Annotated in this window: 39 protein-coding genes and 1 tRNA gene; 24 read left to right on the forward strand and 16 right to left on the reverse strand. The window is 48.9% G+C overall.

Going from position 1 to position 50,050, the window contains the following annotated elements; all coding sequences use genetic code 11:
* Positions 1 to 377 precede the first annotated feature (377 nt).
* The 6 genes from PKX57_RS03180 to PKX57_RS03205 all read left to right on the forward strand — a co-directional run bounded on the left by PKX57_RS03180 (position 378) and on the right by PKX57_RS03205 (position 7,225).
* Complete coding sequence (locus tag PKX57_RS03180) at positions 378 to 1,238, forward strand: DegV family protein (protein ID WP_472415987.1); 861 nt, start codon at positions 378 to 380, stop codon at positions 1,236 to 1,238.
* A gap of 309 nt (positions 1,239 to 1,547) precedes the next feature.
* Complete coding sequence (locus PKX57_RS03185; RefSeq protein WP_472415988.1) at positions 1,548 to 2,537, forward strand: LacI family DNA-binding transcriptional regulator; 990 nt, start codon at positions 1,548 to 1,550, stop codon at positions 2,535 to 2,537.
* A gap of 27 nt (positions 2,538 to 2,564) precedes the next feature.
* Positions 2,565 to 3,641 (forward strand): carbohydrate ABC transporter permease, encoded by a 1,077-nt coding sequence (locus PKX57_RS03190; protein WP_472415990.1) that lies wholly within the window; start codon positions 2,565 to 2,567, stop codon positions 3,639 to 3,641.
* Positions 3,638 to 4,507 carry an ABC transporter permease subunit gene (locus PKX57_RS03195; protein ID WP_214075124.1) on the forward strand — a complete coding sequence of 290 codons (870 nt, stop codon included), beginning with the start codon at positions 3,638 to 3,640 and terminating at the stop codon, positions 4,505 to 4,507. The genes PKX57_RS03190 and PKX57_RS03195 overlap by 4 nt, the downstream gene beginning before the upstream one ends.
* A gap of 139 nt (positions 4,508 to 4,646) precedes the next feature.
* Entirely contained in the window at positions 4,647 to 5,915 is a 1,269-nt protein-coding gene (locus PKX57_RS03200; protein ID WP_213922070.1) for an extracellular solute-binding protein, read from the forward strand.
* Between the two features lie 74 nt (positions 5,916 to 5,989).
* Positions 5,990 to 7,225, forward strand: a complete 1,236-nt coding sequence (locus PKX57_RS03205; protein ID WP_213922069.1) for a glycosyltransferase — start codon at positions 5,990 to 5,992, stop codon at positions 7,223 to 7,225.
* A gap of 43 nt (positions 7,226 to 7,268) precedes the next feature.
* On the opposite strand, the gene PKX57_RS03210 is transcribed toward PKX57_RS03205, so the two are convergent.
* The 5 genes from PKX57_RS03210 to PKX57_RS03230 form a co-directional block, all read right to left on the reverse strand.
* A complete protein-coding gene (locus PKX57_RS03210; protein WP_213922068.1) occupies positions 7,269 to 8,492 on the reverse strand; it encodes a diphosphate--fructose-6-phosphate 1-phosphotransferase in 1,224 nt (407 codons plus the stop codon).
* A gap of 110 nt (positions 8,493 to 8,602) precedes the next feature.
* The gene (locus PKX57_RS03215; protein ID WP_472415992.1) at positions 8,603 to 10,531 is read right to left on the reverse strand and encodes an NAD(P)(+) transhydrogenase (Re/Si-specific) subunit beta; all 1,929 of its coding nucleotides are present in this window, start codon (positions 10,529 to 10,531) and stop codon (positions 8,603 to 8,605) included.
* Complete coding sequence (locus PKX57_RS03220; protein ID WP_213922695.1) at positions 10,528 to 10,818, reverse strand: proton-translocating transhydrogenase family protein; 291 nt, start codon at positions 10,816 to 10,818, stop codon at positions 10,528 to 10,530. The genes PKX57_RS03215 and PKX57_RS03220 overlap by 4 nt, the downstream gene beginning before the upstream one ends.
* Positions 10,819 to 10,846: 28 nt before the next feature.
* Positions 10,847 to 12,028 carry an NAD(P) transhydrogenase subunit alpha gene (locus PKX57_RS03225; protein ID WP_213922696.1) on the reverse strand — a complete coding sequence of 394 codons (1,182 nt, stop codon included), beginning with the start codon at positions 12,026 to 12,028 and terminating at the stop codon, positions 10,847 to 10,849.
* A 220-nt stretch (positions 12,029 to 12,248) separates the two neighbouring features.
* Positions 12,249 to 14,264, reverse strand: a complete 2,016-nt coding sequence (locus PKX57_RS03230; protein WP_213922697.1) for an Ig-like domain-containing protein — start codon at positions 14,262 to 14,264, stop codon at positions 12,249 to 12,251.
* A 354-nt stretch (positions 14,265 to 14,618) separates the two neighbouring features.
* Between PKX57_RS03230 and PKX57_RS03235 the strand changes: the two genes are divergently transcribed.
* Positions 14,619 to 16,379: an NADH-dependent [FeFe] hydrogenase, group A6 gene (locus tag PKX57_RS03235; RefSeq protein ID WP_472415994.1), complete on the forward strand. Its 1,761-nt coding sequence runs from the start codon at positions 14,619 to 14,621 to the stop codon at positions 16,377 to 16,379.
* Between the two features lie 45 nt (positions 16,380 to 16,424).
* On the opposite strand, the gene PKX57_RS03240 is transcribed toward PKX57_RS03235, so the two are convergent.
* Complete coding sequence (locus tag PKX57_RS03240) at positions 16,425 to 17,168, reverse strand: sugar transferase (RefSeq protein ID WP_472415091.1); 744 nt, start codon at positions 17,166 to 17,168, stop codon at positions 16,425 to 16,427.
* Between the two features lie 285 nt (positions 17,169 to 17,453).
* Here PKX57_RS03240 and PKX57_RS03245 point away from each other — a divergent pair, with 285 nt between their 5' ends.
* Genes PKX57_RS03245 through PKX57_RS03265 form a run of 5 tightly spaced genes read left to right on the forward strand, consistent with a single transcriptional unit; the run spans position 17,454 to position 26,586 of the window.
* On the forward strand, positions 17,454 to 18,719 hold the full coding sequence (locus tag PKX57_RS03245; protein ID WP_213922700.1) for a hypothetical protein: 1,266 nt from the start codon (positions 17,454 to 17,456) through the stop codon (positions 18,717 to 18,719).
* Between the two features lie 60 nt (positions 18,720 to 18,779).
* Positions 18,780 to 23,258, forward strand: a complete 4,479-nt coding sequence (locus PKX57_RS03250) for a fibronectin type III domain-containing protein (RefSeq protein ID WP_472415996.1) — start codon at positions 18,780 to 18,782, stop codon at positions 23,256 to 23,258.
* A 26-nt stretch (positions 23,259 to 23,284) separates the two neighbouring features.
* The gene (locus PKX57_RS03255; protein ID WP_472415997.1) at positions 23,285 to 24,781 is read left to right on the forward strand and encodes an ABC transporter substrate-binding protein; all 1,497 of its coding nucleotides are present in this window, start codon (positions 23,285 to 23,287) and stop codon (positions 24,779 to 24,781) included.
* Positions 24,782 to 24,790: 9 nt separating this feature from the next.
* Entirely contained in the window at positions 24,791 to 25,744 is a 954-nt protein-coding gene (locus PKX57_RS03260) for an ABC transporter permease (protein WP_472415999.1), read from the forward strand.
* Between the two features lie 11 nt (positions 25,745 to 25,755).
* The gene (locus PKX57_RS03265; protein WP_213922650.1) at positions 25,756 to 26,586 is read left to right on the forward strand and encodes an ABC transporter permease subunit; all 831 of its coding nucleotides are present in this window, start codon (positions 25,756 to 25,758) and stop codon (positions 26,584 to 26,586) included.
* On the opposite strand, the gene PKX57_RS03270 is transcribed toward PKX57_RS03265, so the two are convergent.
* Positions 26,587 to 27,126, reverse strand: coding sequence for a glycerol-3-phosphate responsive antiterminator (locus tag PKX57_RS03270; RefSeq protein ID WP_213922651.1), 540 nt, complete (start codon positions 27,124 to 27,126; stop codon positions 26,587 to 26,589).
* 178 nt (positions 27,127 to 27,304) lie between these two features.
* Here PKX57_RS03270 and PKX57_RS03275 point away from each other — a divergent pair, with 178 nt between their 5' ends.
* The 4 genes from PKX57_RS03275 to PKX57_RS03290 all read left to right on the forward strand — a co-directional run bounded on the left by PKX57_RS03275 (position 27,305) and on the right by PKX57_RS03290 (position 30,488).
* Complete coding sequence (locus PKX57_RS03275) at positions 27,305 to 28,756, forward strand: FAD-dependent oxidoreductase (RefSeq protein WP_472416001.1); 1,452 nt, start codon at positions 27,305 to 27,307, stop codon at positions 28,754 to 28,756.
* Positions 28,753 to 29,988: an NAD(P)/FAD-dependent oxidoreductase gene (locus PKX57_RS03280; protein WP_472416011.1), complete on the forward strand. Its 1,236-nt coding sequence runs from the start codon at positions 28,753 to 28,755 to the stop codon at positions 29,986 to 29,988. The genes PKX57_RS03275 and PKX57_RS03280 overlap by 4 nt, the downstream gene beginning before the upstream one ends.
* Positions 29,988 to 30,377, forward strand: a complete 390-nt coding sequence (locus PKX57_RS03285) for a DUF1667 domain-containing protein (protein WP_472416003.1) — start codon at positions 29,988 to 29,990, stop codon at positions 30,375 to 30,377. The genes PKX57_RS03280 and PKX57_RS03285 overlap by 1 nt, the downstream gene beginning before the upstream one ends.
* Before the next feature lie 36 nt (positions 30,378 to 30,413).
* Positions 30,414 to 30,488 (forward strand) — tRNA-Asn (locus tag PKX57_RS03290).
* Positions 30,489 to 30,518: 30 nt separating this feature from the next.
* On the opposite strand, the gene PKX57_RS03295 is transcribed toward PKX57_RS03290, so the two are convergent.
* Complete coding sequence (locus PKX57_RS03295) at positions 30,519 to 31,457, reverse strand: amino acid--tRNA ligase-related protein (protein WP_213922654.1); 939 nt, start codon at positions 31,455 to 31,457, stop codon at positions 30,519 to 30,521.
* A gap of 272 nt (positions 31,458 to 31,729) precedes the next feature.
* Here PKX57_RS03295 and PKX57_RS03300 point away from each other — a divergent pair, with 272 nt between their 5' ends.
* Both PKX57_RS03300 and smc read left to right on the forward strand, forming a co-directional pair.
* The gene (locus tag PKX57_RS03300; RefSeq protein ID WP_470745661.1) at positions 31,730 to 32,743 is read left to right on the forward strand and encodes a radical SAM protein; all 1,014 of its coding nucleotides are present in this window, start codon (positions 31,730 to 31,732) and stop codon (positions 32,741 to 32,743) included.
* Positions 32,730 to 36,263 (forward strand): chromosome segregation protein SMC, encoded by a 3,534-nt coding sequence (smc, locus tag PKX57_RS03305; RefSeq protein ID WP_472416005.1) that lies wholly within the window; start codon positions 32,730 to 32,732, stop codon positions 36,261 to 36,263. The genes PKX57_RS03300 and smc overlap by 14 nt, the downstream gene beginning before the upstream one ends.
* On the opposite strand, the gene PKX57_RS03310 is transcribed toward smc, so the two are convergent.
* The 8 genes from PKX57_RS03310 to PKX57_RS03345 all read right to left on the reverse strand — a co-directional run bounded on the left by PKX57_RS03310 (position 36,253) and on the right by PKX57_RS03345 (position 44,406).
* On the reverse strand, positions 36,253 to 37,167 hold the full coding sequence (locus PKX57_RS03310) for an EamA family transporter (RefSeq protein WP_214075546.1): 915 nt from the start codon (positions 37,165 to 37,167) through the stop codon (positions 36,253 to 36,255). The genes smc and PKX57_RS03310 overlap by 11 nt on opposite strands.
* Positions 37,164 to 38,651 carry a cyclomaltodextrinase gene (gene aglB / locus PKX57_RS03315; RefSeq protein ID WP_472416007.1) on the reverse strand — a complete coding sequence of 496 codons (1,488 nt, stop codon included), beginning with the start codon at positions 38,649 to 38,651 and terminating at the stop codon, positions 37,164 to 37,166. Before aglB ends, PKX57_RS03310 begins: the two co-directional genes overlap by 4 nt.
* A 3-nt stretch (positions 38,652 to 38,654) precedes the next feature.
* A complete protein-coding gene (locus PKX57_RS03320) occupies positions 38,655 to 39,458 on the reverse strand; it encodes a transglycosylase SLT domain-containing protein (RefSeq protein WP_169699742.1) in 804 nt (267 codons plus the stop codon).
* Between the two features lie 70 nt (positions 39,459 to 39,528).
* Positions 39,529 to 41,148: an NADH-quinone oxidoreductase subunit NuoF gene (nuoF, locus tag PKX57_RS03325; RefSeq protein ID WP_213922659.1), complete on the reverse strand. Its 1,620-nt coding sequence runs from the start codon at positions 41,146 to 41,148 to the stop codon at positions 39,529 to 39,531.
* A 2-nt stretch (positions 41,149 to 41,150) separates the two neighbouring features.
* Positions 41,151 to 41,648, reverse strand: coding sequence for an NADH-quinone oxidoreductase subunit NuoE family protein (locus PKX57_RS03330; RefSeq protein WP_472416009.1), 498 nt, complete (start codon positions 41,646 to 41,648; stop codon positions 41,151 to 41,153).
* A 69-nt stretch (positions 41,649 to 41,717) separates the two neighbouring features.
* Positions 41,718 to 43,517 carry an NADH-quinone oxidoreductase subunit NuoF gene (gene nuoF / locus PKX57_RS03335; RefSeq protein WP_169699740.1) on the reverse strand — a complete coding sequence of 600 codons (1,800 nt, stop codon included), beginning with the start codon at positions 43,515 to 43,517 and terminating at the stop codon, positions 41,718 to 41,720.
* 17 nt (positions 43,518 to 43,534) lie between these two features.
* Positions 43,535 to 43,912 (reverse strand): (2Fe-2S) ferredoxin domain-containing protein, encoded by a 378-nt coding sequence (locus PKX57_RS03340; protein WP_169699739.1) that lies wholly within the window; start codon positions 43,910 to 43,912, stop codon positions 43,535 to 43,537.
* Positions 43,912 to 44,406 carry an NADH-quinone oxidoreductase subunit NuoE family protein gene (locus PKX57_RS03345; RefSeq protein WP_169699738.1) on the reverse strand — a complete coding sequence of 165 codons (495 nt, stop codon included), beginning with the start codon at positions 44,404 to 44,406 and terminating at the stop codon, positions 43,912 to 43,914. The genes PKX57_RS03340 and PKX57_RS03345 overlap by 1 nt, the downstream gene beginning before the upstream one ends.
* A 292-nt stretch (positions 44,407 to 44,698) precedes the next feature.
* Between PKX57_RS03345 and PKX57_RS03350 the strand changes: the two genes are divergently transcribed.
* From PKX57_RS03350 to PKX57_RS03375, 6 genes are all read left to right on the forward strand, one after another.
* Positions 44,699 to 45,211: an adenine phosphoribosyltransferase gene (locus tag PKX57_RS03350; RefSeq protein WP_213922663.1), complete on the forward strand. Its 513-nt coding sequence runs from the start codon at positions 44,699 to 44,701 to the stop codon at positions 45,209 to 45,211.
* 12 nt (positions 45,212 to 45,223) lie between these two features.
* Positions 45,224 to 46,588, forward strand: coding sequence for a glucose-6-phosphate isomerase (locus PKX57_RS03355; protein ID WP_213922664.1), 1,365 nt, complete (start codon positions 45,224 to 45,226; stop codon positions 46,586 to 46,588).
* Positions 46,585 to 46,839, forward strand: a complete 255-nt coding sequence (locus tag PKX57_RS03360) for a hypothetical protein (RefSeq protein ID WP_213922665.1) — start codon at positions 46,585 to 46,587, stop codon at positions 46,837 to 46,839. The genes PKX57_RS03355 and PKX57_RS03360 overlap by 4 nt, the downstream gene beginning before the upstream one ends.
* Before the next feature lie 2 nt (positions 46,840 to 46,841).
* Positions 46,842 to 47,408 (forward strand): dephospho-CoA kinase, encoded by a 567-nt coding sequence (coaE, locus tag PKX57_RS03365; protein WP_213922677.1) that lies wholly within the window; start codon positions 46,842 to 46,844, stop codon positions 47,406 to 47,408.
* A 42-nt stretch (positions 47,409 to 47,450) separates the two neighbouring features.
* Positions 47,451 to 48,713, forward strand: a complete 1,263-nt coding sequence (locus PKX57_RS03370; RefSeq protein WP_213922666.1) for an extracellular solute-binding protein — start codon at positions 47,451 to 47,453, stop codon at positions 48,711 to 48,713.
* A gap of 69 nt (positions 48,714 to 48,782) precedes the next feature.
* A complete protein-coding gene (locus PKX57_RS03375) occupies positions 48,783 to 49,952 on the forward strand; it encodes an MFS transporter (RefSeq protein ID WP_213922667.1) in 1,170 nt (389 codons plus the stop codon).
* Positions 49,953 to 50,050: the final 98 nt, after the last annotated feature.

The raw sequence follows: 50,050 nt of genomic DNA on the forward strand, positions 1-50,050 counted from the left end.
TTCTCCAAGCAATCTTCTCCACATTGAACTCACCCGATAATCACTCTCTAAACACAAATCATACCCGTTTAATACTTTGGAACCCCGTAACGAAAGTCATAACGTAAAGGATCTCTTCTTACACCTCAAAATGGTTTTAAGCATCATAGTTTCGTATCAATAGTATATTTTACTATCTGTACCATCGAGAATCCAAAACGGAAGCTTCTGTTTATCGATCCCTTCATTCTTCCAAACCAAAACCGTGATAATCGTTCATCTATCGGTCGGGAGACGGGGTATAATCTTTTTAGTGAAGATTTTTTTGAACCATGCGTTTCCACAGTAACGATTCTATGGTTCGCCAATTTGTCAAATCCGGGAGGGGTTGATCCGTCTTGATAGGTTTTGTGTGTGATTCAGTAGTGGATCTTCCAGAAGAGCTGGCCAGGCGGGACGATGTTTTTGTGGTACCGGTCATGGTGATTTTGAATGGAAAGTCTTATCGTGAGGGTCAGGAAATCGAAAAGAAAGCAATACTACGGCATCTGGAAAGGAATTTTGCCCACACTTCTCTACCAAATCCTACAGATGTACTGGAATCTTACCGATCGATGGTTGAACGCGGCTACAACGAACTCCTAGTTATAAATCTCTCGGGTTCTTTAAGCGGTACACACAATCTCTTCGCCACTATGGCCGCTCAATTCATGAGCGAGAATCCGAACGTTCACATCGAGTGTATAGATTCACTTTCGCTCTCTGGTGGAGCCGCCATGCTTGTCTATCGGGCCTTTATGATGAAAGAGAGGGGCGATTCTCTGAAAGTGATCGCCTCCGATCTCAGAAAGCGCGCCGGTAAGGATAATATCGTTTTCTTTGTACTTCCCACCCTGAAATACTTGAAAGAAAGTGGAAGAATCGGTAAACTGGAAGCGGCTCTGGGACAAATACTTAACGTTAAACCCGTTGTCACCATCGACCGAAGTGGGGTTTTTTCCCAGGTAGGAAGAACCAGAGGAATGAAAAAAGCCGTTGAGAAAATGGTTGAAAGACTTAAATCGGCCGTTAATGGCAAAAAGATATTTTGCATCGCGCTATACCATTCCGGCAACGACAACGAAACCATGACGCTGGTCTCCTGGGTGAAAGAACAGATAAGCGGTCTTTCAAAGGTGCTTTTTGCGGGTGAGCTGTCGGCCGGAATTCTCGTGCACGGAGGAAGTGGAATTATCGGCATAGGCGCGTTGGTTGGGTAGAAGACAACCTCACTGCTGGAAACTCGCTTTTCCAAAAAGCACTTCCATCTCCGGGACCTCCATTCGTCCCATCGATCTGTGTATACCCAGAAAGACAGTTCCATCTTCGTATTTCGAAAAAGATCGCTATATCAAACAATCGAAAGATATTCCATCGAATCAAAAGAATAATGTCCTTCTTCTTTTCACATCGCTTCCAATAGCCAATAATTGACCTAAATGCTAGTTATAGGGATTTAGGTTATATGTAATTCAATTGTTATAATGGAATCGTTTCCAATATTACATCACGGTATAGGGTGAATTTGCTTGAGAAAACCAACTATTAGAGATGTTGCGAGGCTTTCAGGTGTTGGAATCGGTACCGTTTCTAGAGTATTGAATGGCGGTTCTGTTAAGCCTTCGACGAAAGAAAAAGTGACAAAGGCTATCGCCAAGCTTGGTTATCGACCCAGCTCAGTTGCCCGACGACTGGCAGGCGGGCGAACCAGGAGGGTGCTCTTTTTCATGCCTGAAGTGAGAACCGAGTTTCACTGGCGTGTGATGAAGGCATTCGACGACGCGATTGACGCGATGAACTACGAAATGGTTATATATCCGCTCTTCTCCGGTCGGAGACTGGAAAGGTTGCACAACGACACCACACTTCTCAGAGATTCCGATGGAGCAGTTTTCTGTACGATGAACATGGAGTTCCTTCTGAAGCGCAGGATCGATTTTGGGAAGAATATAGTGCTTCTGGAATCACAATCGGAGGATTTCGATTGTGTCTATCTGGACAATTTTCTCGGAGGAAAATACGCTGCCCAATTACTGCTCGATAACGGTGTAAAGGAGTTTTTCACCGTTACTTTTGAGGAGAGTAACAACGTACTGGCAACGGAGAACTTTGAAAAGAGGTTGCTAGGTTTTTCGAAAACGCTCGAAGCCGCCGGCTATAGATTCGGAAAGGATCATGCCGTATATACTTCCTTCTTCTTCGACACAGCCCACGAAAGGATAGCCGACATTCTTCTCAATTACGAAAGACCAGGCATATTTGCACTAGCCGACAACTTCGCGCTCGAAGTTCTTCAAACAGCTTCGGCCGTTAAGAAGACACCTGGAAAGGACTTCTTCCTGGTCGGTTACGACAACCAGAGCTGGACAGAAAGGGCCGGACTTACGACGATCCAGCAACCGATGGAGGAGATGGGACGAAAAGCGGCCGAACTCATTATTAATAGAATCGAAGAACCGGTTGGCTATATTCAACCGGTCAAGTTTCTGCCATACGTGGTGCGTAGAAAAACTGCCTGAACCAGCAAACGAAGTTGAGGAGGATTTATGGCCAGAAAAGATAGTAAGCTCACTCTTGCACAGAAAGAACAGAGAACCGCTTACAGGCTTCTGATACCGGCATTGGTAATTCTTGCGGCCGTGGCCTTCTATCCACTGTTCGAGGTCTTCTATACGAGTTTCACCAACAGGGTCTTTGCCTCCGGAACTGACGAAGCACCCGATTTCATAGGTATAGAAAACTACAAAAGCCTTCTGGGTTTGACGATTCAAGAGATGCCTCCGGTAATCGACACAGAAACAGGGCAACCCCAGACCGATGCTTCGGGCAAAGCAGTTTACGAAAGGGCCGTCAGGGTACTGCCCAGGACACCTGTGAGATACAGGGAATGGTTCCAGTTCTCCTTTTTCGGTAAACGCTACGTAGTCGGCGCGAGAGATCCGGAATTCATGAAAGCCATCTGGAACACACTGGTATTCACAGTCGTATCCGTATTCCTGGAAACAATCCTCGGCCTTGGCGTGGCGCTGGTTGTGAACAGCAACTTCAAGGGCAGGGGTGTGATGAGGGCAACTATGCTAGTTCCCTGGGCCGTGATAACAGTGGTTTCGGCAAGAATATGGGAGTGGATGTTACAGCCGACCAGAGCCGGTCTATTCAACATGGTCCTGAACAGACTTGGACTTGGTGATGGAAGCCTCTCCTTCCTCAGTTCACTTGCGCTTCAGATGCCAACGTTGATAGCGGTCGACGTCTGGAAGACGACGCCCTTTATGGCTCTTCTACTTCTAGCCGGACTCCAGTTGATACCCAGGGAGCTCTATGAGGCCGGAAGGGTTGACGGTGCCAGTAAGTTCAGGCAGTTCTTTTCTATCACGCTACCTCTTCTCAAACCGACTCTGGCCGTTGCGCTGATATTCAGAACACTCGACGCGTTGAGAGCCTTCGATGTTTTCCAGGTGTTAATGGGAAATAGAATGTATTCGATGGCCACCTACAATTACTACCAGCTCATCGGAAACAGAAATATGGGATTGGCTTCGGCGATAGGGGTGATCATCTTCATTTTCATAGCCGTCTTCGCGGTAATATATATGCGATTCATGGGAGTTGATAAGGAATGACTGGAAATAAGAGAACTCTCTGGATACTGGGAAAGACAGGTTTCTGGATACTCGTGATATTTATATTTTTCTATATGCTCTTCCCCTTCTATTGGGCGGTCAACTCCTCATTGAAATCGGAATCTCAGCTACAGATGACACCCGCAACCTTTCTTCCGGTTGACAGTCAGGGAAGATTCTCCCCCACGCTTCAGAACTACGTGGCCATCTTCAAGGATGGAACTTTCGTCCGGGCACTGTGGAACAGTACGATAGTGGCCGGACTCACAACACTACTGGCACTTGGTGTGGGCTCTTTCGCAGCTTATGCCATGGGTAAACTGAGATTCAAAGGGAAAAAGGCCACCCTGTACCTGATACTCTCCCTGACAATGTTTCCTCAGATAACTGTTCTGTCGGGACTTTACGCCGTCATCACAACGCTAAATCTCAGCACCCGGCTCAGCCTAATACTCTCATACATGATCTTCACCCTGCCCTTCACAACATGGGTGTTGACGGCCTTTTTCAAAGAGTTGCCTTCGGAGATAATGCAATCGGCATGGGTAGATGGAGCTACTCCCTTCCAGACATTTCGTATGATTTTATTGCCACTCACCGCCCCCGCGATGGTCACATCTGGACTACTGGCCTTCATTGCTGCCTGGAACGAATACATCTTCGCGCTAACCTTTACAACTATAGCACCCGGAGCGAGAACTATTCCGGTTGCTATCTCGCTCTTTACCGGAAGCGTCTCGAGACAGGTTCCCTTTGGTGAAATCATGGCCGGTGCTGTGGTTGTCACCGTTCCCATAGTTGTTCTCGTCTTCATCTTCCAGAGAAGGATAGTTCAGGGCCTCACGGCCGGGGCGGTGAAAGGTTGAAGATATTCCTTGTTTTCGAATCGCGCATGGTCTGATGGGAAGACAGGGGGGTGATCCCGGAAGATTCTAGAACGAAAGTGAAACACTGTATGTGAAACTAGAAAAGATCTTTAGAAACTATTTTTAAGGAGGTATTTTTATGAGAAAGTTACTGCTTACCCTAATGGTAGTGCTTGTAGCATTGGTGGCGTTTTCACAGATCGTTCTGACTGTGGCGGCCGGAGCGGTCGGACAGGAGCTCGAGCTCACAAAGCAGGCAGCTGAAGCTTATATGAGTATCCATCCCGATATCACGGTCAAGGTTCTTGACACCCCTGATATGGTCCAGGACAGACTTGGACTTTATCTGCAATTTCTCGAAGCGAAGAGCCCTGAGATCGATGTCTATCAGGTTGACGTAATATGGCCTGGCGATCTGGCACAACATTTCATCGACTTCTATGAATACAACGCTGATAAAGTAGTCTCGATGCACTTCCCGGCAATAGTTGAGAACAACACAGTCGATGGTAAACTCGTTGCAATTCCCTGGTTCACCGATGCTGGATTACTCTATTACAGAACCGACCTGCTCGAGAAGTACGGACTGAAACCACCCACCACCTGGGATGAACTTGAGAATGCCGCAAAGATCATTCAGGAAGGCGAAAGAAAAACCAACCCCGACTTCTGGGGCTTTGTCTGGCAGGGCAATGCTTACGAAGGACTAACATGTGATGCTCTCGAGTGGCTGGCATCCAACGACGCAGGTACTATTATCAGCCCCGACAAGAAGATAACAATAGCCAATGCCAACGCTATTGAGATACTCGAAAAAGTCGCCGGCTGGATCGGCACCATATCGCCATCAGGCGTTCTGACCTTCGCCGAGGAAGATGCAAGGGCAGTGTGGCAAACGGGAAACGCAGCTTTCATGAGGAACTGGCCCTATTGCTACAGTCTTAGCAAAGGCCCCGACAGTAATGTCGCCGGTAAGTTCGACGTTTCACCGCTTCCGGCTGGTAAGAGCGGGAATGGAGCTGCAACGCTTGGAGGTTGGCAACTTTCAGTCAGCAAGTACAGTAAAAATCCAAAAGAAGCGGCAGATCTAGCCTTATTCATGGCCGGTTACGAGATTCAGAAGCTCAGAGCCGTCGAGGGTTCGATGAACCCGACTATACAGGCTCTCTATGCAGACTATGAAGTTATAAAAGCCAATCCCTTCTTCGGATCACTCTTCGATGTCTTTATAAACGCAGTGGCGAGACCATCTACAGCGACGGCTCCCAGATACAACGAAGTATCCACCCTCTTCTTCAAGGCAGTTCACCGCATTCTCTCCGGAACATCAGACGCCCAGAACGTCCTTGAAGAGCTGGCGCTCGATCTACAAGACATAACCGGCTTTGAAATAGTCTGGGGATTCTGATACAATAGCGTTCGGGATACTGGCCCCGGAAGGGGCCAGTATGTTTGTTAGGAAGAATCTAAAGAGGTGAAGCGGTGAAAACAGTTAAGACAGTTAAAAAGAACCTTCAAGAATATGTATCGTTCAGCGAAAGCTCCGTTCTGGAAGATATAGAAAGACTTTCAGAACAACTCAGAGGAGCGCGGATACTGCACATAAACGCCACGGCTTTTGGTGGGGGGGTGGCCGAGCTTCTCCACACTTTGATTCCTCTCATGAATGATTGCGGTCTCGAGGTTGATTGGAAAGTGGTCGAAGCCCCGCCGGAATATTTCGATTTGACTAAACGTATGCACAACGCCTTGCAGGGAAAAGAAGATGTTCTTTCGCAGGAAGACCGCAGTCTATTTGAAAGTGTAGCCAAAGAGAACGCGCGCTTCATTGAGGCCAGTGAGTACGATATCGTAGTGATACACGATCCGCAGCCTGTTGGACTTCCTATCTTCGCGGATTTTGGTAATTCTAAACTCGTCTGGAGATGCCATATCGATACATCCTCTCCCAACCAGACCTTCTGGAAATATCTCAACTCGTTCCTTGCCTCGTACAACGCGGGGATCTTTACCTTGAAGAGTTACGCAAAAGAGGGGATAGCCATCGGAGAGATCTACGAAATAGCCCCCTCTATAGATCCACTCAGCAACAAAAACAGAGATCTTTCAGATGTTGAATTGACGAACGCAGTGAAGAAACTTGGTGTGGATATACGCAGACCCATCATCACGCAGGTCTCCAGGTTTGATCCCTGGAAAGACCCGATGGGAGTCGTGGATGTCTATAGAGGGTTAAAAAAGAGATTCGAAGGTCTCCAGTTACTCATGATAGGTTCCATGGCCTCCGATGATCCAGAAGGCTGGAAGATTTACGAAGATCTCCTCAGGTACACTGGTATGGACTACGATGTGAAAGTTCTGTCGAATTTCCAGGGAATCGGGGATATCGAGGTCAACGCTTCACAGAGACTAAGCGATGTTGTGATCCAAAAATCTCTCAGAGAGGGCTTTGCATTGACTATGAGCGAGGCGATGTGGAAGAGGACACCTGTTGTCGGCGGAAACGTTGGAGGTATTCCGCTGCAAGTACATCACGGTGTCAACGGTTACCTGGTAAACAGTATCGACGAGGCTATCGAATATACCGGGAAGATCCTCGAAAACCCCTTAATGGCCGAGGAAATGGGCAACAAAGGTTATGAGATAGTCCGGAGAGCTTTCCTAAGTACCCGACATCTCTACCAGTATTTGCAGCTCTTCTCGGATCTCATAGTATAGGTATATCCCCGATCTTCCAGTGTGGTCGATCGGGGACACTTTCTTACAATTTCTTTCTGACTTTGATCTTGGCCATGTTTTCATAGATAGGCAATCCATGAAGAAAGAGGTTCGGTGCCTCTCCCTGGATCAACGGAAGCGCGTACGATAAAAAACTGTCGCTCACATAGAAACCATCTTCGGAAATGAAGCTCTCCGGAAGAGACTTCGTTCCGTTAGCGACCTGCGAGAGATCGACGCATTCTAGCTCCTTGAGATAGGGTCTGTCGCAAGTCCGCTCTATGGAAACCATGAATCCGCTCTTTCCGCGCACCGCTTCCTTGACGGCGAAGGCTCCAACTTCTATAGCCTCCTGCCAGTCTATAAGGCTGGCTATATGCCTTGAAGATCTCTGGAGATAATCTGGAAGCGCAACATGAACTTTGCATTTCAAGCTTTCCCTCACCAGCCTCTCCAGATACTGGCCGATCTTGCCCAGCTGAACATTTCCGAAGGCGTCGTAGTAGCCGGCCGTGGACAAATAATTCCCGTCGCTCCCCTTGAGGGCCTCGGAAGCAACTATGGAGCAGTATCCATCGGTTTTGATAACCTCTTCGATTCTTCTAAGGAAGGTTTCCGGATTGAAGGCCACCTCCGGAAGTAAAATTATTTGCGGTCCCTGAAGTTGATCTATACCGGCCAGCGCGGCCGATGCCGCCAACCATCCTGCATGACGGCCCATCGACTCCATTATGAACACCTTCGTCGAATCGCTGTACATAGATTTCAGGTCTCTGGTGGCTTCACGTATCGAGATGGCCGTGAATTTGGCTGCCGAACCATAACCAGGGCAATGATCGGTGAGAAGCAAATCGTTGTCGACAGTCTTGGGTACACCGACAACTCTCAGTGGAAAGTTCATTTCTATAGCTTTTCTATGTATCTTGTAAGCCGTATCCATAGAATCGTTGCCGCCGTTGTAGAAGAAATAACCTATCGAGTGAGCATCGAAGACTTTGAAAAGCCTTTCGAAGTCTTCGTCCTTCTCCAGCTTTGTTCTGCAAGAACCAAAGACCGCACCGGGAGTGTATGGGATTCTTTCTATCTCACTCCGCTTTTCGTCGGTCAAGTCGAAGAGCTCTTCGTTCAGTATTCCCTTGATCCCGTTGACGCCCGCAAAGACCCTAGCGATATCACGACTCCCAAAAGCGGCAACGATTGTGCCGTAGGCCGAAGCGTTGATTACGGCCGTCACTCCCCCAGATTGTGCGTAAACAGCGTTCTTCATTTTTTCCACCCCCTGGATAGAATACCATCATACCACCCATTGACAGTCGGTTGCACAACAAAAAACAGACGCCACTGGTGGCGTCTGTTTCCATTCAAATGAAAGCGCCTTCAGTTACAGGCCCGTGTGATGATGGGAACGGTTTCAGAGGCGTTGCCCCAGATGGTGGTCACATTTTCCATAGAGTAGAGAGAGTTCTCCACACCTGAATAACCGGGCTTTTCGTCTAGATTGCATACGATTATGTGCCTGGACTTGTCAACTTCCAGTATGGGCATTCCGTATATCGGTGTATCCTCGGCCGTGTTGGCGGAAGGGTTGACCACATCACAGGCACCCACAACAATCGTCAGGTCGGTCTTCTCGAATTCCGGATTTATGGTCTCCATATCGTACAGTTTGTCATAGTCGATGCCCACCTCGGCCAGCAAAACGTTCATGTGGCCCGGCATTCTCCCGGCAACCGGGTGAATGCCGATCTTGACCTCTTTTCCCGATTGCTCGAGTTTGTCTATCAGTTCCTTGACCTTGTCCTGAGCCTGCGCCACTGCCATGCCGTAACCGGGAACTATTATCACTCTTTTGGCACTCTTTACAACAGACTCCAGTGCTTTTGACCCGGCCTTTCCCACTCTCTCTTCTTCGTCTGGAGTCTTCTCCAGCAACCTTGTTATGGTGGGAACGGTTTCGGAGGCATTACCCCAGATGGTGGTCACATTTTCCATAGAGTAGAGAGAGTTCTCCACACCTGAATAACCGGGCTTTTCGTCTAGATTGCATACGATTATGTGCCTGGACTTGTCAACTTCCAGTATGGGCATTCCGTATATCGGTGTATCCTCGGCCGTGTTGGCGGAAGGGTTGACCACATCACAGGCACCCACAACAATCGTCAGGTCGGTCTTCTCGAATTCCGGATTTATGGTCTCCATATCGTACAGTTTGTCATAGTCGATGCCCACCTCGGCCAGCAAAACGTTCATGTGGCCCGGCATTCTCCCGGCAACCGGGTGAATGCCGATCTTGACCTCTTTTCCCGATTGCTCGAGTTTGTCTATCAGTTCCTTGACCTTGTCCTGAGCCTGCGCCACCGCCATGCCGTAACCGGGAACTATTATCACTCTCCTGGCATTTCCCACCACCGCTGAGAGTCCAGTCTTATTTTCGGCGACTTTAGGTAGATCGATTGATGGAGACTGTGGCCGGACCGGGCTTTCCTGACGAGCCTGAGCCATGACAGTCGTTATTCCCGTGAGAACGGCCGAAAGACTTCTGTTCATGGCTTTGCACATTATTCTGGTGAGTATAAGACCGGAGACGCCGACAATCGCCCCGACACCAACCAGAAGAGGGTCTTCCACGGCGAAACCTGTGATCGAAGCCGCAATTCCCGAGAAGGAGTTAAGCAGGGAGATAACGACCGGCATATCGGCCCCGCCCACTCTCAGAGCCATTATCACTCCGTAGATACCCGATACGATAGCCAGCAAAACAAGCCAGAGGTTGAATACGCCGGTGAAAATTATACTAAAGAGAATTACTGCCGCTCCGGCGATCAGCAGTCCCTTCTGCGATTGGCCGTTTTTATCGACACGAACCGGTCTTCCAGATATCATTCCCTGGAGCTTCATCGCAGCCACAAGACTACCCGTGAAAGTCAGCATACCTACCGCCAAAGCCAAAGAGGCTGTCAGCCAGAGATACCAGACGGCATTTTCGGGGTACTGAACGCTTCCCGCGACGGCCACCAGAGCGGAGGCTGCACCTCCGAAACCGTTCAATACACCTACCATCTGAGGCATCTGTATCATCTTGACTATCTGTCCTAACCACACTCCGGCCGCGCCCCCGACTATCAACCATAGCCACAAAGAAGGATTTCCTATGCCGCCGTATGCGATTATCGTGTACAGTACTGCCACGGCCATGAAGATAGCGCCGATCCGGTTTCCAAGCAGGGCGGTTTTAGGAGATTGCATCAATCTTATCTGAACAATGAATCCGACTATTATGATCGCGGAAATAATTATGACGCTCATTCGCCCTTTCTCCTGCCGCTGGTGTTGAACATTTTCAGCATCCGGTCCGTCACCCAGAAACCTCCCACAACGTTTATCATGGCCATAAAAAGAGCTGTACCGCTCAAGAAACGCACAATCCCGGAATCAACAGTCGCGAAAACTGCGATGGCACCCAGAACCGTGATGCCAGAAAGTGCATTCATACCCGACATAAGGGGTGTATGCAACAGCGAAGGCACCGACGATATTATCCTGTATCCGAGGATTGCACAGGCGAGTAGAAAAATCAGCAAAGCAACGAGCATAGAAATCCTCCTTCCTGATACTTTACGACTATTCGTTTATAAGTCCCATCGACAGAAGCGTTCCGTGGTGAACAATTGAACCTCCACGAGTCACCAGAGTCTCACGAATTATCTGATCGTCCATATCGACATTGATCTTCGCATCTTTTACGAGATTATCGACGAAATACCAGATATTGCTCGAGAACATTCTGGTCGAATCTATGGAAAGTGTTGCCGGGATGTTCAATATTCCGATTGTCCATACGGAGTTGTAATCGTATTCCTCACCTTCGTGCGTAACCTCGCAGTTACCACCCTGATCGATCGCGATATCTACTATGACCGAACCTTTCTTCATAGTATCGACCATCTCTTTGGTAACCAGTGTGGGGGCGACCTCGCCGGGTATCAAGGCCGAGAGTATCAGGATATCGCATGTTGAAAGGTGTTTGGCGAGAATTTCGCGTTCCTTCACGTACCACTCTTTAGGCAACCTCTTTGCATAGCCACCTTTGCCAATGGCGAGTTCTTGAGGAACATCGAATGGGATTACTTCGACACCCAGAGATTTGGCCTGAGCTGCCGCTTCTGGTCTTATATCGAGAGCCTTGACCTTTGCTCCAAGCCTCTTGGCCGTTGCGATAGCCTGAAGACCGGCAACTCCTACACCGACGACGATCACTTCGGAGGGCGGTATCATACCGGCCGATGTCGGCATCATGGGTATGAACTTCTTGATGCGGTTGGCACCGAAGATCACGGATTTGTAGCCTGCGATGGTGCTCATAGAAGTGAGCGCATCCATAGACTGAGCCTTCGAAATTCTCGGTATGCTGTCCAGAGTGAAACTCGTGATACCTCTTTCTGCAAGAATCTTGATAGACTTGTGGTTGACATCATGAGCCGGATGAAGGAAAGCCACAATCGTTCCGCCTTCTTTTACCAGTTCGGCTTCATGCTTCCCCAGATCATTATTGAACTGCGGTTCCTTGACCTTGAGAATGAGATTGGCCCTCGAATAGACCTCTTGTGCGCTGGATACTACCTCGGCTCCGACAGCGGCGTAATCTTCGTCAAAAAAGAAGGCACCTTCTCCAGCGTGGCTCTCGATCAGAAACTTCGCACCATTATCCACGAATTTCTTGGCAACATCCGGGGTGACCGCGACACGCTTTTCGCGGGCCAGAATCTCCTTTGGAACACCGATCGTTAGTCCTGAAAACTTCATTCAAAATTCCTCCTCAGCAGTGATTGATAAAACACAGCCTCATTATACAATAGAGTCTTTAGGGGCGTAAACAGCTGAATTCCATCCTTGGAACTCGATTAACGCTTCCTATGGCTTTATAGATGCTTACCCTTCGAGATTACAAACCAGGAAGAAGTTATAGTATGTTTTCCATTTGCGCAATCGCATTTTTTGATCGATATCTCATTTCAATCCTCAATTACCTGACCGTAATTGTGAATGTGGTAGTCGTTTCGCCGCCCTTCAGGTCGCTGGCCTTCAACATGACCGTACTTGTGCCGAGTCCCTCGGGAGTGAAGGAGTAAATGCTTCCGGTCAACAAACCCGGCCCGTAAACCAGTTCGTACCTGAGATAATCTCCATCCGGGTCGCTGCTGAACTCCCTGAGATCCAGCCTCAATGTTCTGGTGGACATCGTTGTCTGATCAGGTATCGTGAATAGTGGTGCCCTGTTAGTGTCCGCTACTAGAAGATCGAAAGTAGATGAAACCTGACCCCCTTTGCCGTCTGAAGCCCTTATCACCACTGTATAGAAACCATAGTCGTCGTAGTCTGGCTCCACAATGTAATTGTTGTTCTCTATCCTTCCAATTCCCTGCACTATAGAGTAGGTAAGAGCGTCGCCGTCTGGATCCGAAGAAACCTTCGAGAGATCGACTACATACGTTGAACCTTCCGGAACGGTTATACCTGAGAGTTCCAGCAACGGTGGTCTGTTGACATCCCTGACTTCTACGGCAAAGGAGCCAGTTGTGTTACCTCCCTTTCCATCGTCGACCCTGATAACCACCGAGTAGTTTCCGGCCGAGTTGAAGTCCGTCCTAAGCGTATAGACGCTACCCTGAACAGTTCCCGGCCCCGATACAAGGGTGTAGCTCAACCTGTCGTTGTCTGGATCTGAAGAACTGGCCGCAAGGTCGATCGTCAGGACTTCTCCTTCGGCGATTCTTCTAGGAGTTATCGAGATAACGGGAGGTCTATTGGAAGCCTGAACATTGACTGTTACAGTTCTGTCAACAGTTCCTCCCTTACCATCGGAAGCCCTGATGGTAGTTGAGAAGAGGCCTGTGGTCTGCGATTGGAAAGTGAAAAAACCATTTTGAATGTTTCCCGGTCCACTCAGGATCTGGTACGACAGCGGATCGCCATCGGGGTCGCTGAAATAGTTGTTGAGATTGAGTGAAAAAGTCTGGCCCTGTACTACGGAGTTCTGGGGAATATCGACGGCGATTGGCGACCTGTTCTGAGCTATCACATCAATTTTGAAGCTGGATCGCACTGTGGTCTTTCCGTCGGAGACTTCAAGCTCTACCACCTTCTGACCGCTATCGTTGGGGGGACTCGAATATGAGTACAGTGTTCGCTCCAGCGTTCCCGGTCCCGATACTTTCCTTATCGTAATCGCATCGTTGTCTTTGTCGATGACAAAGCCCTTCAGATCTATCGCAAGAGTTCCACCCTGGTTCATCCTCTGGTCTGGAACAGATACCACCGGCGGATTGTTGGTGGCTATCGGTGTCTGTACCTGCGTATCCGTTCCGGTTGCAGCTGTCCCCTGCGCTGTGGTATCGGTGGCACGCTGCGATTGTTGATCAATGGAAGCGATGAAATCCCTATCGGAGAGTTTGAGTACCGATGTTGCAATTCCTCCCCTTCCGTCGGACACCCTTATACTGACAGTTTCTTCTCTGGAATTTGAAAAAGACGGTTTATAGGTATAACTGCTGCCAATTATCTGACCGCCACCCATTTCTATCGAGTAAATCAAAGTATCTAGGTCTGGATCTTTCGCATAATCATCCAGGTTTATGGAAACCATCTCGCCTTTTCCTAAAGTTAGCGACGGCAAGGCAAAGGTCGGCTGACGGTTAACTTCCCTGACTTCGATGATGAAAGTTTCTTCTGCGATTTGATCGCTCTGGTCACTGGCTGTGATGCTCACCGAATGCTTACCAGATTGCTGAAAGGTTGGAGAAAACGTGTATAGATTACCTTTTATCTCGCCGGGTCCGGAGATCTTCTGGAAGACGAGCAAACTCTTTTTCTCATCACTCGAATAATCGTGCAAATCGATGGTCAGGACGGCTCCCTCATCGATTATCAGATCGGGAATGTTCAACACCGGTGGCTTGTTAAGCATATCTGGCAGTAGCCTGATCGCGAAAACCACCATCACTACTACCATCAAAAGAGCCCAGAAGAACCATTTTCTCATACCGCACAACCTCCATAGAAGAGAAAACTGTACAATAGCATTATAATCTTCTCCGATATCTTGCCAAAGAGAAGTCTCTATTATTATGACACCAAACTGACCGTAGATTGTTCGCCTGGCTAGACCAACTAGTTCTGGCAGTTATGACCAGTAGTTCATTTACTAACATCTATCGAGTCCAAGGCTGTTTTTTTTCAAGGCCTTCGAACTGGCCATGCATTTATTTTGATATAATAATTTTAACCTTTTATCTGGCATATTGTGCACCGCTTGTGCTAGAATCAACTTGATAGAAAAATCACAATCTTTTACGTTCAATATATCTGTTGAAGATTTTCTAAGGAGGTGCTATAGGTGCCCGTTACTATCACCATCAACGGCAAGGATTACCAAGTAAAGGAAAATCAGAGTATTCTTGAAGCCTGCCGTGACGCCGGGATTAACATCCCAACGCTTTGTTACCACCCGTCCCTATCTGTCGTAGGTTCGTGCAGAGTCTGTGTTGTTGAAGTTGAGGGAGCGAGGAATCTTTCACCGGCCTGCGCAACACAGGTGTCGGATGGAATGAAAATCAAGACAAGTTCTGAGAGAGTGAACAAAGCTGTAAGGTTCAATCTTGGTCTTCTTCTTTCCAATCACCCGAACGAGTGTATGACATGTGATGTCAACGGCAGATGTGAATTTCAGGACCTAATATACCAATACGATGTGAAGGATATATTCCCCAAGACTTTGAGGAATGTTCCTTACGACATTTCCAGTCCATCACTCTTCAGGGATATGAACAAGTGTATAGATTGTGGAAGATGCGTCAGGGCTTGCGATGAGCTTCAGGGGTTGTCGATACTATCGCCAGTCAACAGGGGCTACCACGTGCTTCCACTCCCGGCTCTAGGAGCACCTATCGCCGCTACGGATTGTATTAATTGTGGACAGTGTTCCGTTGCCTGCCCTGTCGGTGCGATAACCGAAAGAATGGAATTCAGAGATGTCATCACCGCTCTTCGCAAACACGACAAGGTTCTAGTTGCCCAGACGGCCCCGTCTGTACGTGTGGCACTTTCCGAAGAGTTTGGTGAGCTACCCGGATCGATAAGCACCGACAAAATGGTCGCAGCGCTGAGAAGACTGGGTTTTGATTATGTCTTCGATACCAATTTTACGGCCGACCTCACTATAATTGAAGAGGGTTCGGAACTCCTGGAAAGGGTGAAAGAGGGCGGTAAGTTCCCAATGTTCACCTCCTGTTGCCCTGGTTGGGTCAACATGATGGAGAAGCTCTATCCCGAATTCACCCAGAATCTTTCATCGGCCAAGTCTCCACAGGAAATGATGAGCGCCCTTATCAAGACATATTTTGCTGAGAAGATCGGCAAGAAACCCGAAGATATCTATCTGGTCTCGATAATGCCCTGTACCGCAAAGAAGGATGAAAAGAGCAGAGAAACTCTTTCGGTAAAGGGTATGCAGGCAACCGACGCCGTTATTGTAACCAGAGAGCTGGCCAAGTTGATCAAGATGTACAAGATACCCTACGAATCGCTCGAAGAGGAACCATACGATGCACCTCTGGGAATCTCCACAGGAGCCGCCGCCATCTTCGGAGCAACCGGAGGAGTCATGGAAGCGGCCCTGAGAACTGCTTATGAACTATACACCGGCGAGGAGCTTCCAAAACTCGACTTCGAATTTGCCAGAGGTTTTGATGGAGTCAAAGAGACTGAGATCGATATGAAGGGTACCAAAGTGAAAGTCGCCGTGGTTCACGGTGGAAGTAACGTTGTTCAGCTGATGGAAAAAATACGCTCGGGAGAGAAGTTCTACCACTTCGTAGAAGTCATGGCCTGTCCCGGCGGTTGTATAGGCGGGGGCGGTCAGCCGAAATCCAGTAAGCCCGGTTATCTTCAGAAGAGAATGGAGGCGATCTACAACATCGATAGAGACTCGAAGATCCGAAAGTCTCACGAGAACCCTGCCATAACCAAGATATACGAAGATTATCTCGGCAAACCTCTCGGTCACCTCTCTCACGAACTTCTCCACACTCACTATAAGAACAACCAGAAGAGCGTAATAGAGAGAAAGAAGGAATTGGAAGAAGTATCTAAGGGTTGAAAGATCTGCCAGATATAATGAGGGGAGCCGGTGAGGCTCCCCTTTTTACTGGCCGTTTTCTCTTTCGAAAACTGTCACTGCTAGAGCATAGGGAGTCTTCAAGAGGCATTTCAGGTCGAGATAGAAAGATCTTCTCGCTACGTAGTAAAGGTCGTAGGCCGTCTTGATTCTGTATTCCTCGACTGTTACAGTGTATTTGTAGTTGATTTGCGCCCAGCCAGTCAACCCCGGTCTCACCAGCAATCTGAGAGAGTAGCCGGGTATATTGTCGCTTCCCAGCTTGTGAAAGGACGGTAGTTCCGGTCTGGGACCAACAAGGCTCATATCACCCTTGATTATGTTTACTATCTGGGGTAGTTCATCGAGCCGAAGCGGTCTCAATACGCGCCCCAGAACGGTTATTTCATTGCGACCGTCTCTGGTGCCGTAAGTCCTGAATTTGTACATCTTGAAAAGTGAACCGTTCTTTCCGACGCGATCCTGACTGATGAAAACCTGCCGGCCGCCGGTAATTAGCGAGATCAGGGTAATGAGGATTAAAAGGGGTGAAAAGATAATAAAGAAAAGGCCTCCGACTAAAACATCTAGAAGCCTTTTTAATCTGTCATAAGCCCGAATCTCTTCCAGTGAAAGACCTTCTATTTCCATCAATTGCGACTCATCAAAGTTGAAACGGCCGAACCTGAACAACACCGCGTGTCTGAAGAAAACCGTTGAGGTCGCCGGCATAACCGAGAGAATCGACAACCGGCGGATCAGTAGAAGCAAGAGAAGAAAGAGACAAATCAATGCGGCGGAACCGAGGGTGGAAGACCTCTGTCTTCTTTTATCAGACAGGACCATTCCCTCATAACCGCGCATCGAGAAACTTATAAAGAGGCTCAAACCCAGTCCTGTAAAAAATTCCAAAGGTCCGAGCCAAAAGAACGCCAGTGCACAAAAAAGGTCTATAAAATAATAGAGGCTCATCTTTAGTATTCTCTCACTTTTCTGGCATTATTTGAATCCACATTTTCACAGAATATTGAAAAAACCCCGGTAATATAGAGTAATATGGATGATGGGGAGGAATCGATGAAAAAGCTATATCTGAGTGATCTTCATATTGGCGACGGTACACTCAAAGACGATTTCAAGTTTGACGAAGACCTCATCGAGCTCATTGAGAGTTCAAATAAAAAGGGTTTCAACGAAATAGTCATAGTTGGAGACGGACTGGAGCTTCTGACCTCGGAAAAAGTAAAGGAGAAGGGTATGGTCTCCTACAAAGAGCTCCTGGACAGTCTAGACGTCTCGTTGATCGACAGGATAGAGGAACGACACAGAGATGTCTTCAAAGTTTTCAGGGAGTTCAGCAAGACCGGAGATCTTATTTACATAGTCGGAAATCACGACTCTTTTCTCCTGTTCAAAGAGGAACTCTGCGATAGAGTGCGACAAATCCTCGGTGGAAACGACAAGGTGAAGATCGTGCCGTACTATCTCGACAGACAGTTCAAAACGCTTGCCATTCACGGAAATCAGTACGATATCGTCAACCGCTTCTTCCTAAACAGGAAAACCGGTCAGTTGGAGCAACCGTTCGGTGATTTCATGGCACGCTTCATGATGGAGAATTTCGATCACCTGCTCATGAGGGCCGAACTGCCGGAGCAGTCAGTCAGGGACTACCAGAACATACACCCGACGCTTGATGTTTTCCAGTGGTTCGATTATATAAGAAGAACATTCGATATAAACGTCGATCTTCAGGAAGAGTGGTCTAAAAACTTCGTGAAACTTCTAAAAACACCCTTCGCAAAAGTCTGGATAGACAGAAACTGGCCGGTATTGAAGATCCTGGCAGGACTTTTCATTAACCGTTACGGTGGCATGAAACTGGGCGATTTCATGGTAAGAATGGTCATGGCAACACGCAAATTCAGAAAGACCGACAACCTGTACAGGCAGGCCCGTAGAATGTTGGGCGCGGAAGGTATGAAGGGATTCAGAAAAGCCATGAACAACGACTACTTCGCCGCATACGGTAATGGCTCTCCAGCGATAGTTCCAGGTGAACTGAAAGGTGTAATAATGGGTCATAATCATCGACATGTGCTTCGCATGGTATCTAACAACGGAGAGGAAAAATTCTATGCCAACACCGGGACGTGGAAGCCGGTCGTTGAATTGATAGATGACAACCCGGGCAACGGTTTTGCCAGAAGAGTCGAATTGGGGTATATTACCATAGAAATGATCGGGGACGAATTTCTGGTGCAGTCCAAACATATAAAGAAACTGAGCACGGTTCGCCTTGTGGAGAAGACAGCCAGAAGCGGAACTTTTTTTGATGTGTAAAATCATGTTGGAAGGTTTTTCCAATGAGTTCAACGGTCCGGGTATCTGAGGAGGGATTCAGTGGTGTATCTCAGGGGCTCATCTATAGTGCCGATCATAATTACCATTCTGTTTGTCGTAGTGGCTGCCGTCGTGGCGGTATTTTTTCTGTGGCCAGCTCCCGAACCTAGAATATTGATCACGAATGTTTCACCAATTCCTAGAAACGGGGAAAGGGTTCTGGCAGAGCAGTTCATAGAATTGAAATGGGAAGCCGTTTACGAGAGGCCCAGGCAGGGTTTGATGGCTGAAGTGTTCGCCGGAGAGGACCGTAACGGCCTCGTTAAGCTTGCCCAGGATATAGAGGGTACTCTAACTTCACAGTCCGAAGGAATCTTTTCCTTCGTTTTCCGCTATCCGGTAGAACCGCACTCCCAGTACTGGTGGAAGGTCCGTGTTTACAACCAGAAGGGAAAATCGGCCGAGAGCGAAGTATGGACCTTCGTCCTAATGAACCATTATCCGGAAAAACCGGTGCTGATTCCACCCAGTCAGAATTCTGCCAACGTGGCCTTGAGGGATCTAGTTCTCAAGTGGGAGGCCTCCGATCTCGATAACGACGAGCTGATCTACGATGTTTACTTCGGGCGAGAACCAAGGCTGGACGATAGAGATCTTCTTTTAAAAGGAACTAGAGATACAGAGATAGATATTTCCACCCTCAAAAAACTCGATTACTCAACCAGGTACTACTGGAAAGTCGTCGCGAAGGATCCTTACAGTGGCGAGTCTGTGTCCAAGACCGACTCTTTCACGACCCAGATACGCGCAGAACTTCCGGCCCTATCGCCCGGTATGCCAGTAAACGGCATGACGGGTTTTGACGCCGATATAGCGACGCTCTCCTGGAAGACCTCTCTCCCTCTCGATTACTACCCGGACGGGCTCTTCTTCGATATATATATTGCCGAAGGACAGTCCAGGGCCTCGCTGGCAGGCACCTCCAACAAGACAGAGATAGTTGTTCCTTCAATCAAAGGTCATACATCCTACAGCTGGTATGTAGTTGTAAGAGACGCATCTGGAAAGGAAAAGAGAAGCGACCAGTGGACGTTCACCACTGCCAACAGGCCACCGGTGATCGATATTCAGTACCCCGATTTAACCACATCATCTACCAGTGTTCCCGTGAGCTGGACGGCCATTGACAGAGATGGTGACGAAATAACCAGCGAAGTTTTCTTCGGAGAAGTCAACGAAACACCTGTGAGGATCGCGTCGGGAAAGATGACCTCCGTCTTCCTCTCAGGTCTTAACATCGGAAAACAGTACACGCTCAAGGTAGTTTCGAAAGATGGACGGGGCGCACAGGCAGAGAAGGAGATACTTCTTACTCCCGGCAACCGTGCCCCTTCCGTAGTACTTTCCAGACCCGAGACCGAAGGTCTGGTTGAGCCTACGGCAGTGACCTTCGAATGGTCGGGTAGCGACAGCGACGGCGACAGACTCAAGTACCAATTGCACATCAATTCGCTTGGACAGAGACAGGTATTCGAAAACATCGAAGTTGAAAGGTTTACCGTCAGAGATCTCCAGGAGGAGAGGGAGTATAGATGGTACGTTATAGCGAGCGACGACAAGGGAGCATTCGCCAGAAGCTCCGAAAGAGTCTTTACGACTGGCAAGAAATCCCTCGAAGTCGTTACCCTGCTCTTGCCGGAACAGGAAGCTTTGGAGTTGCCACTCAGAAACGCCGAGTTCACCTGGAAGATAGATCAGGAGCCGGAAAACGCCCAGTACCGATTCACACTTTCGAGAGACCCGAAAATGGAAGAGATAGTGATCCAGAGAACAGTGAAGGAGAAGGCACTGAAAGTCAATCAGGAGTTCCAGAGCAATTCGCGGTATTACTGGAGTGTCGATCTACTGATCGGCGAAGAAGTTAGAACGGGTGAAGTTAGAACCTTCAAGACTTTCAACAACCCGCCAGAGGTTCCGACCGCGAGGTCGCCTGTGAACGGTGCCACCGACGTTTCAACCGAAAGGCTCGCTCTTGTCTGGGATGCCAGCGATAGTGACGGTGTTGTAGCCAGTTCGATCGTTCACTTTAAAATAAGTGGCGGTGAAGAGAAGGTTCTGAACACCAGCTCGAACTCGGTGGTGGTGGATGGACTGTTATCTGGCCGCGAATACAGATGGTGGGTAGAAATCATCGACGACGGCGGAAAGAAAAACAAAGGGCCGGAGTGGACCTTTACGACCGGCAATCAATCCCCCACCGTAGCCTTCACCTTACCGTCTGGCACACTCCTGGAAGGCGTAGCCGCTCCTTTACAATTCACCTGGGAGCTCGACGATCCCGAGGGAGAAAGTCTCTCCGTATCTGTCTTCTTGAGCGAAACAGGCAAAGAGAGCGCAACCCCCGTGGCGAGTGGAAACAATCTGCTCTCTTACAGAGTTGAGCGGATCGAGGAAGGTAGGGATTATACCCTGACTGTTGTAGCCACCGACCCCGGAGGCAAAGAGGGAAGGGCCTCGATCGCTTTCAAAGGCAGATACTCGCCGATCACATATATCTATCCCACAAGCGGTGGCCTTTACTCTGGCGAGAGAAACTTCGAATGGTCGCACGTAGGCGCCGGTGAAGGTTACATATTTAGGTTGTACGACGAAGGGTTCAATCCACTGGTTAGGGCCAGAACGACGGAGGCCAATTACAGACCGGAAATAACTTTTGAAACAGGGAAGCAATACTATTGGGCCGTATCCGTTATCGATGGAGATCGTGAATATGCCGGTTCGCCAATTGGATTCGTTAATGGTTCGGGTAACAGCGTAACACTGCTGACTCCACAGAACAACGCGATAGCAGATTCTTCAGGAGTCACGCTAAGCTGGGAGGTTCAGGGCCCACAGAACAATATCTCGCGTACCGAACTATTCTTCGGAGAGGCCGGCAACCTCTCCCCCATAATCATCGGTCCTAACTCTAGATCCTATACCACCGGAAGACTCGGTGGAGGAAAGTTGTACGAGTGGTACGTACAGCTCACAGACGTGAGTGGAAATACTTCCAGAAGCGAGATAAGAAGGTTCGAAGTTCCGTCAGAAATTACAAACAACCCGCCGCTTATAGCTCTCACGTCACCGCAAGAGGGTGCAGTAGTCGATCAGAGTTCCGTCGAATTGAGATGGTCGGCCAGCGACGAAGATGGCGACCGTTTAAGTTTCTCTCTGTACTTTGGGAAAAACAACGATATGCTCCTTGTAAGCGAGAGTATAACCTCTAATTCCTTCACGGTGACCAACCTTGAGCCGGGCAACAGCTATGGCTGGTATATCAGAGTGAGCGACGGCAGGATAACGCTCGATTCTCCTCTGAGGCGTTTCACAACGACCCAGAGAGCCGTGACTATCGACACTCCGTCTCCATCGAACGGGAGTGAAGGGATAGGCATTAAACCGGTCCTCTCCTGGCGAACGCAGGGAACGACCGGTGGTGAGTTCAGGATCTATCTCGGTACTTCGAGATCGTTCCTGCCGATGGTCGGAACCTCGGCCTCCAGCTCCTTCGCTTACACGGGCGAGCTGGAGATGGAAACCACTTACTTCTGGAGGGTTGAACTTTGGGAGGGTGGAAATCTGGTCTCCTCATCGCCGCTCTGGCAGTTCTCCACCGAGAGCAGGCCTGTTCAGGTTTCCGATTCCACTACGGTGGCTGTGTACGTTAACGGTACGTTGAATGTTATCTCTATGGATAATACATCCGGTACAGTTAGCGTGATCAGGAACCCCTACCAGTACCAGGGAAAGGTTTCCCCGGTCACCAACGGCGATCTGATCTATATGGTTGATGACACCGGAAGACTCGTGACACTGAGGGTCAGCGGAACCACCATCGAGACGGTTTCGAGTCTGAACACGGGAACCAGTCCCGAGACACTCGTACTGGCCGGCGGTTATCTCTGGCTGCTGGATACCAAGAGCGCCGCGGTGGTTCTCAGAATCTCGCTCGACAACAGAGGGATACCGATCAGGAGCGAAAGCGTCTTCAGAGACTGGACAACGCCGGTCGATATGTTTGTCAGCGAGGATCTTTCAAGGATCTATCTCGCCGATGCGCTTTCCGGGATAAAGGTGCTCGAGAGGAGTGGCTCTTCGTACGGGGATGTCTCCTCGAGGTTCACAGTCTCTCTCAACGGTTACGCCAGATCTGTCGTGGCCGTTCAGGACCTGGTCTTCTCTGGAGAGGCTGGTATAGACGGCGGACTTAAAATGATAGACCTTTCCCGGTCTGTCAGGAGCAATTTAGGGAAATACTACATAGTCTTGAAGCTCTTTGTATCGAACAACATTATCTATGCCATAACGGACAAAGGGGTCTCGATAATAGACATTTCCAGTCCGTCCCAACCTGTGATTTTGAGGGATATAGAGATTTCGCAGGTCGAGGAGATAAGGATTTCGGGAAGACTTCTCGCCGTAAGGGCGGGAAACAGACTGCTAATATACGACGTTCTATCGGCAGGTAACCCAGTGCTTCTGAATGAATACAATTGAGTGCGCTACTACAAGGAGGTGGCTGTATGAAAAGGTTCTTTCAGATTTTGGTTCTGGCTTTGTTAGCTGTTACGTTATTAGCAGGCTCCCCTGGGAAGCTGGTGATGGCCATCGAAACCGAACCGGTTGGCCTCGATCCTACACTGGTCACGGCTTTCGCTTCGCACAGGGTGCTGGAAAACGTTTATGACGGTCTGTTGAGGTACGATGAAAGTATGAACCTGGTACCAAATCTTGCCGAAAGCTTCGAAGTGGTTGATCCGTACACTATTCTCTTCAAGCTGAGAGATGGTGTGAAATTCCATAGCGGAGATCCATTAACCTCGGAGGACGTGATTTTCACGTTTGAAAGGCTAATGAACCCCGACACCAAGGCCCCGGCCGCGACCTACTACAAGGAAGTCAGTTCGATAAAGGTCGTTGACGGTAACAAGATCGAGTTCAAGCTCACCATCCCAATGGCCGCCTCGCTTTTGCCGAACTTCGCCGGTGTCAACAGCTCAATCCTCTCCAAGAAGTTTGTGGAATCGGGAGCCAATCTCCAGCTCTCGGCCAACGGAACAGGACCCTTCGAACTTGCCGATTATGTAGCGGGCAACTACATAACTCTCAAGAGAAACACGGAGTATTTCATCGAGGGCCTTCCTTACCTGGACGAGATCAAAATGATGATCATGCCCGAAGAGGTGACCAGGGTTTCGGCACTGAGAAACGGTGACGTTGATCTGGCAAGAATAAACGAGCCGCTCAGCTTGAATCAACTACCGACAGACAGATTCAAGATCCACAGAAATGCGGTGCTCAGCTATTACCTTCTGGGAATAAACACCACGAGGGGGCCGCTCAGCAACCCCAAGGTGAGAAATGCCCTGAATTACGCTATCAATAGAGAAATGATCGTCAAACTCGTCGCCTTCGACGAGGGTGCGGTGACCGGTCCGCTCAATCCCGAATTGGAGTTCTGGGCGATGAAACCCTCTCAATTCAGTGAATACACATACAACCCCGCAAAGGCTAGAGAGCTCCTAACCGAAGCCGGATATCCTAACGGTTTTGAGTTCGAGATAGTGGCCTCCCAGAGATACAGTTTCGACAAAGTTGCCCAGGTCATTCAGGCGCAGCTTGCAGAGGTCGGTGTCAGAGCTAAGATAAACCTTGTGGAGTGGGGTATATTTATAAGCAAATGGAGAGAGAGCGACTTCGACTCGTTCATTTCACTCAACAGCGGTTCCATCGATCCCGATATTCAGTTCAACAGAACTTTCCACACAGGTGGTTCTACGAACGTTTTCCTATACAGCAACCCCGAGGTTGACGCCCTGCTCGACAGGGGAAGAAGCGAAGCCGATATAAATGAAAGACAGAAAATATACAACCAGTTACAGAAAATCCTAGTTGCCGAATCGCCAATTATCTTTCTGTACTCCGCCAATACTATATTTGCAGCAAACAACAACGTAGAAGGGTTCAGATCTCTGGCGAACGAAAGCCTGATCTTTCTTAGAGAGACTTCCAAGAAATAAGGAGCGCAAATGGAGTTCAGCTACGTTGTAAGAAGATTACTGTCTGCCATCCCGACTGTGCTACTTGTAACTTTCATGGTCTTTTTGGCCATACACCTTGTTCCTGGAGATGTAGTAGATATTATGCTGGGAACACAGAACTATCTGACCCAAGACCAGATAGAGGAACTTTACAGAGAGTATGGTTTGGATAAGCCGCTTATTGTGCAGTACGGAATCTGGGTGAAAAACCTTTTTACTTTCAACCTCGGGACCTCTCTAAGAACAGGCAAGAGCGTAACCGAACTCCTGGGTGAAAGATTTCCAGTAACTCTTGAATTGGCCGTTTTCTCGCTCTTCTTCGCTCTAGTAATCGGGATACCACTGGGAATAATCTCGGCGGTTAAGAGAAATACGTTTACAGACAATGTAGTAAGGGTAATAGGGCTGATTGGTCTTTCGTCCCCATCCTTCTGGGTGGGGGCGATTCTCATAGTTCTCTTCTCGGGAGTTTTCGAGAACTTCAATCTCTTCGGCTACGTGAGTATGTCGAGCAATCTGATCGATAATCTCCAGGTTATGTTGTTGCCCTCTCTTACACTCGGATTGATGGTATCGGCGCAGATCCTGAGAATGACCAGAACCTCGATGCTCGATATTCTTACCCAGGATTACGTAAGAACGGCCAGGGCCAAGGGAGTCAATTCCAGAAACCTGATAATGAAACATGTGCTCAAGAACGCCCTGATCCCGGTAGTCACTTTATCGGGGATACAGCTGGGTTATCTCCTTGGGGGAACGATCGTGATAGAAAACATGTTCGCCCTTCCCGGAATGGGAAGGCTTCTGCTGCAGGTGGTCAACGAGCGAGACTACCCCGTGGTACAGGGAATAGTGCTATTCATAGGTGTTTTGATAGTGCTGCTCAATATCCTTGTAGATATCCTATACACAGTAATCGACCCCAGAGTCGAACTGCGTTAGGTGGTGGAGCAGTGCTGAAGATTTTACGTAGACTAGCCAGAAACCCTCTGTACGTTATCAGTCTGTTGTTGCTGTTGGTTGTAGTTCTGATAACGCTCTTCCCCGGACTCTTCGCTCCTTACGATCCCTACAAAATGGACGTCGAAGCCTTCATGAGCTGGCCTTCGTGGAAGCACCTTTTCGGCGGAGACCAGTTCGGAAGAGATGTCTTTTCCAGAGCCATGTTCGGGGTGCAAAAGAGTATGATAATCGCCTCCAGCGCGATTGCAATATCTGCCCTCATCGGTACCATGCTGGGCTTGATATCAGGCTATCTCAGCGGTGCCACAGACCTGGTGATAATGAGGATAATGGACAGCTTCTTCGCCTTTCCCTCCTTGATACTGGCACTCTTCATAATTGCTCTCTTCGGATCGAACATGGTGAATCTAGTATTCGCCATAGGGCTGGTTTACGTTCCCATCTTCGCAAGAACCGTGAGAGGGGCTGCACTCTCCCTGAGGGAGAGTCTCTACGTAAAGGCTTCGAGGGCTCTCGGAAAGAAGAGCCTTTCTATAATGTTAACGGATATTCTGCCCAACGTCTCTTCGGTTCTCATAGTGACCTTCACTACCAACGTGTCGACGGCTCTCCTGACGGAGGCTTCTCTTGGCTTTCTCGGTCTTGGAGTACCACCGCCAGAACCCACACTGGGAGGGATGGTGGGACAGGGCACGGCCTTCCTTTTGAGTGCGCCGTGGGTAGTACTCTTTCCCGGCTTGGTGATAGCTCTGATAGTTCTCAGTCTCAATATCCTGGGCGACGGATTGAGGGACATACTCGATCCCAGGATAAACAGATAATCACCACTTATACCTCCATAGAACTGTCGAACTGGTAGAAACACCGTCAACATACTTCTTCAGAAGATCTAACTCCTCGCTGGTATCGATAAGACCGGCCGCCACCAGGTTCACATCCGGAACCATCGCGCGTATTCTGGGTGCAACCTTGGTCGATACCAGACCTGGTAGAATTTCTATGTTTTTTACACCGTTGGAGAGTATCTGCTGAATTCCCTTGTCCACCGCCCGTGAGTCCAGGGCGAAGAATCTCAAGAGACTGTTCATTCCCAGAGAGATTGCCTGCTTGCTTATCCTTATTTTGGCGGTGATTATACCATCGATCCCGCATTTCTTTAAAAAGAGAACACTGTCTTCGTCGCCCGAAAGACCTGATATGAAATCTATATCGACGAAAACAGACTTGCCGGCGGCCTTGAATTCATTTATCCGGTCTTGAATTTCGAAGAGGCCTCCGTTCAGAAAGAAAACCGTCCGCGGATCTACCTCCTCCGGCCGGGTTTTCCTATCCCATAAAGCGGCAATAATACCTTTGAGCATGGATTAACCTCCTTGCCAATATTCTACCATCTTAAAAAGCCCGGGTTTTCTCCGACCATTCTTCCAGCCGCGCAAAAAGAGAAAGTCCTATATGCTATAATTTTATCGACACGTGGTAGAGCTTATGAGAAAACCACGCCATGCTTTCGTGGCGTGGTTTTTCTTTGGAGGTGTTTCGATGAGATCGGTGGTAATAGGAGGGGGAGTTATCGGGACGCTAATTGCCCGGCAACTGAGTAAATTCGAAGGTGAAGTAATCCTGATAGAGAAGAGAGAGGATCTGGGCCAGGGTATCACCAAGGCAAATTCGGCCATCATTCACGGGGGGTACGATGATCCGCCGGCAAGCCTAAGAGGCAGGTTGTGCGCCAGGGGCAACGAACTGTACGATAGGTTGGCCAGAGAGTTGAAAGTTCCAGTCAACAGGATCGGCTCAATCGTCGTCGCAAGAAACGAAGAAGAGTTGAAAAAACTGGAAGAGCTACTGGTCAACGGCCAAGCTAACGGCGTTCGCGATCTGAGAATAGTGGGGAGAGAGGAACTGCACGAGCTGGAGCCGGCTATCTCGAGTGTGTTCAACTACGCCCTTTACTGTGGAAGCGCCGGTATCACCGAGCCATGGATGGTAGCCATAGCGGCCTCGATAAACGCCGCTCGCAACGGAGCTGAAATTATCACCGGAGACGGAGTGGTCGGCGGCAGGGTTGAAGAAGGCTCTATAAAGAGCCTCCGTCTGGCTTCCGGCAGAGAAATAAAGAACATCGATATAGTGATAAACGCAACCGGCCTCTTCTACGAAAAGGTGGCACGGCTTTTTGATGTTGAGGTACCACCGGTCAAATTGAGAAGGGGCGAGTATATTCTCCTGGATAAAAGAGCCAGCGATCTTGTCAGAAGAATCGTCTTTCCGCTCCCTACCGCCTCAGGAAAGGGAAGATTGGTGCTGCCCACGATCGAGGGTGGCGTACTCCTCGGACCCACTTCGGAAGAGCTACAGGATTTCACTCCGCAAGAGCTGAAGACAACGGCGGAGGGATTGTATTCTGTCAGGCAATCTGGAAAGGAGCTGATTCCAGGAATCGATTCACCCCAATGGTACGTCAAATCCTTCGCAGGTATCAGACCGGAAAGCTCCGGCAAGGACTTCTACATAAAAGCCGCTTGTGAGATTGATAACTTCATAACCGTTGGAGCCATTAGATCGCCAGGCTTGACGGCTGCTCCCGCGATCGCGGAATACGTCGTTCTTGAGCTGCTGCCTTCTATTGGCGTTTCACTTGAGGAGAAGAGAAACTTCGATCCTTTCATAGAAGAACAGACCAGAATAAAGGAACTCCCATTTGAAGCCATCTCCAGCTTGATCGAAAGTGATCCCCTATACGGAAAGATAATCTGCCAGTGCAACGAAGTTTCGGAAGCTGAAATCGTTCAGTCGATAAGAGACGGGGCGCGAACGATAGATGGAGTTAAGTTTAGAACCAGGGCCGGTTTTGGTCGATGTCAGGGTGGTTTTTGCAGCTGGAAGATCGCCTCGATACTCTCAAGAGAACTGGGGAAAGATCTCTCCGAGATACGTCAGAACGTTCCTGAAAGCTGGATAACCGACGGGAAGGTGAGAGAAAGATGCTGAAGAGAGAGAAAACGGATGTTCTCGTGATCGGAGGCGGAGCTGCCGGTATGGCCTGTGCCCTGAGCGCCGCGAAAGAAGGTGTATATGTAACGCTTCTCGAAAGAGAATCGAGTGTGGGGGGCGTTTTGAACCAGTGCATTCACAACGGATTCGGCCTGCAATTCTATCACCAGGAACTCACAGGCCCGGAGTTCGCTTCCAGGCTGATCGATGATATGAACATGGAAAACGTAAAAATCATCAGCCAGTCGTACGTACGCGATATCGACGTTCGAAAGAGAGTCGCACAGGTACTTTCTCCAGACGGTGCCTACGAAATACAGGCCGGAGCTCTGGTTATCTCCACCGGCGCCAGAGAGAGACCTTTCGGATCGCTTCTAATACCGGGCGACAGGCCGGCCGGCGTCATGCCGGCCGGAGTTGCGCAGAGATACGTAAACCTTGAAAATCGAATACCGGCCAGAAAAGCTATGATTCTGGGCTCCGGAGACATCGGACTTATTATGGCGCGACGCCTCACTCTGGAGGGAGTTGAGGTAGTAAGCGTTCTAGAAAGAATGTCTTACCCAGGAGGACTGACTAGAAACATAGTACAGTGTTTGGAAGACTTCGATATACCGCTCCATCTCTCTACCACGGTTACGGGAATCAGTGGCGACGGAAGACTGAGAAGTGTGGAGATCTCGAAGGTCGACGAGAACTTTACGCCAGTTCCGGGTACTTCCAGAACCATCGACGTAGATGCACTTATTCTTTCGGCCGGCCTTCTACCGCAGGTAGAAGATTTCAGCGACGACCTTGAAGTCGATCCGATGAACAGGGGCTTCCTCGTTTCAAACACCTGTGAAAGCAGCATAGAAGGAGTCTTCGCGGCCGGAAACAATGTCGCCATCTTCGATCTGGTGGATTATGTAGCCGCTGAAGGCTGGATTGCAGGTCGTCACGCCGCACTATTCTCCAGGGGAGTTAATACTTCAGGAGATAGAGTGCCGGTCTTCCGGGGAAAGAACATAAGCGTTCTGGTCCCGGGAATCGTCGATATGGAGGAGCATTTGAGACTATACATAAGACTGAGAAAACCGATGGAAAAAGGCTTAGTGGTCCTGAAGGAACTAAAGATCGAAAAGAAGTTCTCGTACGGAGTACCCAGCGAGATGATACAGCTGGTAGTGAACAGAGACAAACTACAACCGCTGATGAATTACGGCAAACTCACAGTAGAGGTGCAGTGATGGAAGGTCACATAACGTGCGTGATATGCCCAGTAGGGTGCAAAGTATCCGTCAGAAAAGAGGGAGTTCAATACACAATAGAAGGCAACCGCTGTGCCCGTGGTGAGGAGTACGCCCGCAACGAGTTGATGATGCCCAAAAGAATTCTGACAACCAGTATTGGGGTATCCAACGGTACATTACCTCTGGTCTCTGTGAAGACACCCAGACCGATCGACAGAGCGCGTATCAAGGAGATAATGAAAGAGATAAAGAACCTGTCGATAGTTGCCCCCGTGGCAGTCGGCGATACAGTAGTCGAAGACATCGATGGAGAAGGTACGCCGCTGCTTGCAACCAGAGCCGTCAGCTGCAACGGTGGGAGAGAAAAAACAACTCTACCTACTTGAAATAAAGAAAGTTTCGAGTTACAATAATCAATGTGTTCCAGCGTGGCTCAATGGCAGAGCATCCGGCTGTTAACCGGACGGTTGGGGGTTCGAGTCCCTCCGCTGGAGCCAGGACTCCCCCGAAATTTCGGGGGAGTTTTCTCATATGCAGCTCTGACCGGGAACTTTGGGGAATAGTCTGGTTTTCGCAACGTGATCCAGAGAGCAGAGATATCTCGTCAACCTCTCCACTCCGAAACCACAGCCGGCCGTTGGTACCAGGTTGCCGTCTTCTGCGATCTCCATGTACCAGGACAGCTCTTTAGGGTCGCTCCCCTTGAACTCCATCCGCTTCACGATTCTCCGGTACTCCCACTCCCTTTCACCGCCCGATAGAGCCTCGCCAAAGCCAAGAGGGAGAATAAGATCCATATCCACGAGGGTTTTGCCGTCATCTGAAAGCCGATCATAAAACTCTCTCTCCCAGATGGGAATATCTATAAGCCAGAAAGGTTCGGTAAAGCTCTTTGAGAGAATCGTTTCGAAATCCTTTCCGTACTGGTCGTAGGCATCCAGATACTTCACCTTTGGGAAGGGGCGGGAAGGCACGGCCGGGTCGGATCCCAGATAATCCAGCGCCTGGCCGCAATCTCTCTTCACGGAAGTGATGACGTTAACGATCAGTCCTTCCATGACTTCCATAACATCTTCCCTCCTGCTGTCGCGCATTTCAAGATCTATCTGTGTGAACTCGAAGAGGTGTCTGCCCGAGGAGGCCTTTTCAGATGTTTCGAGTCGTACGTTTGGCGAGATGATGAAGATCCTGTCGAAGGCCGTACAGGCTAATTGCTTGTGGAAAATCATCGACTGCATCAGTTTATATTCCTGATCGTAGTATCGGAACTTGGCGTTGTGGACTTCGTGGTTGAGAGGGTCCGTGACCGGCGAAATTATCGTTGGAAGCAGCTCGACAAATCCCTTTCCCCGCAAGAAATTTCCCGATTCTGCAATAACCTTAGATTTGACTGTAACAGCCGCCCTAACGAACGGGTCCCTGAGGTGCTCCATTATCCTGTCGCTGAGTTTTTCCGTTCTCTCCATATTTTCAACCCCTTTTAAAAAATAAGGCCGATGGAAATCCATCGGCCTTTTAATCTTCTAAATTACTCAGTACGCAGAGATTAACCGACCGATCCCGGCCAGTTATTATTATTGAGTATGAACTTCTCAAATTTCGTTATGATCCTACCCATGTCAGTACCTCCGCGTTTGAAAGATTCTACCATCTGTAAGGTAACATAGAAAGTCTTTTCATTAAGATTTGTTGAAATGTCTTCTTTCCCCCAATTCTCCGGGTCGGTTATAATACTTACATGAACATTATTCCAGTTTTTCTACCCCACGAGGGCTGCGAAAGCCACTGTACTTTTTGCAATGAATATTCGGCCACTGGTCTGAAGAAACTCCCTGTCAGAGAAGAGATCCTTTCGACCGTACAGAGGTATCTCTTGTATTTTGTTGACAAGAACAACGTGGAGCTAGCTTTCTATGGCGGGACGTTCACCGGTTCCAAAAGGCAGAAGATATACCTGGATATAGGTCTGGAACTTTTTGAAAGAAAGGTGATAAAAGGGATACGCTTCTCTACCTCACCGGGGCAGTTCAACCGGGAAAAAGCCCTTCTTCTGCGAAATTATCCGATCAGTCTGGTCGAATTGGGAGTGCAGTCTTTCGATCCCCTGGTTCTGAAACTGAGCAACCGTGACCACGGTGTGAAAGAGATCTATTCGGCAACTAAAGTTCTAAAAGATTTCTCCATACCCTTCGGTCTTCACCTAATGACCGGTCTGCCCGGAGACAATCACGCCAAGGATCTGATCTCCTCTCTGGAAGCTGTCCGTACAGGTGCAGTCAGCGTGAGACTCCATCCGCTGGTTATTCTGAAAGACTCGCTGCTCGCACAGGACTTCGTCCGGGGACTCTTCTCGCCACCCGGTCTGGAAGAATCGCTCGAAATACTTTGGAAGATGTACCTGATAATCAACGGGGCAGGTGTTGTCGTTAACAGGATAGGTGTGTGCCTCTATGGAAACGAAATTAAGAACGTGGTGGCAGGCCCTTACCATCCGGCACTGGGTGAACTTGTTAGAAACAGGCTTATGCTCGAAGTACTCCGCGAACACCATAGATTGGGTGGGAGCGATCACATCGCTCTGGACAAATCTCACAAGGGCGATTTCACCGGGCACAGGAGATACGTGATCGTTACTGCCTCAAACGAGGGTATAATAGTTCAGTTCCGGGAAAACGGTCTCCGCCTCGATGTTGAAAGCTATCTGAATTCAATCAGAGAGAGGCTTCTGGGGGGTATATATGCTCAGACTTAGCTCGATCTATATAAAGGGATTCAAAAGTTTCGCGATGCCCACGAAATTCGATGTATCTGCGGGAATAACGGCAGTGGTCGGTCCCAACGGAAGCGGCAAGTCCAACGTCGTTGACGCGATACGCTGGCTTTTCGGCGAGCAGTCGATGAAAAACATCAGGGCTGACAACAGGGAGGACGTGATCTTCAACGGTTCGGAGAAGTTTCCGCCTTCCAACTCTGCCGAGGTGAGACTGGTCTTCGAATCGCAAGAGGGGAGTTTCTCCATAGCCCGCGAGGTTTCCAGAGATGGGCTTTCACAGTACAGAGTGAACGACAGACCGGGTAGGCTGAAGGACATAAAGGAACTCTTCCAGGGAACCGGAGTCGGGATGGATATTTACTCCATCGTTGGCCAGGGCCAGGTGGACAAGGTCGTAAGTGCCTCGCCTTACGAGTTAAGAGCCTTGATCGAAGAGGCGGCCGGAACGGCGATCTACAAGGAAAGAAAGAAGGAAGCCCTTGGAAAACTCGCCTCCACTGAGGAGAACCTCAACAGGCTTGAAGATATTATCTTCGAACTGGGCAAACAGAGAAAGTCTCTCTACTTGAAGGCAAAAAGAGCCGAAAAATACCTGGAATACACACAGAAAGAGAAGGAGTTGAAAGGCCTCTTTTTCGGAAATATCGCCAGAATCGAAGAAGAGACGCTTTTTACTCATCGGGGTGAGTTCGAGAGAATCAGAGAAGAGTTGAAAGAGCTCCAAAAAAAACTGGTGGAGGCCGAATCCAACTGGTCAACCCTCAGGAGCGAGTTCTCCGAAGTAGATAAAGAGATCGAAGGCTTCACGCAACTTCTTGAGGAGTACAAAAAAAGACAGAACGACCTGCTGGAGCTGAAAGAAATATACGCCAGGAGGCTCGGGGAGAGAGAAAACCGCCTGATAGAAGTATCCACCAGAATCGATTCCCTCAAAAACGAAATCGATGAACTGGAGAAGAGAAAAGACGAGATAAAGCTGATCATCGACAGTCTGAACCAGCAAGTCTATGAAGAGGAGAGACTGCTTACATCTCTCGAGGAGAAACGCGACTCGCTTGTCAAGAACTATAGCTCGCGCGAGCGAGAGTGGCTGAAATTACAGGAGAGCTTCGATTCAACTCAGAAAAGGCTGTCTAAGATCGAGAACGAGCTGGAGCGTCTCGAAAACAACCGTGAAGATACTACAAAGCGACTCAGATTGATCCAGACACAACTTCAATCCAAAAGAGAGCGGTTTGAAACTCTAAAAGAGGAGATAGAAAGCCTCGCCAGACAGGGAAAGGAGAGCTCGGACAGGCAGAAGGAAGTCGAAGCCAATATAAAGGCGGCCAAAGACAGAATGGCCGAGCTGGATTCGTCCCTGGAGAAGGCCAGAGAGTCTCTGACTCAGGACCAGAATGAACTCAAGCGTTCGCAGATGGAAAGGACCCTCCTGGAGAAGCAGCAACATGAGTACCAGGGCTTCTCCAGAACTGTGAGAGAGGTATTCAACAGACGGGATAGCTTCAACGGGTTGAGAGATGTCGTCGCCAACATCGTCGATGTTTCACAGTCCTTCGAGACTGCCATAACGATCCTGCTTGGTTCGAGGATGCAGGATATAGTCGTTGACGACGCCATCACAGCCAAGCGGATAGTGGAGTTCCTGAAGACCTACAAAATCGGAAGGGCCACTCTCCTGCCGATCGACATGATCGAGGGCAGTTTCAATCGTTACTCGAAGATAGAGAACCATCCTGGCTTCATAGGCTACGCAGCCAAATTGATCGAAGTACCGGAGGGTTTCGAGAAGTTGCCACCGTATCTCTTCGGAAATTCCGTGGTTACTAGGAACCTTGACGATGCGATCGAGATGAGAAGGGAGCTTGGCTTCTCCGGACGTATGGTCTCGATCGATGGTCAGCTCGTTAGCGGCGGTGGCTCGATCACCGGTGGCTTCATCGGCGACGAAGCTAGAACGGATCTTCTCTCTAGAAAGAGAAGGATCGCCGAGCTTTTGGAAAGAGAAGTCGAGCTGGAAAAGGGCATCGCTTTGAGAGAGAAAGAGATACTGCGCCTGAAAGACGATATAACCGAACTGAGGGGCTACTACAAAGTGCTCCAGGAGGAACTCAACGAGCTGGCCTCGAAAGGAGCTGCCATAAATCGAATGATCCACGAACTTCTGAAATCGACACAGGAAGTCGAGGATGAAATAGGAGAACTGGTTAAACTGGAAACCGAGTACTCACGCAGATTACAGGAAAGTCATCTCAAGAAGGAGTCTCTGGTCAACGAGCAATCTGCCCTGAAAATAGAGAAGGCGAGACTTGAAGAGAGCGTTGAGGCCGAGTCAGAAGAATTGAAGAGACAGAAGAAGGTTCTTGAAGAGCTCCAGGATAGCATCGTGGATTCGAAGCTAAGACTATCGACTTTATATGAAAAGCAGGAGCAGTATTCTAAGGAACACGCCTCTATACTGGAGAAGAAACGCTCCGATCAAGAAAACGTCAACCTTCTTTCCAGAGAGATGCAAGAGGTCGAGGAGGAGACCGAGAGGTTGAGAAAGCAGGTCGCCGATCAGGAGAGAGAGATCGCATCGGTGAAGAGAGAAACCGAAGATCTCTTCTCAAGCATAAGATACCAGAGAGAGGGTAAGGAACAGAGATTGAACGCTCTTCAGGAAGCCGAAGGTGTAATCAACGAACTGAAGGAGAAGCGCGAGAAGAAGAGAGACCGCTCCCATCAATTGGAGATGCTGATACAGGAAAGCCAGATGAAACTGACCAGAGTGAGAGAAGAGATGGAGAACTCTGGAGAAAATACTGCCGATGTTCCCGTTCTTTCGGAAGAAAAACTGCGGGAGGTTAAGGTCGAGCTGGACGATTACGAAAACAAGTTGAAGTTCCTGGGCAGCGTTGATCTCGATGCGATAGAAGAATACGGAGTGGTTGACAGGGAGTACCAGGAACTCAACGATCAGAAGGCCGATCTGGAAGATGCCAGACAGAAGTTGATAGAACTGATCGAAAAGACAGATACGAAGGCGAAGACAATTTTCATGGAAACCTTCGACAGAATAAACAAGAACTTCGCGGCTTATATAGACGAGATCTTCGAGGGGGGAGAGGGCGATATCAAGATAATCTCCGGGAACGATCTTCTCGAAACCGGACTCGAGATCACCGTGCGACGCCCTGGTAGAAAGATCCAGAAATTGCAGCTCCTCTCGGGAGGAGAAAAAGCGCTCGTGGGAATCGCGCTGATTTTTTCGCTACTGAGCATAAAGCCCAGTCCCTTTTATGTACTCGATGAAGTCGATGCGCCGCTCGACGATTTCAATGCAGAGAGGTTCAGGGTGCTTCTGAAAAAGCACGCCTTCGACACACAGTTTCTGGTTGTCACACACAACAAGCTAGTCATGGAAGTGGCCAACGTGCTGCACGGGGTAACGATGACCGACGGCCTCTCCAGAGTTATACCGGTCGAGCTGCACTCGGTGGAGTCGATCACCGGTTAGCAGTTTCTTTACCGCTTTCGGAGACCATCGATCTGAACTCTCTGACAATAACCGTTATCATGCCTGTCCCAACGAAGGCCGAACCGACGAAAAACAGCCACGAAGGTACATTTTTAAGAAACAACACATCCGCCATAACAGTGAAGACCGGAATCGTATAGACCCAGAGCGTCGCCGCCTTGCCTCCCCAGAGGTTTATTCCCATGTTCCAGAGGATATAGCCAAGCGCGGAAGCGAAGAGTCCCAGATAGACAACCCCGGCCAGAGCTCCTGAGGAAAAGGAGACGGACTTTCCGAGAAGGAAGATCTCTACAAAGGCGAACGGCAAGGAAAAGACCAGTCCCCATAACATTATCTCCATGGTGGTCCAAATCGAACTGTTTCTTATCCTTTCGTAAAAGTACGTGTATCCGGCCCAGGAGAGAGCCGCTCCGAAGGAGAGTAGGTTCCCAGCAACGCTTGAACCGCTGGAGAAGCTTCCCGAATAGATTATCAGCCCCAGGCCCACAAAAGCTATACCACCACCGATGTATTCTAAATAGTCGAATCTTCTGCGCAGAACGTCGTAAAGTATTATCGTCAGGATCGGAGCCGTCGAGACTATCAGCGAGGCGTCGGAAGCGTTGGTGAGGCTGAGACCGTAGTTCTCGAAAAAGAAGTAGGTAGTTATTCCCAGCAATCCGGCCAGCGCTGCAAATCTGTGTCTTACTCTCCCGAACGAGCCCCTTCGTCTCCCTACAATGGGAAAGAGAACGGCGACAGCGAGGGAAAATCGCAGAACTGCCAGAAACATCGGCGGCAGACTTTCCACCGCAACCTTCGTGAAGATATACGAAAGACCCCACATCATCGAAGTGATCGCCAGAACGATCAGCCCGAGACTTTTCCCCCTTGAAGTTTTCATATTCTCTTGTAAGGTGAGTACCGGTTCACAGTCCTGTCTATTACGGGTTCGAGTATCAGGGCTTCTCCCGGTTCAATGTTCGCTTCGAGCGAACCGAAGGAAGTTGAAAGCGTCTTTCCGGTCAGTATATCCCTCATAGCAGTTCCGTTCATAAGGAAGCCTTCCTGTAAATAGACCCTGGTCCTGACGTTACGCTCAGATGTGTTAATTACGGAAACGATCAACTCGTCGATGCTTTCGGTATGTCTCTTGAAAGTTATCAGAGAAGGATCACCGGCTCTCAGGACTGTGAATTCGCCCTTCCGGAGTGCGGTTTTGCTATTTCTTGTTTCGTTTAATCTTCTGTAGAGATGATAGGTACGGGGCGGGCTAGAAACCTTCTCCCACTCCATAGGACCCCTGTTTTCCGGATCGTGACCGCCCTCCATTTCGATTTCTTCGCCGTAGTATATCATCGGAATGCCCGGCAGTGTGTACTGCAGGACGAGCGCAGCTTTGATTTTATCGAAGGAGCTGAGTTCATTCCTGAGTCTCGGTACGTCGTGAGAGGACAGTATGTTCCATGATCTGGACATATAATCGAGCCCGCAGTCGTGGATACAATTGCCAAGAATCACGGCGGCCATCTCACCTTTCAACGAACCCCGAAGAGAGTCCCAGATCAGAGACCTGTAGTAATAGTTCATCAGACCGTCGAGTTTCGCCTTCTCTCTCCAGCCTTTAGGATAGTTCCAGATCTCTCCGACGATACAGGCCCGCGGATTAACACTCTTCACACTGTCCGACATTAGCGATAGAATATCCGGGCCGATGTCGAAAGCAACATCCAGTCGCCAGCCATCCATACCTAATCTCAGCCAGCGTTTCATGACAGATTCTTCTGATCTATAAATGATCTCGGCCAGTTCTGGGTTTTCGAGATTGAGTTCGAGTAGATTTCTCGAATCCATCCAGCCCCTAAACTGCCCGTTAACCCGCACAAAGAAATTTCCTTTCTCATCGTTGCCCTGAAACGCGCCGGGCTGGCCGAAAATGTTAAGGCCGTTGAACCATTTGCCGGCCATTCCGGCGTGGTTGAACACACCGTCCAGAATTACTCTCAACCCTTTCGAATGAGCGATTTTCAAGAGATCTTTCATGTCTTCTTCAGTCCCGAAATCGGGATCGATCGTGAAATAGTCGAGAGTATCGTATTTGTGGTTGGTGTGACCCCAGAATACCGGAGTCATGTAGATCGTATTTACTCCAAGATCCTTTATGTAATCGAGTTTCTCTATAATGCCCCTCAGGTCTCCTCCCCAAAAATCGTACTGGTGACCACCATCATGGGAGGCATGAGGCCTTTCATTCCAGGCACGAACACGCTGTTCGGGAAGTCTGTAGTGACCCTTCTCTCTCTTTTTGAAAACGTCCTGTGCCATTCCTATATTGAACCTCTCGGGGAAGATCTGGTATATAATTGCGTCCTTCTGCCAGTCGTCCATAGATCATTCCTCCAGCATTTCGTTCGCATACGAAAGATAAACCATCCCAAGAAAGATATTATCCCTGATCGACCAGAGCCCTTCGGGCTTAATATTTATCTGAGACTCTTTTAGCCATGAATTCAGCGTCCAGAGAGTTATTTCGTAGATCTGCATCAATCCACGAGAGTAAACGTACTGAGAGAAGGAAGGGTTGAGACTTTTCTCTTCCATCAGCGCATAAGGATTGAGAGAGGACTCCACAATCATAATCGAGACGACTATCGAAGGATCCAGTTTGGAGAGATCGAGTGTCTTCACTTTCCCGCCTACTATTATATTAACTTTCACACCTGTGAAATCCATGATCGCCCTGTAAATGGCTTCTCCTAGTTTGATTTTGAACCCATCGCCTTTCGAATCCAGTTGCTTGTTAGACTTGATAAGACTCAGCAGTTTGTTCTTGAGTGAGATATTCTCCCGGGGGGTTTTGGAGGAGATCAGTCTGTCTACGGCAGGGTTGGTAGAAAAAAGCTCTGTATCATCCACATTATGCATCTTTATCGCAGAACTCAGAACTGGTTTTGAATCGCTCTTACCGGCAAAATATTCGTAAACCGATACCACTCTGTCGTCGTAAGTGTAGGAAGGGTTGTTGAGAAAGTCCTCCCTGTTAGCGCCCAGACCGGCATTGTAAAGAATCGCCAGAGAGGCCACCTTTTTCGGGCTCAACCGGTTTCCAAAACCAACCAGCAGACCTGATATAACAACGATTGAAGTCAACAACACTAGAAGGACTATCAGATCCAATCTCTTTCCTTTATCCATTTTCCACCTCTGGGTTATTATATCAGAGAAAAGCCGGGTTGCCCCGGCTCGATAATTTTGTAACTCTCAATTATCTCTTCTTCTTCTTTTTATCGAACTTACAGATGCCCACCGGACACTGGAGTGTGTCAACATGCGCCAAAAATTCATCCTTGAACCGGTCGAGAATCGACCTCAGCGGTACTGGAACGGCCTGACCCAATCCACAGAAGGAAGAGTCTTCCATCGTATCGGCGACATCGTATAGTTGATCGAAGAGCTCCCTGGTTCCTCTACCTTTGGAGAACTCGTTCAATATATGGACGATTATGTGTGTACCTTCGCGACAGGGTGAACACTTACCGCAGGATTCATGGGCGAAGAATTCCATCAGGTTTTTCGCCACATCGACCGCACAGTGGGTCTCGTCGATAGCCAGAATTACTCCCGAACCGAGCGACGCACCGGAATTTTTGAAGGAATCGAAATCCAAAGGTGCACCCAGTTCTTCGGGCTTTATAAACGTACCGGCCGCGCCCCCAGTCTGAACCATCTTCACGGCTCTCCCATCGGGAATGCCGCCGCCGAACTTATAAACGAGATCGGCCACCGTGGTGCCCATGGGAACCTCGACTATGCCTCTCTTGACCAGATTGCCACAAAGGGAGTAAACTTTCGTACCAGCCGAAGACTTCGTGCCGATCGCTTTGAACCAGTTCGCACCTTTGTCTATTATCGGAGGAACACAGGCGAAGGTTTCGACGTTGTTGACCACAGTGGGTTTGTTGTACAGACCACTAACCGGGGGGTAAGGCGGTTTCAATCTGGGGCGGCCCGATTTGCCCTCGATCGATTCTATCAGCGCCGTTTCCTCTCCACAGACGTAGGCTCCGGCTCCCAATCTCACTGAGAGGTCGAAGGAAAAATCGGTGCCCAGTATGGAGGCCCCGAGAAGACCGTACTCGTACGCCTGGCTGATCGCTCTTCTGAGGCTGGCAACGGATTCGAAGTATTCTCCCCTTATATATATATATCCCTTGCTGGCACCGACAGCATAACCTGCTACGACCATACCTTCAATGACAGAGTGGGGATCGCCCTCCATTATCAGGCGGTCTTTGAAAGTACCGGGCTCACCCTCGTCGGCGTTGCAAATCACGTACTTATCAGGCGAATCTACTTTCTGGGTGAACTCCCATTTCAAACCAGTCGGAAAACCCGCACCACCACGGCCGCGCAATCCACTCTTCTTGATCTCTTCGATAACGGCCCGGGGCTCCATTCTGAAAGCCTTGGCCAGTCCCTGGTAGCCGTTGAGAGCTATGTACTCTTCTATGTTCCTTGGATCGATTGAACCTGCATTGCGCAGAACTACGCGTTCCTCGATTGTGGTGCTTTTTGCTTCGACCGGTCCTTCGGTGCTGAAATCTTCAACGACCAGTTCCCGGGCGATCCTACCTTTGAGTAGATGTTCGAGAACGATCTTTTCAACATCGACCTCGGATTTGACCGAGTAAACGGTGTTCTCGGGTAGAACCAGAAACAGTACACCCTTTCCGTAATCTCCGAAAGAACCCGTCTCGAGAACATCTACGATCGATCCCAGGTTGTATTTTTCCACCAGGGAGGCGAGATAGTTTTTATAATGGCGCGCACCGAGAAGAAGGCTGTTCGAGTCGATTGATACCAGAACGGTAATAGGTTTGCTCATACTCACTCACCTCTCTCTCTGGAAACGATTGAATCGATAATCTCCGAAACTCTCTCTTTTGTGAGATTTCCATAAGCTTCGTCGTTTATCATCATTACGGGAGATACTCCGCAAAGTCCCAGGCAGCTGGTCTCTTCGAGAGTGAATAGACCGTCGCCGGTTGTCTCACCGAAACTGATTTCAAGGCTGTTCTTAAGCGCATCAACGACTTCCTGTCCGCCGGTTACATGGCAGGGAAGGCTCTTACAGATCCTTATTACGTACTTTCCGCGTCTGTGAGTGGAGAACATGGTGTAGAAAGTCAAGACTTCGTATATTTTCGACAGGGGTGTACCGGTCAGCTCTTTCAACACCTCAGCCGCCTCGATTGGAATGAAATTGCCGTAGTGATCCTGAATAGCGTGCAGAGTGTTTATCAGTACGTCGCCCTTTTCGAGACTCTGACTATTTATATCTTCGTAAATCTTCGTAACCGTCTCGCGGATACTGTCAACAGACATGTTAATTCCTCCCTTCAACCCAAATTGACAATGCAGAAGAACCCCCTCGGAAGGGGGTTCTCAAATATCTCACGGAGAGACTTTGCTGATTGCGTTAAATCTGCATACCGCAAGACAACTACCGCAGCGAGTGCAGATTTCGGGATCTATCTCGTGGGGCTTTCTGACTGCGCCGGAAATTGCGTTCACGGGACAGACTCTGGCGCAGGCCGTGCAGCCGACACACTTATCCTTATCTATTACGACTCTCATGAGAGGCTTGCATCTCTTTGCGGGGCATTTCTTTTCCAAAACGTGCGCTTCGTATTCGTGCCAGAAGTACCTCATCGTAGAAAGAACCGGTTGAGGTGCCGTCTGGCCAAGTCCACAGAGAGATGTCGCCATTATATTTTCACCCAGTTCTTTGAGAAGCTCGAGATCTTCCATGGTTCCTTCGCCTTCGGTAATTCTCTCGAGGATCTCGAGCATTCTCCTGGTGCCGTCACGGCAGGGTGTGCACTGTCCACACGACTCTTCAACGGTGAATTCAAGAAAGTATTTGGCCACGTCAACCATACAGCTGTCTTCGTCCATGACGATCATTCCGCCAGAACCAACTATTGTTCCGAGCTTTTTAAGGTTATCGTAGGTAATCGGGGTGTCCAGATGTTCCAGCGGGATACACCCACCACTAGGCCCACCGGTTTGAACAGCCTTAAGTCTCTTTCCTCGGGGAATTCCTCCGCCTATATCATAGATGAGCTTTCTCACGGTAATTCCCATGGGTACTTCTACAAGGCCGGTGTTTTTCACGTTTCCGGCCAAAGCGAAGACTTTTGTGCCTTTTGATCCTTCCACGCCGTACTGGCTGAACCATTCGCCACCGTTTATAATTATCGGAGGAATGTTGGCATAAGTCTCTACGTTGTTCAGGAGGGTCGGCTTACCCCACAGACCCTTGTTAGCGGGGAAGGGCGGCTTCACCCTGGGAATTCCCCTTTTGCCCTCAATCGAATTGATAAGCGCGGTCTCCTCACCACAGACGAAGGCTCCTGCGCCAATCCTTATTTCGAGGTCGAAAGAGAAATCTGTACCCAGTATTTTGTCACCGAGGAAACCGTACTCTCTGGCTTTTTCCATCGCGAAAGACAGTCTCTCAATCGCCAGGGGATACTCGGCACGAACATAAACGAAACCTTTCTGTGCACCGACTGTATAAGCAGCTATAGTCATTGCTTCCACTATCGTGTGAGGATCACCCTCCAGGACGGCTCTATCCATGAAAGCTCCAGGGTCTCCTTCATCGGCGTTACAGATTATGTACTTTGGATTACCCTGGGCCTTTTTGGCGAAATCCCATTTCATCCACGTCGGAAAACCGGCACCGCCCCTGCCTTTCAATTCGCTCTTCTTTAACGTTTCAATTACTTTATCAGGTCCCATTTCGAAAAGAACTTTATGAAGGGCGAAGTAACCGTCCCTTGCGATGTACTCATCGATGGATAGAGGGTCTATCACACCGAGATTTCTTGTAGCTATCTTAACCTGTTCGGTAAAGAAGGGAAGTTCTTCCTGGGGTTTTGTCTTGAGTTCGCCCGTATCGCCTTTATAGAGAAGCTTTTCCACAACTCTCCCTTTCAGTATATGCTCTTCAACTATTTGGGCTGCATTTTCGGCGTTGACCTTCTGATAGAAAACCCCCTCGGGATAAATTACCAGGATCGGTCCAAGATCGCACGCCCCCATACAGCCAGTTTCTACAACCCTTACAACCGTCTCCAGAGAATACTTTTTTAATGTATCCTCGAAAACTTCTTTGACACTTTTCTCACCTGCCGATATACAGGCTCCACCGGCACAGATAAGCACCGTATTTTCAACAGCGGGCACCGCTAATCACCTCTTCGTTATAGTTCTCCCTTTTTGACAATGAGATCTCCGACAACTTTCCCCTCGACAATGTGCTGATCTATTATTCTCTTCGCCTGTGCAGGGGTTACGTGTCCGTAGATTATCGGGTCGGCCCCTTCCAGATGAACTTCGATGGTAGGCTCTACATCGCACAGGCCGAAACAACCCGACTGAACTACGGCAACATCTTCGATCCCCTTTTCATCAAGGGAATCAACGATGGCTCTCAAAGTGTCTTTGGCACCTGCAGCTATTCCACATGTTCCCATGGCAACGATTATCTTGCCCTTCTTGCCGGAATCGCGCATCTTAAGTCCTTTCATCGCATTTTCCTTGATTTTCATGAGTTCTTCAAGACTCTTTATCTTTGCCATTATTCAGCCCTCCTGTATTTGTCAAGAATCTTAGACACTTCATCCGGAGTGACCCTTCCGTAATAGTCATCTTCACCGATGAGAACAACCGGTGCCATACTGCACGCTCCCAGACACCTTACTGCGTGGATAGAAAACTTTCCATCGGCAGTTGGTTGATTCATGGGTACTCCCAGTTCATCCTGTAGTCTCTCCATAATTTTGTCAGCGCCTTTCACATAACAGGCTGTGCCCAGGCAGACTCTGATTTGATGCTTTCCCTTTGGTTTCATAGTGAAGAAGTTGTAAAAAGTGACTACACCATAAACTTGACTGAGCGGAACGTTGAGTTTCTCCGAAACGTGCTGCTGGACTTCTTCAGAAAGATAGCCGAAGATTTCTTGAGCTTTGTGAAGAACGTTAATTAAGACACCCGTGTTGTCTTTCACGGAATCGATATACCGGTCCAGTTCGGCAAAAAGATTCTCGCAATCCGGGCATTTAACCACAGACAACCCTTGCACCTCCCTTTAAGCCAAGAATGTTATTTATTTCACACATGGATTATAACATGGGCCCGAAAAAATGGGCAGTTTCGTCTGTTAAGATGCCCCCAACAGTTGGAAAACAAAGAATCTTCGTAATACCCTTTCTGAGATCGATCAGCGAAATCTGTCTGCAATGGCTTTCAATTTCATTTTTCAACTTGCATAAAGACTGGCTAGAAATTCCGGGGATACAAGACTTATCGTCTATTAAATGTTAAAATTACCGGTGTTCGAGGAGCCTTAATAAGGAGGAGATTCGATGGATCTAGGAGTCTTTGTGCGGGATATTCCAGACTTTCCAAAACCGGGTGTGATTTTCAAAGATGTCACACCCATGCTAAAAGATCCCGATGCTTTCAGGGAATGCATTTTACAGATGAGTTCTCTAGTTGAAGGACTTGACTTCGATATCATAGTGGCACCGGAAGCCAGAGGCTTCATATTTGCCGCTCCAATAGCCTTTCATACCCGAAAAGCTCTGGTTCCTGTGAGAAAGCCCGGCAAACTTCCCTTTGAGACACTGGAGATCGACTACGAACTAGAGTACGGTAGGGCAACTCTACAGATGCATATCGACGCAATACATAAAGGCGAGAGAGTATTGATCGTGGATGATATACTTGCGACGGGTGGAACGATGAAAGCAATAGCCGAAATGATTGAGAGCTGCGGTGGTGAAGTGATCTCAATATTGTGCCTGGCCGAACTGGATTTCCTGAAACCGAGAGAGAAACTCGCTCGTTACGATGTGCGCACTTTAATCTCTTACTGACGGAGGTTAGTAATGCTGAAGTACGATTTTTCTTTTGCCTTCAAAGAGACCCTTGAAAGCGGTTTGATTTTCGATGAACTTCTTGAGACGGGTAAAAGCACCTCAACGATAATGGAAAAGGTCAATTCGCCCGAACCTGGTTTTCTGAGAATATTGGGCGATGATTCCATTCTGGATGAAGTGAAGACACTGGAAGACTGGCTGGAAAACTTCGAAAACTTTGTGGTGATAGGTATCGGTGGCTCCGCGCTGGGAAATCAGGCCCTTCACTCATCGCTGAACCCCCTAAACTGGAACAACCTGAGCAGGGAGAAACGTATGAAAAAAGCCAGGATCTTCGTGCTGGACAACGTAGATCCCGACATGGTCTCCTCGATTCTGGGCGAGTTGGACCTAAAGTTGACGGTTTTCAACGTCATCTCGAAATCCGGTACAACGGCAGAATGCATGTCTAATTACCTTATCGCAAGAGGCCTTCTCGACAAGCTGGGTCTTGCGGCAAGCGAGCATTTCATTTTCACAACTGATAGCGAAAAGGGCGTGTTGCGAGAGATAGCCGATCGCGAAAAAATAAGAACATTGACGATTCCCGACGATGTCGGCGGACGTTTCAGCGTGCTGACTTCGGTTGGACTTCTTTCGGCCCTAGCGGAGGGCATAGATATCGACGGTCTCTACGAAGGAGCCAGGTTCGGCCGTGAAAGGTACCTTCGGGACAATGTCAAGTCCAACCCGGCCCTCGTGAATGCGTTGATCCATTACGCATACATGAAAAAAGGCTACAACATATCGGTTATGATGCCTTACTCGAACAGGCTTTATACGCTTGCGGACTGGTACAGACAACTTTGGGCCGAATCTCTGGGTAAGAAGTTCGATTTCAACGGCAGAATAGTACATACTGGCCAGACTCCTATAAAAGCTCTTGGGGCGATAGATCAGCATTCGCAGGTCCAGCTTTACAACGAAGGCCCAAAGGATAAAGTGATAACTTTTATAAAGCTTGAAGACTTTGGAAATCAGCTCACAGTTCCGTTTATCCATTCCGATGTCGAGGCACTGTCCTACCTGAACGGCGTTGAACTGGCCGAGCTGTTGAATGCAGAACTCAGAGGGACTTCGATAGCGCTCGCATCCAACGGAATTCCCAACCTGACGATCACTTTCCCACAGATCGATGCTTTCCACGTCGGGGAGTTCATAATATCTTACGAAATACAGACCGCGATCGCAGGAAGCATGCTTCGAATAAACCCTTACGATCAGCCGGGGGTTGAACTTGGAAAGAAACTTACTTACGCCTTCATGGGGCGCAGGGGTTACGAGGAAATCAGAGATAGATACGAGGAGAAGACCTCCTGGAGGTTTGAACTATGAAAGAAGACTTGCTAAAACTCATAGAAGAATTCGATGTTACCGAACTTTACTTTCTAGAGGAAACCATTCCGACCTATATCATCGTCTCCGCGCAATCAGAGTCGTTGCTGAAGAAAATCGGCGAAATGGAAGAGATTGAAGCCGATATCATAACCCTCACTCCCGATGAGAAAGAGGCCCTTAAGTTTTCACCCAGCGAGATCTCAAAAGTGGTAATAAACGTCATGGAGAAAGGTGAGAGATTGATTTGACGGTGCTGGGCGTAGCCGGTAAGGCTGGTTCTGGCAAATCTACGATTGCTTCGGCGCTCGAAAAGTCCGGTGCGATCCGAGTATCCCTCGACGAAATAGGCCACCAGGCGCTCGATTCAATGAAAGAGGAAATTCGCAGAGAGTTCGGAGAATTTGTAATGACCGGAGATTCGGTGGATAGAAAAAAACTGGGAAATGCTGTCTTCATAAGTCCAGAACTCCTGGAAAGGTTGAACCGTATCGTTCATCCAGTGATTCGTTCTGTGGCACTTGCGAAAATGAGCGACGATGCCAAGCTTTACGTAATCGATGGCGCGCTGCTTCACGAAATTGGTCTTTCGGAATTTTGCGATAAGATCTTGTGGGTGGAATGCTCCCCAGAAGAGACGGTGCGGCGCCTCGCGCTACGTGGAATGACCGAATGCAAAGCCAGATCGATCTTACAGTCCCAGCAACATCTTGACCGCATAAGAGACTCTGCCGACGCTGTTGTTGACACATCTGGAGATGCTGCCACGACTATGCGAAAAGTGGAAGAGGTTCTTTTTGAATGGGGCATAATGCTATAATTACTTCGACGCTTGAAACACTTTGAATAAGGAGGTAAAGAGATGCGCAAAAGTATTCTTCTAGTAGTGATGTTTGCGATTCTCGCAGTCTTCGTAATGGCGAAGACGGAAATCGAGTTCTGGCACGCAATGGGTGGCGCACAGGGAACGACCGTTACAGAGATCGTGAATTCGTTCAACGAAGCCAACCCGGATATCGAAGTCAAGGCTATCTACGTGGGTAACTACAATGCATTGCAGCAAAAACTCCTCGTGAGTGCTGAAAGTAACACCCTTCCGGCCCTCTCTCAGGCTTACGGAAACTGGACAGCCAGATTGATCCCCAGGGGCGTCGTGCAGGAACTGAATACCCTTATCGCCGATCCCGAAGCCGGTCTGACCGACGAAGAATGGGCCGCCATCTGGTCGCCTTTCAAGAGAATGGTGACCTGGGGAAGCACGATCTACGCCGTGCCCTTCAACAAGAGTACATATGTTCTCTACTACAACACCGATCTCTTCGAACAGTACGGCCTTGAAGTCCCAAAAACGATGGAAGACCTGCTCTTCGCGGCCATGATGCTTACCGAGGACAAGAACAAAGACGGGACCATCGACCAGTACGGATTCGGTTTCAGAACGACCATAGACCATTTCATGACCTTCCTCAGGGCCAACAAAGGCGAAGCTGTCGAAATACTCAACGACGGTTCGGTCAAGGTTATAATCAACTCTCCGCAAGCAAAAGAAGCTCTGCAGCTCATGTACGATATGGCACACACCTACGGTGTCGCTCTCTTCCAGGGTGGTTATCTCGACGCTCCGTTCGGGGACGGTCAGATCGCTATGTTCATCGAAACTATAGCGTCAGCCTCTTACGTTGACAGCGGTTCCAGAGGAAAGCACGGCTGGGCGTGGGCACCGGTTCCGATGTGGGAAGTCCAGGCACCACCGTTCGCCGGGACGGATGTAGTAATGTTTGCCGGCATCACTGCCGAACAGAAGGTCGCCGCATGGAAATTCATGAAGTACCTGGTAAGCCCGGAGATCCAGGCTTACTGGTCGGTGAAGACAGGCTACATGCCGGTTACGCAGCTTGCCCTCGATACACCTCAGTGGAAGGCATACGAACAGCAGAATCCGACCGTTGCCGTTCCGATAAGCCAGATCCCCTTCGGTTCTGTCGATCCGAACGTTGCTCTCTGGGATGATGTGAGAAACGTACTCGGAACGATGGTGGGCGACGTCATCAACCAGAAGAGAACGGTTGATGAAGGTATAGCCTGGGCAGAGCAGGAACTGCTAAGAATTATAGCCAATCAATAAAAAGTGTAGTAAAATCTGGGGAGGCAGTCGCCTCCCTTTTTTATTGTTTAATTGACGAGGTATGGGTCAGTGAAAAAGTATTTTCATTCCTTCAATTTCTACGCTTTTTCCTTTTCGGTACTTTTGTATTTACTATCCTCATCCATAAACGTTAAAGGAGCCGAATGGGGGCTTTCATACATAGAGATCGGGCTGATAAACTTTGGTGGGAGTATCTTTTATGTATCGATGGCCAGCACTTTGGGCAGGATAGGAGATAAAATCGGCTTCAAAAAGAGTCTCTCCATCGGAATGATCGCTATGGCCGTTTTTCTGAATCTGGGTTTTTTCTGGAGAGGTGTCATGGATATAACTCTCTTCGCCTTCGGGATGAACCTCTTCTTCGGCTTTTTCTTTCCGTCTCTTGAGGGTTTGATCTCCAAGGGAGAGAGGAGAGAAGGTATAGACCCTTTGACGACGGTGATACGCTTCGTCCTGTCCTGGAGCGCCGGTAATATCGTCGGTATGGCTCTCGGTCCTTATCTAATTCAAAAGATGCCGAAGGTCGTCTTCATGTTTGGAATCCTTCTCTCCCTTATGAGTTCGGTGATGATTTTCAGAAGCAGGAAAAAATGGGGCGAATCGCTCCCCGGACCTTACAGTGAAAAGCTCAAAAAGCCGATGCCGCAAGCCGACCTTCCAAAAATAAAAGAGTATCGAAGATCTTACAGACTGGCCTTCCTCCTAGCAGGGATAATATATACGAGCGGAATGGCGCTCTTTCCAAAGTTGATTTCGGCCTCCGGTCTACCTCTGGAGAACATAGGATTTTTAACGGTTGGTGCGAACGTCGGAGTCTTTCTCTCTTTTATTTTCATGAGTAGATTCAAGTTCTGGATCGGCAATCCCGGTAAGGCCCTGATACTGATGATGGTAATTTTTTCGACAGCCGTGCTGTCATTTTTCATGCCCCAAACGGCTCCAGTGTTCTTCGCCGTGACTTTCCTTTGCGGCACCACTTACGCGGTGCCCTACATTTTCGCGATCTTCTACGGTCTAAACTCACAGGAAAACGATCATGGCAAGCAAGGAGGAGTGCACGAATCCATGGTCGGCATAATCTTCGGTGTCGGCCCGTTGATAGGAGGGTATTTTCTTCAAGTATGGCCCGATTTGAAAAGCGTGGGCGTCATGACGCTCATACTCATCTCGGTGATATTCATCAATCAGATTCGCTTTATAAGAAAAGTCAAAAGGTGACTCTTCAATCGAAAGTATTTCGAATACTTCACTGTTAGTCAGCGACTGACCCTGCCCCAAGTTAACAGGAAAGAGATGAAGAGAAGAAAAAGGGATTG

Origin of the sequence: Mesotoga sp. (assembly GCF_035363035.1) — a bacterium.
Taxonomy (GTDB): Bacteria; Thermotogota; Thermotogae; order Petrotogales; family Kosmotogaceae; genus Mesotoga.

What these genes read in the sequence shown, in the direction of transcription:
- PKX57_RS03190 (WP_472415990.1), top strand. Translation starts at nt 2,565, where the DNA reads ATGGCCAGAAAAGATAGTAAGCTCACTCTTGCACAGAAAGAACAGAGA.
- PKX57_RS03195 (WP_214075124.1), top strand. Translation starts at nt 3,638, where the DNA reads ATGACTGGAAATAAGAGAACTCTCTGGATACTGGGAAAGACAGGTTTC.
- PKX57_RS03200 (WP_213922070.1), top strand. Translation starts at nt 4,647, where the DNA reads ATGAGAAAGTTACTGCTTACCCTAATGGTAGTGCTTGTAGCATTGGTG.
- PKX57_RS03210 (WP_213922068.1), bottom strand. Translation starts at nt 8,492, where the DNA reads ATGAAGAACGCTGTTTACGCACAATCTGGGGGAGTGACGGCCGTAATC.
- PKX57_RS03215 (WP_472415992.1), bottom strand. Translation starts at nt 10,531, where the DNA reads ATGAGCGTCATAATTATTTCCGCGATCATAATAGTCGGATTCATTGTT.
- PKX57_RS03220 (WP_213922695.1), bottom strand. Translation starts at nt 10,818, where the DNA reads ATGCTCGTTGCTTTGCTGATTTTTCTACTCGCCTGTGCAATCCTCGGA.
- PKX57_RS03225 (WP_213922696.1), bottom strand. Translation starts at nt 12,028, where the DNA reads ATGAAGTTTTCAGGACTAACGATCGGTGTTCCAAAGGAGATTCTGGCC.
- PKX57_RS03230 (WP_213922697.1), bottom strand. Translation starts at nt 14,264, where the DNA reads ATGAGAAAATGGTTCTTCTGGGCTCTTTTGATGGTAGTAGTGATGGTG.
- PKX57_RS03245 (WP_213922700.1), top strand. Translation starts at nt 17,454, where the DNA reads ATGAAAAAGCTATATCTGAGTGATCTTCATATTGGCGACGGTACACTC.
- PKX57_RS03255 (WP_472415997.1), top strand. Translation starts at nt 23,285, where the DNA reads ATGAAAAGGTTCTTTCAGATTTTGGTTCTGGCTTTGTTAGCTGTTACG.
- PKX57_RS03260 (WP_472415999.1), top strand. Translation starts at nt 24,791, where the DNA reads ATGGAGTTCAGCTACGTTGTAAGAAGATTACTGTCTGCCATCCCGACT.
- PKX57_RS03270 (WP_213922651.1), bottom strand. Translation starts at nt 27,126, where the DNA reads ATGCTCAAAGGTATTATTGCCGCTTTATGGGATAGGAAAACCCGGCCG.
- PKX57_RS03275 (WP_472416001.1), top strand. Translation starts at nt 27,305, where the DNA reads ATGAGATCGGTGGTAATAGGAGGGGGAGTTATCGGGACGCTAATTGCC.
- PKX57_RS03285 (WP_472416003.1), top strand. Translation starts at nt 29,988, where the DNA reads ATGGAAGGTCACATAACGTGCGTGATATGCCCAGTAGGGTGCAAAGTA.
- PKX57_RS03295 (WP_213922654.1), bottom strand. Translation starts at nt 31,457, where the DNA reads ATGGAGAGAACGGAAAAACTCAGCGACAGGATAATGGAGCACCTCAGG.
- PKX57_RS03300 (WP_470745661.1), top strand. Translation starts at nt 31,730, where the DNA reads ATGAACATTATTCCAGTTTTTCTACCCCACGAGGGCTGCGAAAGCCAC.
- smc (WP_472416005.1), top strand. Translation starts at nt 32,730, where the DNA reads ATGCTCAGACTTAGCTCGATCTATATAAAGGGATTCAAAAGTTTCGCG.
- PKX57_RS03310 (WP_214075546.1), bottom strand. Translation starts at nt 37,167, where the DNA reads ATGAAAACTTCAAGGGGGAAAAGTCTCGGGCTGATCGTTCTGGCGATC.
- aglB (WP_472416007.1), bottom strand. Translation starts at nt 38,651, where the DNA reads ATGGACGACTGGCAGAAGGACGCAATTATATACCAGATCTTCCCCGAG.
- PKX57_RS03320 (WP_169699742.1), bottom strand. Translation starts at nt 39,458, where the DNA reads ATGGATAAAGGAAAGAGATTGGATCTGATAGTCCTTCTAGTGTTGTTG.
- nuoF (WP_213922659.1), bottom strand. Translation starts at nt 41,148, where the DNA reads ATGAGCAAACCTATTACCGTTCTGGTATCAATCGACTCGAACAGCCTT.
- PKX57_RS03330 (WP_472416009.1), bottom strand. Translation starts at nt 41,648, where the DNA reads ATGTCTGTTGACAGTATCCGCGAGACGGTTACGAAGATTTACGAAGAT.
- PKX57_RS03340 (WP_169699739.1), bottom strand. Translation starts at nt 43,912, where the DNA reads ATGGCAAAGATAAAGAGTCTTGAAGAACTCATGAAAATCAAGGAAAAT.
- PKX57_RS03350 (WP_213922663.1), top strand. Translation starts at nt 44,699, where the DNA reads ATGGATCTAGGAGTCTTTGTGCGGGATATTCCAGACTTTCCAAAACCG.
- PKX57_RS03355 (WP_213922664.1), top strand. Translation starts at nt 45,224, where the DNA reads ATGCTGAAGTACGATTTTTCTTTTGCCTTCAAAGAGACCCTTGAAAGC.
- PKX57_RS03360 (WP_213922665.1), top strand. Translation starts at nt 46,585, where the DNA reads ATGAAAGAAGACTTGCTAAAACTCATAGAAGAATTCGATGTTACCGAA.
- PKX57_RS03370 (WP_213922666.1), top strand. Translation starts at nt 47,451, where the DNA reads ATGCGCAAAAGTATTCTTCTAGTAGTGATGTTTGCGATTCTCGCAGTC.